Source organism: Novosphingobium subterraneum (assembly GCF_000807925.1).
GTDB lineage: Bacteria > Pseudomonadota > Alphaproteobacteria > Sphingomonadales > Sphingomonadaceae > Novosphingobium > Novosphingobium subterraneum.
Genome location: NZ_JRVC01000009.1, coordinates 113214 through 167182, shown reverse-complemented (window position 1 = coordinate 167182; position 53969 = coordinate 113214). Strand labels below are relative to the sequence as shown.

General features: G+C 64.1%; 58 protein-coding genes and 1 tRNA gene (2 of these 59 cut by a window edge). 34 read left to right on the top strand and 25 right to left on the bottom strand.

Going from position 1 to position 53969, the window contains the following annotated elements; genetic code table 11:
• The 12 genes from rplE to gdhA all read left to right on the top strand — a co-directional run.
• Window positions 1–229: the end of a 50S ribosomal protein L5 gene (gene rplE / locus NJ75_RS10975; RefSeq protein ID WP_039334350.1), read on the top strand. The gene continues 353 nt to the left of window position 1, outside the view; 229 of the gene's 582 nt are visible here — the last part of the coding sequence; its start codon lies beyond the left edge, outside the window; it ends in the stop codon at window positions 227–229.
• A gap of 29 nt (window positions 230–258) precedes the next feature.
• Window positions 259–564 carry a 30S ribosomal protein S14 gene (gene rpsN, locus NJ75_RS10970; protein ID WP_039334348.1) on the top strand — a complete coding sequence of 102 codons (306 nt, stop codon included), beginning with the start codon at window positions 259–261 and terminating at the stop codon, window positions 562–564.
• A 10-nt stretch (window positions 565–574) separates the two neighbouring features.
• Window positions 575–970 carry a 30S ribosomal protein S8 gene (gene rpsH / locus NJ75_RS10965; protein ID WP_039334346.1) on the top strand — a complete coding sequence of 132 codons (396 nt, stop codon included), beginning with the start codon at window positions 575–577 and terminating at the stop codon, window positions 968–970.
• Window positions 970–1503: a 50S ribosomal protein L6 gene (rplF, locus tag NJ75_RS10960; RefSeq protein ID WP_039334344.1), complete on the top strand. Its 534-nt coding sequence runs from the start codon at window positions 970–972 to the stop codon at window positions 1501–1503. The genes rpsH and rplF overlap by 1 nt, the downstream gene beginning before the upstream one ends.
• Complete coding sequence (rplR, locus tag NJ75_RS10955; RefSeq protein WP_039334342.1) at window positions 1503–1853, top strand: 50S ribosomal protein L18; 351 nt, start codon at window positions 1503–1505, stop codon at window positions 1851–1853. The genes rplF and rplR overlap by 1 nt, the downstream gene beginning before the upstream one ends.
• A 2-nt stretch (window positions 1854–1855) precedes the next feature.
• Window positions 1856–2566: a 30S ribosomal protein S5 gene (gene rpsE, locus NJ75_RS10950; RefSeq protein WP_039334340.1), complete on the top strand. Its 711-nt coding sequence runs from the start codon at window positions 1856–1858 to the stop codon at window positions 2564–2566.
• 6 nt (window positions 2567–2572) lie between these two features.
• Window positions 2573–2749 carry a 50S ribosomal protein L30 gene (gene rpmD / locus NJ75_RS10945; protein ID WP_039334338.1) on the top strand — a complete coding sequence of 59 codons (177 nt, stop codon included), beginning with the start codon at window positions 2573–2575 and terminating at the stop codon, window positions 2747–2749.
• Between the two features lie 168 nt (window positions 2750–2917).
• Window positions 2918–3433: a 50S ribosomal protein L15 gene (gene rplO, locus NJ75_RS10940; protein ID WP_039334443.1), complete on the top strand. Its 516-nt coding sequence runs from the start codon at window positions 2918–2920 to the stop codon at window positions 3431–3433.
• A 151-nt stretch (window positions 3434–3584) separates the two neighbouring features.
• A complete protein-coding gene (secY, locus tag NJ75_RS10935; protein ID WP_039334335.1) occupies window positions 3585–4952 on the top strand; it encodes a preprotein translocase subunit SecY in 1368 nt (455 codons plus the stop codon).
• 30 nt (window positions 4953–4982) lie between these two features.
• Window positions 4983–5633 (top strand): adenylate kinase, encoded by a 651-nt coding sequence (locus tag NJ75_RS10930; RefSeq protein WP_039334332.1) that lies wholly within the window; start codon window positions 4983–4985, stop codon window positions 5631–5633.
• A gap of 9 nt (window positions 5634–5642) precedes the next feature.
• The gene (locus NJ75_RS10925; RefSeq protein WP_236727127.1) at window positions 5643–6491 is read left to right on the top strand and encodes an SRPBCC family protein; all 849 of its coding nucleotides are present in this window, start codon (window positions 5643–5645) and stop codon (window positions 6489–6491) included.
• Between the two features lie 163 nt (window positions 6492–6654).
• Complete coding sequence (gene gdhA / locus NJ75_RS10920; protein ID WP_039334327.1) at window positions 6655–8010, top strand: NADP-specific glutamate dehydrogenase; 1356 nt, start codon at window positions 6655–6657, stop codon at window positions 8008–8010.
• Between the two features lie 67 nt (window positions 8011–8077).
• On the opposite strand, the gene NJ75_RS10915 is transcribed toward gdhA, so the two are convergent.
• Window positions 8078–8872, bottom strand: coding sequence for a helix-turn-helix domain-containing protein (locus NJ75_RS10915; protein ID WP_039334325.1), 795 nt, complete (start codon window positions 8870–8872; stop codon window positions 8078–8080).
• A gap of 362 nt (window positions 8873–9234) precedes the next feature.
• Here NJ75_RS10915 and recA point away from each other — a divergent pair, with 362 nt between their 5' ends.
• From recA to alaS, 4 genes are all read left to right on the top strand, one after another.
• Window positions 9235–10305 (top strand): recombinase RecA, encoded by a 1071-nt coding sequence (gene recA, locus NJ75_RS10910; protein ID WP_039334323.1) that lies wholly within the window; start codon window positions 9235–9237, stop codon window positions 10303–10305.
• 156 nt (window positions 10306–10461) lie between these two features.
• A complete protein-coding gene (locus NJ75_RS10905) occupies window positions 10462–11088 on the top strand; it encodes a glutathione S-transferase family protein (protein ID WP_039334321.1) in 627 nt (208 codons plus the stop codon).
• Between the two features lie 3 nt (window positions 11089–11091).
• Window positions 11092–11916: a class I SAM-dependent methyltransferase gene (locus NJ75_RS10900; RefSeq protein WP_039334320.1), complete on the top strand. Its 825-nt coding sequence runs from the start codon at window positions 11092–11094 to the stop codon at window positions 11914–11916.
• A 43-nt stretch (window positions 11917–11959) separates the two neighbouring features.
• A complete protein-coding gene (gene alaS / locus NJ75_RS10895) occupies window positions 11960–14605 on the top strand; it encodes an alanine--tRNA ligase (RefSeq protein ID WP_039334319.1) in 2646 nt (881 codons plus the stop codon).
• 3 nt (window positions 14606–14608) lie between these two features.
• Here the strand turns inward: alaS and NJ75_RS24340 are convergent, their stop codons facing one another.
• The 3 genes from NJ75_RS24340 to NJ75_RS10885 form a co-directional block, all read right to left on the bottom strand.
• A complete protein-coding gene (locus NJ75_RS24340) occupies window positions 14609–14776 on the bottom strand; it encodes a hypothetical protein (protein ID WP_156135766.1) in 168 nt (55 codons plus the stop codon).
• A 51-nt stretch (window positions 14777–14827) separates the two neighbouring features.
• Window positions 14828–16612 carry a cation:proton antiporter domain-containing protein gene (locus tag NJ75_RS10890; RefSeq protein WP_039334317.1) on the bottom strand — a complete coding sequence of 595 codons (1785 nt, stop codon included), beginning with the start codon at window positions 16610–16612 and terminating at the stop codon, window positions 14828–14830.
• A gap of 122 nt (window positions 16613–16734) precedes the next feature.
• Complete coding sequence (locus NJ75_RS10885) at window positions 16735–17958, bottom strand: NADP-dependent isocitrate dehydrogenase (RefSeq protein ID WP_039334315.1); 1224 nt, start codon at window positions 17956–17958, stop codon at window positions 16735–16737.
• A gap of 186 nt (window positions 17959–18144) precedes the next feature.
• Here NJ75_RS10885 and NJ75_RS10880 point away from each other — a divergent pair, with 186 nt between their 5' ends.
• Window positions 18145–18909 (top strand): crotonase/enoyl-CoA hydratase family protein, encoded by a 765-nt coding sequence (locus NJ75_RS10880; protein WP_039334313.1) that lies wholly within the window; start codon window positions 18145–18147, stop codon window positions 18907–18909.
• Between the two features lie 108 nt (window positions 18910–19017).
• On the opposite strand, the gene NJ75_RS10875 is transcribed toward NJ75_RS10880, so the two are convergent.
• Both NJ75_RS10875 and cpdR read right to left on the bottom strand, forming a co-directional pair.
• Window positions 19018–19092: transfer RNA gene (locus NJ75_RS10875), tRNA-Val, on the bottom strand.
• A gap of 107 nt (window positions 19093–19199) precedes the next feature.
• Window positions 19200–19577 (bottom strand): cell cycle two-component system response regulator CpdR, encoded by a 378-nt coding sequence (cpdR, locus tag NJ75_RS10870; protein WP_039334312.1) that lies wholly within the window; start codon window positions 19575–19577, stop codon window positions 19200–19202.
• A 174-nt stretch (window positions 19578–19751) separates the two neighbouring features.
• Here cpdR and NJ75_RS10865 point away from each other — a divergent pair, with 174 nt between their 5' ends.
• The gene (locus NJ75_RS10865; protein WP_052242349.1) at window positions 19752–20714 is read left to right on the top strand and encodes an N-formylglutamate amidohydrolase; all 963 of its coding nucleotides are present in this window, start codon (window positions 19752–19754) and stop codon (window positions 20712–20714) included.
• Between the two features lie 313 nt (window positions 20715–21027).
• Here NJ75_RS10865 and NJ75_RS10860 read toward each other — a convergent pair whose 3' ends face one another.
• Both NJ75_RS10860 and NJ75_RS10855 read right to left on the bottom strand, forming a co-directional pair.
• Window positions 21028–21807, bottom strand: a complete 780-nt coding sequence (locus NJ75_RS10860; protein ID WP_039334311.1) for a SapC family protein — start codon at window positions 21805–21807, stop codon at window positions 21028–21030.
• A 109-nt stretch (window positions 21808–21916) separates the two neighbouring features.
• Window positions 21917–23335: an FAD-binding oxidoreductase gene (locus NJ75_RS10855; RefSeq protein WP_039334441.1), complete on the bottom strand. Its 1419-nt coding sequence runs from the start codon at window positions 23333–23335 to the stop codon at window positions 21917–21919.
• A 162-nt stretch (window positions 23336–23497) separates the two neighbouring features.
• Between NJ75_RS10855 and NJ75_RS10850 the strand changes: the two genes are divergently transcribed.
• The gene (locus tag NJ75_RS10850; RefSeq protein WP_156135765.1) at window positions 23498–24070 is read left to right on the top strand and encodes a hypothetical protein; all 573 of its coding nucleotides are present in this window, start codon (window positions 23498–23500) and stop codon (window positions 24068–24070) included.
• A 144-nt stretch (window positions 24071–24214) separates the two neighbouring features.
• The gene (locus NJ75_RS10845; protein WP_039334310.1) at window positions 24215–25588 is read left to right on the top strand and encodes a DEAD/DEAH box helicase; all 1374 of its coding nucleotides are present in this window, start codon (window positions 24215–24217) and stop codon (window positions 25586–25588) included.
• A 313-nt stretch (window positions 25589–25901) separates the two neighbouring features.
• On the opposite strand, the gene NJ75_RS24335 is transcribed toward NJ75_RS10845, so the two are convergent.
• Entirely contained in the window at window positions 25902–26189 is a 288-nt protein-coding gene (locus NJ75_RS24335; RefSeq protein WP_156135764.1) for a hypothetical protein, read from the bottom strand.
• Window positions 26190–26297: 108 nt separating this feature from the next.
• A complete protein-coding gene (locus tag NJ75_RS10840) occupies window positions 26298–28592 on the bottom strand; it encodes an ATP-dependent helicase (protein WP_039334309.1) in 2295 nt (764 codons plus the stop codon).
• 172 nt (window positions 28593–28764) lie between these two features.
• Between NJ75_RS10840 and NJ75_RS10835 the strand changes: the two genes are divergently transcribed.
• Together NJ75_RS10835 and NJ75_RS10830 are read left to right on the top strand one after the other, a co-directional pair.
• Entirely contained in the window at window positions 28765–29364 is a 600-nt protein-coding gene (locus tag NJ75_RS10835; RefSeq protein ID WP_039334307.1) for a hypothetical protein, read from the top strand.
• 128 nt (window positions 29365–29492) lie between these two features.
• Window positions 29493–30752 (top strand): MFS transporter, encoded by a 1260-nt coding sequence (locus NJ75_RS10830; RefSeq protein WP_039334306.1) that lies wholly within the window; start codon window positions 29493–29495, stop codon window positions 30750–30752.
• Here the strand turns inward: NJ75_RS10830 and rsmD are convergent.
• Window positions 30749–31294, bottom strand: coding sequence for a 16S rRNA (guanine(966)-N(2))-methyltransferase RsmD (gene rsmD, locus NJ75_RS10825; RefSeq protein WP_039334304.1), 546 nt, complete (start codon window positions 31292–31294; stop codon window positions 30749–30751). The two genes, NJ75_RS10830 and rsmD, sit on opposite strands and share 4 nt — an antisense overlap.
• Window positions 31291–32103, bottom strand: coding sequence for a pseudouridine synthase (locus NJ75_RS10820; RefSeq protein ID WP_230487686.1), 813 nt, complete (start codon window positions 32101–32103; stop codon window positions 31291–31293). Before NJ75_RS10820 ends, rsmD begins: the two co-directional genes overlap by 4 nt.
• 182 nt (window positions 32104–32285) lie before the next feature.
• Here NJ75_RS10820 and NJ75_RS10815 point away from each other — a divergent pair, with 182 nt between their 5' ends.
• Complete coding sequence (locus tag NJ75_RS10815) at window positions 32286–33611, top strand: AmpG family muropeptide MFS transporter (RefSeq protein WP_039334300.1); 1326 nt, start codon at window positions 32286–32288, stop codon at window positions 33609–33611.
• Here the strand turns inward: NJ75_RS10815 and NJ75_RS10810 are convergent, their stop codons facing one another.
• From NJ75_RS10810 to trpB, 4 genes are all read right to left on the bottom strand, one after another.
• Entirely contained in the window at window positions 33612–34919 is a 1308-nt protein-coding gene (locus NJ75_RS10810) for a bifunctional folylpolyglutamate synthase/dihydrofolate synthase (RefSeq protein WP_039334298.1), read from the bottom strand.
• Between the two features lie 91 nt (window positions 34920–35010).
• Complete coding sequence (gene accD, locus NJ75_RS10805) at window positions 35011–35862, bottom strand: acetyl-CoA carboxylase, carboxyltransferase subunit beta (protein ID WP_039334295.1); 852 nt, start codon at window positions 35860–35862, stop codon at window positions 35011–35013.
• Window positions 35859–36659: a tryptophan synthase subunit alpha gene (gene trpA / locus NJ75_RS10800; RefSeq protein WP_039334293.1), complete on the bottom strand. Its 801-nt coding sequence runs from the start codon at window positions 36657–36659 to the stop codon at window positions 35859–35861. Before trpA ends, accD begins: the two co-directional genes overlap by 4 nt.
• Complete coding sequence (trpB, locus tag NJ75_RS10795; RefSeq protein WP_039334290.1) at window positions 36656–37870, bottom strand: tryptophan synthase subunit beta; 1215 nt, start codon at window positions 37868–37870, stop codon at window positions 36656–36658. Before trpB ends, trpA begins: the two co-directional genes overlap by 4 nt.
• A gap of 383 nt (window positions 37871–38253) precedes the next feature.
• Here trpB and NJ75_RS10790 point away from each other — a divergent pair, with 383 nt between their 5' ends.
• The gene (locus NJ75_RS10790; RefSeq protein WP_039334288.1) at window positions 38254–38712 is read left to right on the top strand and encodes an outer membrane protein; all 459 of its coding nucleotides are present in this window, start codon (window positions 38254–38256) and stop codon (window positions 38710–38712) included.
• 81 nt (window positions 38713–38793) lie between these two features.
• Here NJ75_RS10790 and NJ75_RS10785 read toward each other — a convergent pair whose 3' ends face one another.
• Together NJ75_RS10785 and NJ75_RS10780 are read right to left on the bottom strand one after the other, a co-directional pair.
• Window positions 38794–39438, bottom strand: coding sequence for a phosphoribosylanthranilate isomerase (locus NJ75_RS10785; RefSeq protein WP_039334286.1), 645 nt, complete (start codon window positions 39436–39438; stop codon window positions 38794–38796).
• 44 nt (window positions 39439–39482) lie between these two features.
• On the bottom strand, window positions 39483–40259 hold the full coding sequence (locus NJ75_RS10780; RefSeq protein ID WP_039334283.1) for an SIMPL domain-containing protein: 777 nt from the start codon (window positions 40257–40259) through the stop codon (window positions 39483–39485).
• 138 nt (window positions 40260–40397) lie between these two features.
• Here NJ75_RS10780 and NJ75_RS10775 point away from each other — a divergent pair, with 138 nt between their 5' ends.
• Window positions 40398–41003, top strand: a complete 606-nt coding sequence (locus tag NJ75_RS10775) for a hypothetical protein (protein ID WP_039334282.1) — start codon at window positions 40398–40400, stop codon at window positions 41001–41003.
• Window positions 41004–41008: 5 nt separating this feature from the next.
• On the opposite strand, the gene NJ75_RS10770 is transcribed toward NJ75_RS10775, so the two are convergent.
• The 5 genes from NJ75_RS10770 to NJ75_RS23320 all read right to left on the bottom strand — a co-directional run bounded on the left by NJ75_RS10770 (window position 41009) and on the right by NJ75_RS23320 (window position 45848).
• Window positions 41009–41512: a GNAT family N-acetyltransferase gene (locus NJ75_RS10770; protein WP_039334280.1), complete on the bottom strand. Its 504-nt coding sequence runs from the start codon at window positions 41510–41512 to the stop codon at window positions 41009–41011.
• A 4-nt stretch (window positions 41513–41516) separates the two neighbouring features.
• Window positions 41517–42191 (bottom strand): orotidine-5'-phosphate decarboxylase, encoded by a 675-nt coding sequence (pyrF, locus tag NJ75_RS10765; RefSeq protein WP_039334278.1) that lies wholly within the window; start codon window positions 42189–42191, stop codon window positions 41517–41519.
• The gene (locus NJ75_RS10760) at window positions 42188–42505 is read right to left on the bottom strand and encodes a lipopolysaccharide assembly protein LapA domain-containing protein (protein WP_039334276.1); all 318 of its coding nucleotides are present in this window, start codon (window positions 42503–42505) and stop codon (window positions 42188–42190) included. The genes pyrF and NJ75_RS10760 overlap by 4 nt, the downstream gene beginning before the upstream one ends.
• Before the next feature lie 82 nt (window positions 42506–42587).
• Window positions 42588–43904 carry an adenylosuccinate lyase gene (gene purB / locus NJ75_RS10755; RefSeq protein ID WP_039334274.1) on the bottom strand — a complete coding sequence of 439 codons (1317 nt, stop codon included), beginning with the start codon at window positions 43902–43904 and terminating at the stop codon, window positions 42588–42590.
• Window positions 43905–43985: 81 nt separating this feature from the next.
• Complete coding sequence (locus NJ75_RS23320) at window positions 43986–45848, bottom strand: acyltransferase family protein (protein WP_169745716.1); 1863 nt, start codon at window positions 45846–45848, stop codon at window positions 43986–43988.
• 208 nt (window positions 45849–46056) lie between these two features.
• Between NJ75_RS23320 and NJ75_RS23755 the strand changes: the two genes are divergently transcribed.
• Window positions 46057–46182 carry an entericidin A/B family lipoprotein gene (locus NJ75_RS23755; RefSeq protein ID WP_082013356.1) on the top strand — a complete coding sequence of 42 codons (126 nt, stop codon included), beginning with the start codon at window positions 46057–46059 and terminating at the stop codon, window positions 46180–46182.
• A gap of 4 nt (window positions 46183–46186) precedes the next feature.
• Here the strand turns inward: NJ75_RS23755 and radC are convergent, their stop codons facing one another.
• Window positions 46187–46924 (bottom strand): RadC family protein, encoded by a 738-nt coding sequence (gene radC, locus NJ75_RS10745; RefSeq protein ID WP_039334272.1) that lies wholly within the window; start codon window positions 46922–46924, stop codon window positions 46187–46189.
• A 122-nt stretch (window positions 46925–47046) separates the two neighbouring features.
• On the opposite strand from radC, the gene NJ75_RS10740 reads away from it, so the two are divergent.
• The 8 genes from NJ75_RS10740 to NJ75_RS10705 all read left to right on the top strand — a co-directional run bounded on the left by NJ75_RS10740 (window position 47047) and on the right by NJ75_RS10705 (window position 53720).
• On the top strand, window positions 47047–50271 hold the full coding sequence (locus tag NJ75_RS10740; RefSeq protein ID WP_052242344.1) for an intermembrane phospholipid transport YdbH family protein: 3225 nt from the start codon (window positions 47047–47049) through the stop codon (window positions 50269–50271).
• Window positions 50272–50318: 47 nt separating this feature from the next.
• The gene (locus NJ75_RS10735; RefSeq protein ID WP_039334270.1) at window positions 50319–50525 is read left to right on the top strand and encodes a YnbE family lipoprotein; all 207 of its coding nucleotides are present in this window, start codon (window positions 50319–50321) and stop codon (window positions 50523–50525) included.
• Between the two features lie 28 nt (window positions 50526–50553).
• On the top strand, window positions 50554–50952 hold the full coding sequence (locus NJ75_RS10730; RefSeq protein ID WP_236727126.1) for a YdbL family probable chaperone protein: 399 nt from the start codon (window positions 50554–50556) through the stop codon (window positions 50950–50952).
• A gap of 233 nt (window positions 50953–51185) precedes the next feature.
• Window positions 51186–51506, top strand: coding sequence for an AtpZ/AtpI family protein (locus tag NJ75_RS10725; RefSeq protein ID WP_039334269.1), 321 nt, complete (start codon window positions 51186–51188; stop codon window positions 51504–51506).
• Window positions 51507–51545: 39 nt separating this feature from the next.
• Complete coding sequence (locus NJ75_RS10720) at window positions 51546–52328, top strand: F0F1 ATP synthase subunit A (RefSeq protein WP_039334268.1); 783 nt, start codon at window positions 51546–51548, stop codon at window positions 52326–52328.
• A 48-nt stretch (window positions 52329–52376) separates the two neighbouring features.
• Window positions 52377–52604 (top strand): F0F1 ATP synthase subunit C, encoded by a 228-nt coding sequence (locus NJ75_RS10715; RefSeq protein WP_011444975.1) that lies wholly within the window; start codon window positions 52377–52379, stop codon window positions 52602–52604.
• Window positions 52605–52678: 74 nt separating this feature from the next.
• Window positions 52679–53173 carry a F0F1 ATP synthase subunit B family protein gene (locus tag NJ75_RS10710; RefSeq protein ID WP_039334265.1) on the top strand — a complete coding sequence of 165 codons (495 nt, stop codon included), beginning with the start codon at window positions 52679–52681 and terminating at the stop codon, window positions 53171–53173.
• The gene (locus tag NJ75_RS10705; RefSeq protein WP_039334263.1) at window positions 53166–53720 is read left to right on the top strand and encodes a F0F1 ATP synthase subunit B family protein; all 555 of its coding nucleotides are present in this window, start codon (window positions 53166–53168) and stop codon (window positions 53718–53720) included. Before NJ75_RS10710 ends, NJ75_RS10705 begins: the two co-directional genes overlap by 8 nt.
• A 207-nt stretch (window positions 53721–53927) precedes the next feature.
• On the opposite strand, the gene NJ75_RS10700 is transcribed toward NJ75_RS10705, so the two are convergent.
• Window positions 53928–53969, bottom strand: the 3' end of a protein-coding gene (locus NJ75_RS10700; protein ID WP_174544567.1) for a LacI family DNA-binding transcriptional regulator. 987 nt of this gene lie beyond the right edge of the window; 42 of the gene's 1029 nt are visible here — the last part of the coding sequence; the start codon falls outside the window, past its right edge; its stop codon occupies window positions 53928–53930.

The following is a 53969-nucleotide window of genomic DNA, read 5'->3' as shown; positions in this document are numbered from 1 at the left end:
CTTCCGTGGTCTGAACCCGAAGTCGTTCGATGGTCGCGGCAACTACGCGATGGGTCTGAAAGAGCAGATCATCTTCCCCGAGATCAGCTACGACCAGATCGAGAAGGTGCGTGGCATGGACATCATCGTCACCACGACCGCGAAGACCGACGAGGAAGCCCGCGAGCTGCTTCGCCTGTTCGGTTTCCCGTTCCCGCAGGAAGCTGCTGAAGAGCAGCAGGCCGCGTGATCCAGAATTGAAGAAGAGAGCTTAAGTCCATGGCGAAACTGAGTTCCATCAACAAGAACGAGAAGCGCAAGAAGCTCGTTCAGAAGTACGCGGCCAAGTACGCTGCGCTCAAGGCCCAGGCCGACGATGAATCGCTCGACGAAACCGAGCGCCTGATCGCCCGCCTGAAGATGGCCGAGCTGCCGCGCAACGCGAACCCGACCCGGGTGCGCAACCGCTGTGCAACCACCGGCCGCCCGCGTGGCTACTATCGCAAGTTCGGCCTTTGCCGCATCGAGCTGCGGGACAAGGGCAACAAGGGCCTTATCCCCGGCCTGACGAAGTCGAGCTGGTAAGGATCATCCGATGGCTATGACCGACCCCCTGGGTGATATGCTCACCCGCATCCGCAACGGCCAGCAGGCGAAGAAGGACTCGGTCCTTTCGCCCGCTTCGAAGCTGCGTGCGCACGTGCTCGAAGTCCTTCAGCGTGAAGGCTACATCCGCGGTTTCTCGGAGGACGCCACTGGCGCCCATCCGCAGCTGCGCATCGAGCTCAAGTATTTCGAAGGCCAGCCTGCGATCAAGCATGTTGCCCGTGTCTCCAAGCCTGGCCGCCGCGTCTACTCGGGTTCCAAGGAACTTCCGGTGATCCGCAACGGTCTTGGCATCACCATCGTCTCGACGCCGAAGGGCGTGCTTTCGGATGCCGAAGCACGCGCTGCCAACGTCGGTGGCGAAGTGCTGGCGGAGGTGTTCTGATGAGCCGCATCGGCAAGAAGCCGGTGGCGATCCCGAGTGGCGTCACCGCGAACATCGCGGACGGCGTGCTGACCGTGAAGGGCCCCAAGGGCACCCTGACGCTCACGCTGCGCGACGAGATCAGCTACACCGTCGATGGCGACACGATCCTCGTGAAGCCTGCGAACGACACCAAGGGCGCTCGCGCGTTCTGGGGCATGCAGCGCACCCTCGTCGACAACCTCGTCACTGGCGTGACGCAGGGCTACACCAAGGTCCTCGAGATCACCGGTGTCGGCTACCGCGCCAACGCCCAGGGCAAGAACCTGAAGCTGCAGCTTGGCTACAGCCACGACGTCGACTTCGCGGTGCCGGAAGGCATCGAGATCAAGACCCCTGACAACACCACGGTGGAAATCTCGGGCATCGACAAGCAGAAGGTCGGCCAGGTTGCCGCCGAGATCCGTCGCTGGCGCAAGCCCGAGCCTTACAAGGGCAAGGGCATCAAGTACCGCGGCGAGTTTATCTTCCGCAAGGAAGGGAAGAAGAAGTAATGGCAAAGCTGTCTCTCTTCGAACGCCGCCGCCGTCGCGTCCGCACTGCGCTCAAGGCGCGCTCGGGTGGCCGTCCTCGCCTGTCGGTGCATCGCTCCGGCCGTCACATCTACGCCCAGATCATCGACGATGCGGAAGGCAAGACCCTTGCTGCCGCTTCGACGCTGGTGAAGGGCCAGAAGTCGATCGGCGCGAATGTCGATGCCGCCGCCAAGGTTGGCACCGAGATCGCCGAGAAGGCCAAGGCCGCCGGTATCACCACTGTCGTGTTCGATCGCGGCGGGTTCCTGTTCCATGGCCGCGTCAAGGCGCTGGCCGATGCCGCCCGTGAAGGCGGGCTGGAGTTCTGACAATGGCTGACGAAACCAACCTGGAAGGCGCAGCCGCGGTCGAATCGACCGGCGGTGAGCAGCGCGAAGGTCGCGGTCGTGGCCGCGGCCGTGGCGGCAATGACCGTGGTGGCGAGCGTGGTGGCCGTGGCCGTCGCGACGACCGTCGCGGTCGTGGCAACAACGACGAGGAAGGCGGCGAGGAGCTGATCGAAAAGCTCGTCCACATCAACCGCGTTTCCAAGACCGTGAAGGGCGGCAAGCGCTTCGGCTTTGCAGCACTCGTCGTGGTCGGCGATGGCAAGGGCCGCGTCGGCTTCGGCAAGGGCAAGGCTCGCGAAGTGCCCGAGGCGATCACCAAGGCTACTGCCGCTGCAAAGCGTGCAATGGTCCGCGTGCCGCTCAAGGAAGGCCGCACCCTGCACCACGACGGCAAGGGTCGTTTCGGCGCTGGCAAGGTCAACGTGCGTTCGGCTCCGGCCGGTACCGGGATCATCGCCGGTGGCCCGATGCGCGCCGTGTTCGAAAGCCTTGGCGTTGCTGACGTGGTGACCAAGTCGGTCGGCACCTCGAACCCCTACAACATGATCCGCGCAACCTTCGACGCGCTGACCGACCAGACTTCGCCGAAGTCGGTTGCACAGCGTCGTGGCAAGAAGGTCGCCGATCTCCTCGGCCGTGGTGGCGCTTCGCAGGTCGAAGCCGAAGCCGCTGCCGAAGCCATCACGGAGTAATCGGTCATGGCAACGATCAAGATCAAGCAGATCGGTTCGCCGATTCGTCGCCCGGAAAGCCAGAAGAAGATTCTGATCGGCCTGGGCCTGGGCAAGATGCACCGCGTGGTCGAGTTGGAAGACACGGCCGAAGTGCGTGGCGCCATTGCCAAGCTTCCCCACATGGTGGCCGTGGTCGACTGACCATCGCTCCCCGATGGGAAAAAGGACGCCCCGGCCCCGTGCCGGGGTTTTCCTTTGGGGCTCGGCGGCGCGGTGCCTCCAGTCCCGTGAGGGGGTGACAAGTCTGGCCTGATCGGCTAGGCGGCGCCCTTTCCAAAGCGCGTCTCAAAGCGAAAGCGAGTGCAGAACATGAAACTGAACGAACTCAACGACAACTACGGCGCCCGCAAGGGCCGCATGCGCGTCGGCCGTGGTATCGGCTCGGGCAAGGGCAAGACTGCCGGTCGCGGCCAGAAGGGTGCGAAGGCACGTTCGGGCGTCAGCATCAACGGCTTCGAAGGCGGTCAGATGCCGCTTCACATGCGCATCCCGAAGCGCGGCTTCAACAACATCTTCGCCAAGGACTACGCCGAAGTGAACCTCGGCATGATCCAGAAGATGATCGATGCCGGCAAGCTCGACGTCTCGGGCACCGTTGACCACGCCGCTCTCAAGGCTGCTGGCCTTGCTCGCGGTGGCAAGGATGGCGTCCGTCTCCTCGGCAAGGGCGAACTGACCACCAAGGTCGCGTTCTCGGTCGCTGGTGCCTCGAAGGGCGCCGTGGCTGCTGTCGAGAAGGCTGGCGGTTCGGTCTCGGTCATCGAAACCGGCCCGAGCGAAGCCGAGAAGAAGGCCGCTCGCGCTGCGGCCAACAAGGCCAAGTAAGCCAGTTCCGATCCCCGCTCGCCAGTCGGGCGGGGATTTCGGCTTGCAGGGGTTCGACTTTCGTCACCCCGCACTATATGGGCTAGCTCAAGACGTCCGAAACGCACGCGGCCAGCAGGCCCGGTTTCGCAGCAAGGCTTAGAACCCCGAAATGGCATCACGCGCCGACAACATCGCCAGCAACCTCAGTCTGGCCAACTTCTCCAAGGCAACCGAGCTCAAGAAGCGCATCTGGTTCACGGTGGGCGCGCTCATCGTCTTCAGGTTCCTCAGCTTCGTTCCGCTGCCCGGCGTAAATCCGCTGATCCTGGAGACGCTTTACGACCAGACCCGCGGCGGCGTTCTCGACATCTTCAACGCTTTTTCGGGCGGTTCGCTCGAGCGCATGAGCCTGATCGCGCTCGGCGTGATGCCCTACATCACCGCGTCGATCGTGGTGCAGCTTGCCGCCTCGCTCCATCCGGCGCTCGCCGCGATGAAGAAGGAAGGTGAAAGCGGGCGCAAGAAGCTCAACCAGTACACCCGCTATGGCGCGGTGTTGCTGACCGCCATCCAGGGCTGGGTGCTCGCCTCCGGGCTGGAAGCATACGGCGCGTCGAGCGGGCTGCAGGCTGTCGTGAACCCGGGCATGCTGTTCCGGGTCGGTGCCGTCATCTCGCTGATCGGTGGGACGATGTTCCTGCTGTGGCTTGGCGAGCAGATCACCTCGCGCGGAATCGGCAACGGTGTTTCTCTGATCATCATGGCCGGTATCGTCGCGCAGTTGCCCAAGTTCTTCGGCAATCTGTTCGAAGGCGGGCGTACCGGCTCGATCTCGCCGTTCCTTATCGTCGGCATCGTGATCATGCTGATCGCGCTGGTGCTCGGCATCTGCTTCTTCGAGCGCGCGACCCGGCGCCTGCTGATCCAGTACCCCAAACGCGCCACGCAGCGCGGCATGATGAACGCCGACCGCAGCCACCTGCCGCTGAAGCTCAACACTGCTGGCGTCATTCCGCCGATCTTTGCCAGCTCGCTGCTGCTGCTGCCTCTGACGATCACGCAGTTTGCCGGCAACTCGATCTCGCCCGACACCACGATGGGCCAGGCGATCGTGACGCTGAACCAGTACCTCGGCCACGGCAAGCCGCTCTACATGCTGTTTTATGCGCTGGGGATCATCTTCTTCGCGTTCTTCTACACGGCCGTGGTCTTCAATCCCGAGGAGACAGCCGAGAACCTCAAGAAGAACGGCGGGTTCATTCCTGGTATCCGTCCTGGCAAGAACACCCAGAACTACTTGGACTATGTGCTAACTCGCATCACCGTGCTGGGTGCGGCATATATCACCGTGGTCTGCGTCGTGCCGGAATTCATCATGGCGGAGACGGGCATGGGAACGCTGTTCTTCGGCGGCACCAGCCTGCTGATCGTGGTCAACGTCACGGTCGACACCATCACGCAGATCCAGTCGCACCTGCTGGCCCACCAGTATGGCGATCTGATCAAGAAGGCGAAACTGAAGGGCAGGCTGCGCTGACAGCAGCAGCCGCATGAGGGGGACGGTACCTTGAACATCATCCTTTTGGGGCCTCCGGGCGCGGGCAAGGGCACCCAGGCCCAGCGTCTGGTCGAACGCCACGGCATGAAGCAGCTCTCCACGGGCGATATGCTGCGCGCGGCCGTGAAGGCGCAGACGCCGGTCGGTCTCAAGGCCAAGGCTGTGATGGAAGCGGGCGAGCTGGTCTCTGACGAGATCGTATCAGCGCTGATCGGTGACGAGCTCGATGCCATGCCCGAGGGGCAGGGCGCGATCTTCGACGGTTACCCTCGCACGGCGCCCCAGGCCGAATCGCTGGGTGAACTGCTTGCTTCGCGCGGCAAGAAGCTGGACCACGTGATCGAACTCGACGTCAACGAGGATGCACTGGTCGAGCGCATCACCGGCCGTTACACCTGCGCAACTTGCGGCAAGGGCTATCACGACACCTTTGAGAAGCCTGCAGTCTCAGGCACCTGCGACAAGTGCGGAGGGCATGAATTCAAGCGCCGCCCTGACGACAACGAGGAAACCGTGCGCACGCGCATGGCCGAGTATCGGGCCAAGACCGCGCCGATCCTGCCGATCTATGAAGCGCAGGGTATCGTCGCCCGCGTTGACGGCATGGCGGACATGGACGACGTGACGGCAGCCATTGAGGCTATCCTCGGCAAGCGCTAACACCCGGGCGTGACCCGCCCGTCCCGGCGCGGGCGGAGGCGCGTGATGGGCAAGCTGTGGTATATCCTGACGGCGGGGCTTGGTGGCCTCGCCGTTGTTGCATCGGTGCCTGCCCGGGCTGAAGTCACGGCACGGACCGATTCCGGTTTCGTTATTCGCGTCACCGGGGAAGTCGCCGCCAGCCCGGCAGAGGCATGGAAGGCCTTTACGACGCCGTCGCTGTGGTGGAACCCGCAGCACACGTTTTCCGGCGAGGCGGCCAATCTTTCCCTGGATGCGAGTGCAAACGGCTGCTTCTGCGAGAAGCTGCCCGTTCCGAAGGGCGCTCCGGCTACGCAGAAGCCGGGTTCTGTCATGCACATGCGCGTGATTTACGCCGAACCTTACCGTGCCCTCAGGCTGGTGGGCGGGCTTGGCCCGCTGCAGTCCGAGGCGGTGAACGGGACCATGACGGTAACATTCAAGCCAGTGGAGGGCAGCGGTGGAAAGTCGACCCGCATTCTCTGGGAATATGTTGTCGGCGGCTTCATGCGCTACAAGACCGACACCATTTCGGGGGCCGTCGACAAGGTCCTGGGCGAGCAGATCAGCGGGTTGACCAAACTTATCGGACCAGCGAGTCCGGTTGACAAAAAGCTGCTTTCGACGGAGCCGCTGGCCCCGGAAGCCTCGGTTGCCGGAACCAGGCCGGGTGCGAACGACAGTGCCACAGACGTGGCACTACCACCACCACAAGAAGATGCACCGACCTATACCCCCGATCCGACAAAGGATGACGCAGCGGCCGGTGAGTCTGTGAAGTCGGCGCTCGACCAGCTTTTCAAGAAGAAGGATGATCGCCTGCCGCCCGGGCGGTGAGGGCAAGCATCGCCGCTTTCCCACGGCGCAAAAGGCGTTAATCTGAATGCCAACAACAGCGCGACTCGGAACCTCTCCGAGTTGGGCGAATAACGGGCCGCACCCGCCGCTACCGGCATGCATATCGTGAGCCGACAGAGGCTCCGACTTGGGGGAGAGTACCGTGGCCGTATCCGATCATGTTGACCTGCCGACCTTCATGGAGGGCGTGAAGAAGCGCAATCCGTATCAGCCGGAATTCGTCCAGGCGGTTCAGGAGGTTGCTGAAGACATCTTCGAGTTCATGCAGGACAAGGAGGAGTATCACTCGCAGCAGATCCTGCGTCGCATTGCCGAGCCGGATCGCGTGGTCTCGTTCCGCGTTTGCTGGGAGGACGACAACGGCAACATTCGCGTGCAACGCGGTTGGCGCGTGCAGAACAACAATGCGATCGGTCCCTACAAGGGCGGCATCCGCTTCCATCCTTCCGTCACCGAATCCGTGCTGAAGTTCCTTGCATTCGAGCAGACCTTCAAGAACGCGCTGACCGGCCTGCCGATGGGGGGTGGCAAGGGTGGATCGAACTTCAATCCCAAGGGCAAGAGCGTGCGGGAGATCATGCGCTTCTGCCAGAGCTTCATGACCGAACTCTACCGCCACATTGGTGCCGACATTGACGTTCCCGCAGGCGACATCGGCGTAGGCGGGCGCGAGATCGGCTTCATGTTCGGCCAGTACAAGCGCATCACCAACAACTTCACAGGCGTGCTGACCGGCAAGGGCCTCGAATGGGGCGGTTCCCTGATCCGCACCGAGGCGACCGGTTATGGCGCGGTCTACTTCCTGGCCAACATGCTGGCGACGAAGGGAGAAGACCTCACGGGCAAGACAGCGGTGATCTCCGGCTCCGGCAACGTGGCAACCCATGCCGCCGAGAAGATCGTGCAACTGGGCGGCAAGGTCCTGACACTGTCGGATTCGGGGGGTTACATCCACGACCCCGACGGTATCGATCAGGAAAAGATCGACTGGGTGAAGACGCACAAGACCCACCGTCGCGGCCGGATCGAGGAATATGTCACGGCGTTCCCGAAGGCGACATTCGTGGCCGGCAAGACGCCATGGGGCGTGCCTTGCGACGTCGCGCTGCCCTGCGCGACCCAGAACGAACTGCTCGGCGATGATGCGCGCATGTTGATCGCCAACGGCTGCAAGGCGGTGGCCGAGGGTGCCAACATGCCGACCGATCTGGACGGTGTGCATGTCTTCAAGGCAGCCAAGATCCTTTACGCGCCAGGCAAGGCTTCCAACGCTGGCGGCGTGGCCGTCTCCGGCCTCGAAATGAGCCAGAACTCCGAACGCCGCTCGTGGAAGGAGGAAGAACTCCAGCAGATGCTCAAGGACATCATGTCGGGCATCCACAAGTCGTGCCTCGCCTATGGCGATCAGGGCGGCGGCTATATCGACTACGTCAAGGGAGCGAATATCGCCGGCTTCAAGAAGGTGGCGGATGCGATGCTGGCCTTCGGCGTCGTCTGATCCGCAAGGCGAGGCTGGAGAACCGGGGGCGCCGAACGGGGCACCCTCGGGTCAGACGGTCGGTTGCTCAAGTTATCTTCGAGGCGCTGTCGAGCAATGACCGGACCGGAGAGATCTCCTGCAGGGAGTACCCTGCCGGGCCCTGACTGACGATCCGCAGATTTGGACGCAGCTTGGAGCGCAGGCCGGAAATCAGGACTTGCAGCGACTTCGTGCTGATCGGTCGATGCGTCGAACGGCCACTGATGGCCAGCTGGCTGCTCCGCACAGGTGACCCGCGCGCGGCCACGAGCATGGACAGGACACGCGCCTCGCGGCCGAGCAGTGGCTCTCGGGTGAAGTGCTGAAGATGCAGGTCCCTGACTTCCTCGACGACTTTCGACTGCTGGCTCTGGGCGATGCGGCCCAGCACGCCTCGCACCCGCGCTGCAGCCTCGGCGACCGGCATTTCACGATCGAAGACATCGTCGAAACCGGCATTGAGCAACTGCGCTTTCACGCTTGGCCGTACTTCGCGCATGATGACTATCTTGGCCTTCATTTTCAGCAAGGGGCGATAGATGCGCATGAGCTTGCGGATCCGGACAGCGTCGCTGCCAATGACGAAAAGCGTGTTATAGTATTCCCGACTGTCATCGATATGGCCGATGTAATCGTCGGTAATGCGGCGGAGCTGAACCCGGCCCGAGATCGCGCGAGCGAGCGCGGTTTCGGGCGCTGGATCGCCATTCCCGAAGTATAGCGTACGTGCACTGACGACTTCCTGGCGCGGGCCTTTCGGCTTCGCGCCCGGGGGCGGGCTACCTGGTCTGCCCCCGCCGCCGCCACCGGCCGCAGACTGCGGCTTACGGGATTGAGACATTTGGCAGTAACTTTCGATATACGGTCCGGATTAACTTTATAGATATTCTGCATTCTTGCAATGACGCCGCCGGCTCTGCGGTCGGTGAAAGGCAGGGCGCCGCGATTCGATCACAAGCAACGCTTCACGGAAGCGCGTCCAATTTGGCGCGAAACCCACCCGCGTCGTGGACAACGCCGTTTGCGCACCATCCTGCCGGCCGGGCATATTGCGAGAAAAGCGAGATAAGCTAAGGATTTGCGCCAAGGCGTTGCCAAATCGGCGCGAATATGTCGTTCCCCTCTTGTTCCACGGGAACACAACGAGTACATAACCCTTGTTGACGGCTCGTGTCAGCCAACTCTAGCAAGGGAAACGAAGCCATGGCGGCTCAGCTCAAGCTCATCGAGGAAGGTAAGATCAAGGACATGGATCGTCAGAAGGCGCTCGACGCAGCCCTTGCACAGATTGACCGTGCGTTCGGCAAGGGTTCGGCAATGAAGCTGGGCTCGAAGGAAGCGATGCAGGTGGAGGCGATCTCCACCGGGTCGCTGGGGCTTGATATCGCACTCGGTGTCGGCGGTCTGCCGCGCGGACGCGTGATCGAAGTCTATGGGCCGGAAAGCTCGGGCAAGACCACGCTCGCGCTGCACGTCATCGCCCAGGCCCAGAAGACCGGTGGCACGGCGGCATTCATCGATGCCGAGCATGCGCTCGACCCGGTCTATGCCAAGAAGCTGGGTGTCGATATCGACAACCTGATCGTGTCGCAGCCGGATACTGGCGAACAGGCGCTGGAAATCACCGACACGCTGGTGCGCTCCAACGCGATCGACGTGCTGGTGGTGGACTCCGTGGCCGCGCTCGTGCCGCGTGCGGAAATCGAAGGCGAGATGGGCGACAGCCACGTCGGCCTGCAGGCCCGCCTGATGAGCCAGTCGTTGCGCAAGCTGACCGGTTCGATCAGCCGTTCGCGCTGCATGGTGATCTTCATCAACCAGCTGCGCATGAAGATCGGCGTGATGTACGGCAACCCCGAGACGACGACGGGCGGCAACGCGCTCAAGTTCTACGCCTCGGTCCGCCTCGACATCCGCCGCACCGGCCAGATCAAGGATCGTGACGAGATCGTCGGCAACGCCACGCGCGTGAAGGTGGTCAAGAACAAGGTGGCTCCGCCGTTCAAGCAGGTTGAATTCGACATCATGTATGGCGAAGGCATCTCGAAGATCGGCGAAATCCTCGACCTCGGCGTCAAGGCCGGGCTGGTCGAGAAGTCGGGTGCCTGGTTCAGCTATGACTCGATCCGCATCGGGCAGGGGCGCGAGAACGCCAAGAACTTCCTGCGCGAGAATTCCGAACTTTGCGACCGGTTGGAAGCCGCGATCCGCGGCCGCACCGACAAGGTTGCCGAAGGTCTGATGGTCGGTCCGGACGCGGACGACGACGTCTGATCTTCAAGGCGGCGGGCAGCCTCCATCCCCGGTGCAAGCCGGGCCCGCCAGCCAGACAAAGAGCCCGCGCGTTCCCCGGCAGGATCGCGCGGGCTTTTTGTTTGCGCGCCGGCGGTTGCGGGTTAACCTTCCACTTAAACCGCACGGAGAATCGCCATGGGCATCATCGTTCACCATCTCAACAACAGCCGTTCGCAACGGGTCCTCTGGTTGCTGGAGGAGCTTGGCGTCGATTACGAGATTAGGCACTATCAGCGCGATGCGGTGACCAACCTTGCCCCGCCCGAACTGAAGGCCGTGCACCCGCTGGGCAAATCGCCCCTGCTGGAGATCGATGGCCGGGTCATCGAGGAATCGGGCGCGATCGTGCAGGTCCTGTGCGAACGCTATGGCAAGGGCACATGGCTCCCGGCGGAAGGTTCGGACGACGCCCTGCGGCACCTCGAACTGATGCATTTTGCCGAAGGCTCGGCCATGACCCCCGTCCTCCTGCAGCTTTATACCTCGCGCCTTGGAGAGGCTGCCGCGCCGCTGAAGCCGCGCATCGACGAACAGCTGGCAGCCCATTTTGGCTACATGGAGCAGATCCTGCGCCCGTCCGGCCACTTCATCGGCGACGATTGGACCGGGGCGGATGTGATGATGAGCTTCCCGGCAGAGATCGCGGTCATGCAAGGGGCGGGTGTACATTTCCCCAAGCTCGCGGCATTCGTCGCGGCCATCCACGCGCGGCCCGCGTGGCAGCGCGCGCGCGAAAAGGGCGGCGACTATTTCGGGATGTAAGGCATGACCAACGCGAGTGACTGGCAGGGGACGGTCGGACGGAGCTGGGCCAGCGAATGGCGGCGCACCGATGTCAGCTTTTCCGACCTGACACCCAAACTTCTGGCCGCCATCGCTCGAGAGCCGGGCGCGGCTGTTGCAGATATCGGTTGCGGAGCGGGGGAGCTGTCGATCGCCATTGCCGAGGCAAGGCCGCAAGCGCAGGTGACCGGCGTGGATATCTCTGCCGATCTGGTCGATGCGGCCGGCTCCCGCGCCATTCAGCCAAACCTGACGTTCGAGCTGGCCGATGCCTCGCAGTGGCAACCCGCGTCACGGCCGGACCTGTATGTATCGCGCCACGGCGTGATGTTCTTCTCCGATCCGCAAGCAGCCTTCGCCCATCTGGCCGCGCAGGCGATGCCAGGAGCGCGCATGGTCTTCTCGTGCTTTCGCAAGGCTGCCGAGAACGACTGGGCGGCGGCCATCGCGGCGCTACTGCCGAAAGGTGATTCTCCGCCAGCTTCGCCAACTGCGCCGGGCCCCTTCGCATTCGCCCTGCCGGAGCACGTGCGACGCTGCATGGCAGGATGGCGGGCGGTGGAGTTCGCGCCGGTGGATTTCCGGTACATCGCCGGCACCGGGCCAGATGCCGTGGGCGAGGCGATGGCGCTGTTTGGCCGCATCGGACCTGCTGCGGCGGCCTTGCGGACTTTGCCCGAGGCCGAGCGCGCAGCGGTCGAGATGCGGCTCGCCGAGCTTGTGGAGGCCCATCATCGGGACGGCGTGGTGGCATTCAATGCTGCGGCGTGGCTGGTAAGCGCCACGTCCGATCACAATGATGGATGAAACGTGCTTGTAGCGCGCCGAACGCTCGCCTAATCGGCCTTTCATGACTTCGACGAACGAAATCCGCCGCTCCTTCCTCGAATACTTCGGCTCGCACGGGCACGATGTGGTGCAGTCTGCGCCGCTGGTGCCCTACAACGACCCGACGCTGATGTTCACGAACGCCGGGATGGTGCCGTTCAAGAACGTTTTCACCGGGCTCGAGACACGCGCGACCCCACGCGCCACCTCGTCGCAGAAGTGCGTGCGCGCGGGCGGCAAGCACAACGATCTCGACAACGTCGGCTACACTGCGCGGCATCACACCTTCTTCGAGATGCTCGGCAACTTCTCGTTCGGCGACTACTTCAAGGAGCAGGCGATCACCCATGCGTGGACGCTGCTGACGCGCGAATGGGGCCTGCCCAAGGACAAGCTGCTCGCCACCGTCTACCATACCGACGACGAAGCGTTCGAGCTGTGGAAGAAGATCGCAGGCCTGCCTGAAGATCGCATCATCCGCATCGCCACCAAGGACAACTTCTGGGCGATGGGCGACGATGGCCCGTGCGGTCCCTGCTCCGAAATCTTCTTCGATCATGGCGATCACATCTGGGGCGGCCCTCCGGGATCGCCGGAAGAGGATGGCGACCGCTTCATCGAGATCTGGAACCTCGTGTTCATGCAGTTCGAGCAGACCGCGGGTGAAATCACCGGCAGCCTGCCCAAGCCGAGCATCGATACCGGCATGGGCCTCGAGCGCATTGCCGCCGTTCTGCAGGGCGAACACGACAACTACGACACCGACACGTTCAAGGCGCTGATCGCCGCATCCGAAAGCCTGACCTCGGTCAAGGCCGAGGGCGAGCAGCGCGCCAGCCATCGCGTGATTGCCGACCATCTGCGCTCGACCAGCTTCCTGTTGGCCGATGGCGTGCTGCCTTCGAACGAGGGCCGCGGCTATGTGCTGCGCCGTATCATGCGCCGCGCCATGCGCCACGCGCACCTGCTGGGTGCCAAGGACCCGCTGATGCACCGCCTGGTGCCGGCACTGGTCGCCGAGATGGGCGCTGCCTATCCTGAGTTGGGCCGTGCGCAGCCGCTGATCGAGGAAACCCTGCTGCGCGAGGAAGTGCAGTTCCGCCGCACGCTTTCGAACGGCATCAAGCTGCTCGACGAAGCGACCGCTGCGCTGGGCGAGGGCGATGCGCTGCCGGGCGAGACCGCATTCAAGCTCTATGACACTTACGGTTTCCCGTACGACCTGACCGAAGACGCACTGCGCGCACGCGGCATCGCGGTGGACCGCGAAGGCTTCGATGCGGCGATGGCGCAGCAGAAGGCGGCGGCGCGTGCGGCGTGGAAGGGTTCCGGCCAGGCTGCGGACAGCGAAGTGTGGTTCGATATTGCCGAGCGTGTCGGCGCGACCGAGTTCACCGGCTACACCGCCACCACCGGCGAGGCGCAGGTCGTGGCGCTGGTCAAGGACGGCAAGGAAGTCGACAATGCTGCGGCGGGCGACGACGTTACCGTGATCGTCAACCAGACGCCGTTCTACGGCGAAAGCGGTGGCCAGACCGGTGACGCAGGGACGATCACCGGCGCCGATGGTCTCAAGCTGGCCGTGAGCGACACCGCCAAGCCGCTGGGCCGCCTGCACGCGCACAACGCGAAGGTCGAGGCCGGGGCGATCAAGGTTGGTGACGTGGTGAAGCTCGACATCGATGTCGAACGTCGCGATGCAATCCGCGCCAACCACTCGGCCACGCACCTCCTGCATGCGGCACTGCGCAATCGCCTTGGCGGGCACGTGACGCAGAAGGGCTCGCTGGTCGCCGCTGATCGCCTGCGTTTCGACTTCTCGCAGCCGACTGCACTGACGCCTGAGGACATTGCCGCGATCGAAGCGGAAGTGAACGCTGAGATTCGCGCCAACGAACCAGTGACGACGCGCCTGATGAGCCCCGATGATGCGATCGAGGCGGGGGCGATGGCACTGTTCGGTGAAAAGTATGGCGAGGAAGTGCGCGTGCTTTCGATGGGCCGTGCGACGGAGAAGCACTATTCGGTCGAACTGTGCGGCGGCACGCACGTTCGGGCGCTGGGCGATATCGGCGTGTTCCGCATCGTCAGCGAAAGCGCAGTCTCGTCGGGCGTGCGCCGCATCGAGGCCCTGACCGGCGAGGGCGCGCGGCAGTGGTTCGTGGCCCGCGAAGAGGCATTGAAGCACACCGCGTCGATCCTGCGCACGACGCCGGAAGACGTGGAAGCTCGCGTGTCCGCGCTGATGGAAGAGCGCAAGAAGCTAGAGCGCGAACTGGCCGAGGCGAAGAAGGCGCTGGCGCTGGGCGGCGGTGCAGCCAAGGCGGAGAACGCGGACGAGGAAGTGGGCGGCATCAAGTTCTCGGGCCAGGTGCTCGACGGGCTGGACCCCAAGGAACTGCGCGGACTGCTCGATCAGGCAAAGCAGCGTCTGGGTTCGGGCGTTGCGGTGATCGTCGCGGTGAACGAGGGCAAGGCTTCGATCGCGGCGGCGGTGACAGAGGATCTCGTCGGAAAGGTCAGCGCGGTCGATATGGTGCGCGCAGGCGTGGAAGCACTTGGCGGCAAGGGTGGTGGTGGCCGTCCGGACATGGCCCAAGGCGGCGGTCCGGACGGAGCAAAGGCTGCCGAGGCGATTGCTGCGGCTAAGGCTGTTCTTTCGAATTGACCGTTATTGCCTGCGCCCGCTGGCGCCGCGCGTTTCGGGTTCGGAGCCGCGGGCCAGATCCTTTTCGCGCATCGTGGCGTCGGTCTGCTGCGGCCCCTTGATCGGGCCCTTGTTCGGCTGATCGTCCTGCGTTGCCGGGTTCAGGTCGGGCTTGTTGCTGCGGTGGGTCATGTTTCTCTCCTTGCCCTGAAAACACAGGGCAAGGAGATCGGTTGCGGGCTGTCAGGCAGAGCGTTCCCGGAGCGAGGCAGACTTGAGCTTGGGAAGCGAATTGAGCTCGCCTTCCTCCTTGATCTTCTGGCGCAGTTCGTCGCGCTTTTCGTGGATCGAGGCGATGACCGGGCCCATCGGGAAGCCGAGATCGACGAGGACAGCTTCGGACAACTGTAGCGAACTCTCGAGCGTCTCGGGCACGGCATGGCTGGCGCCGGCCTTGTAAAGCGCGGCGGCGTGCGTCGCGTCGCGCGCGCGGACGATGATCGGGAGGTCAGGATGTGCGCTCCGCAGGCGCTTGACCATGCGCAGGATGAGGACGGGTTCGTCCATCGTCAGGATCATCGCCTTGGCATCATCGAGGCCGAGCCGGGCGATTGCCGCTTCGCTGTCGACGTTGCCGAACAGGACCGGCAGGCCATCCTTGCGCGCGTTCCTGACGATGCCGGGGTCCGAATCGATGCCGAGCCAGGCGGCCTTGTGGACCGTCAGCATCTCGGCGATGAGCCTGCCGACGCGGCCGAAGCCCATGACGACGACGCGCTCGCCTTCGGGCTCCTCGACGAACGTATTCTGTCCGACGTCCGCAGTCCCGCGCGCGACCCGCTGCCCCCATGTCTCACCTAGTTTGGCCAAGAGCGGCGTAATCGTCAGGCCGATGGCGGTGACGATCTGCCAGAATTGGGCAGTCTCCCGGTCGATGAGGGTTGCCTCGGCGGCCGTGGTCAGAACGATCAGGGTAGTTTCCGATGGGCTGGCCATCAGGATGCCGGCTTCGAGTGCGGTAGCGCGCTCCTTGCCCATGGCGCGTAGGGCGAACATCGTGACAAGCGCTTTGAGCACCACCACACCGACGACTGCGAGGGTGAGCGGCCCGATCTGTGCCCAGACGACGCGCAAATCTATGCCCATGCCGATGGTGATGAGGAAAACGCCCAGCGCGAGGCCCTTGAACGGCTTGGTAATCGCTTCGACCTCGGTGTGATACTCGGTCTCGGCGATGAGCAGGCCCGCCAGCAGCGCGCCCATGATCGGCGAGAGGCCGACGAGAGACGTCGACAGCGCTGCGGCGATCACAACCAGCATCGTGGCAGCAAGGAACAACTCGGGGCTCTTCGTCTGTGCAGCCTGGGCGAAAAGGCGCGGTAGCAGCAGGCGTCCGCCGACCAGCAGGACGGCAATGACGATGCCGCCATAAAGCAGCGTTTCGCCAAGGGTTGGGCCATCCGAATGCGCGGCGACCGGGCCCATTGCACCAAGGATGAAGATGATCGGCACGAGCGCGATATCCTCGAACAGGAGCATCGACAGCGCGGCGCGGCCGACGGGACCATGGGTGCCGGCGATGGGCAGGACCAACGCGGTCGAGGAAAGCGCAAGTGCAAGGCCGAGGCCGAAAGCACCGCTGATCTGCAAACCGGTGGCCAGAAGTGCCGCCGACAGGAGGAAGGCCGAAATGCCAAGCTCCATCGCGCCAAGGCCGAAGACCAGTCGGCGCATGTCCCACAGGCGATTGAAGGACAGCTCCAGGCCGATCTCGAACAACAGGAGGATGATGCCGAACTCCGCGAAAGGCGTGATCGCGGCCGGATCGGAAATGGTGAAGTGGTACAGCCAGGGGTACTGCGGCACGAGCGCGCCGAGGCCGAACGGGCCGACCACCAGTCCGACGAGGATGAAGCCGATGATCGGGGTGATGCGGAAGCGGGCGAAGGCCGGGATGACGATGCCTGCGGCACCGAGGATTACGAGAGCGTCGGAAAGTGCGGTCGTCGGTTCGAGATTGCCTGCCATTGGCGAAGGTTAGGGGAGGGGGGCAATGGTGTCACCCGTTTCTGCATGTCGAACTGTTGCCAAAGCAAAAGGGCCCCGGCGCGAACCGGAGCCCTTTGCTGTTTCCGTAAAGGAACCGGCGCTTATGCCCAGTTCTTCATTTCGGCTTCGAGGTTCTCGACGATGGCTTCGAAGAACTTCTCGGTGGTCATCCAGGCCTGATCCGGGCCGATCAGCAGGGCGAGGTCCTTGGTCATCTTGCCGCTTTCGACGGTTTCGATGCAGACGCGCTCGAGCGTTTCGGCGAACTTCACGACTTCCGGGGTCTCGTCGAACTTGCCGCGGTACATCAGACCGCGGGTCCACGCGAAGATCGAGGCGATCGGGTTGGTCGAGGTCTGCTTGCCCTGCTGGTGCTGGCGGTAGTGACGGGTCACGGTGCCGTGGGCAGCTTCGGCTTCGATGGTCTTGCCGTCGGGCGACATGAGGACCGAGGTCATCAGGCCGAGCGAGCCGAAGCCCTGCGCAACCGTGTCGGACTGCACGTCACCGTCGTAGTTCTTGCAGGCCCAGACGAACTTGCCCGACCACTTGAGCGCCGAGGCGACCATGTCGTCGATCAGGCGGTGTTCGTAGCTGATGCCGGCGGCGGCGAACTTTTCCTTGAAGCCTTCGGTGTCGAACACTTCCTGGAACAGATCCTTGAAGCGGCCGTCGTAGGCCTTGAGGATGGTGTTCTTGGTCGACAGGTAGACCGGCCAGCCCAGCGACAGGCCATAGTTGAACGACGCGCGGGCGAAGTCGCGGATCGAATCGTCGAGGTTGTACATCGCCATGGCGACGCCACCCGAGGGGTAGTTGAACACTTCGCGGTCGATCGTCTCACCGTTGTCGCCTTCCCAGACGAGACGCAGCTTGCCGGGGCCGGGGACGACGAAGTCGGTGGCGCGGTACTGGTCGCCGAAGGCGTGACGGCCGACGACGATCGGGTCGGTCCAGCCCGGGACGAGGCGGGGCACGTTCTGGATCACGATCGGTTCGCGGAAGACCACGCCGCCGAGGATGTTGCGGATCGTGCCGTTGGGCGACTTCCACATCGACTTGAGGTTGAATTCCTCGACGCGCTGTTCGTCAGGCGTGATCGTGGCGCACTTCACGCCGACGCCGTACTGCTTGATTGCATTGGCGGAATCGATGGTGATCTGGTCGTCCGTCTCGTCGCGCTTCTGGACCGAGAGGTCGTAGTACTTGAGGTCGATGTCGAGGTAGGGGAGGATCAGGCGCTCGCGGATCCATTCCCAGATGATCCGGGTCATTTCATCGCCGTCGAGTTCGACGACCGGGTTCTTCACCTTGATCTTCGCCATGTCCGTCCTGTCTTTCAAGCTGGGGAGAGAAATTGCGCCTTCCCTTAGCAGAGGCTTGCCGGTGCGCAAGGCAGTGGGGCGATTCGCGCAATTTTTGCAGGCTTTGCGCTGGACATCGGCGCATGGGCAATGCAGATATTTAAGTGACCGGTTAAAGCCGGGTGCAAGTCCTTTTGGAGAGATGCGATGAGCGAGGCGGAAGTCCTTACCCAAGTCGATGGCAACGTGCTGATCGTCACGATCAACCGGCCCGATGCAAAGAATGCCATGAACAAGGCTGCGGCCGAGGGCATTTCGGCAGCGATGGACCGGCTGGATGCCGAGGCCGACCTGCGCTGTGCGATCCTCACCGGGGCTGGCGGCACGTTCTGTTCAGGGATGGATCTCAAGGGCTTCCTGCGCGGGGAGTCGCCCTCGATTCCCGGGCGCGGTTTTGGCGGCCTGTCGGAATGGACGCCGAAGAAGCCGATCATCGCTGCGGTCGATGGCTATGCCTTGGCGGGCGGCATGGAACTGGCGCTGTCGTGCGACCTGATCGTGGCGAGCGCTTCATCCAAGTTCGGCATTCCCGAAGCCAAGCGCGGACTTGCCGCTGCTGCCGGTGGCCTGATCAAGCTGCCGCGCCAGATCCCGCCGCGCATCGCCATGGAACTGGCGTTGACCGGCGACTTCATCACCGCCCAGCGCGCTTATGAGCTCGGCTTCATCAACCAGATCGTCGAAGGCCCGTCGCTGGAAGCAGCAAAGGCTCTGGCAGCGAAGGTCGCCGAGAACGGTCCGCTCGCACTGATCGCGTCGAAGGGAATCATCCGCGATTCGCACGAGTGGACCGAGGCGGAAATGTGGAAGAAGCAGCAGGCCTATATCGCGCCGGTATTCACGTCGAGCGACGCACGCGAAGGCGCCGCCGCCTTTGCCGAGAAGCGCAAGCCGAACTGGCAGGGCAAGTAAGATCGCCAGGGCGGGGGCGCTGGTCGCTCCCGCCACTTTTCCTACCGATCAACAAAAGCCTGCGTCGATCAACAAAAACCCCCGCCATTGGCGGGGTTTCTTATGCGATGGTGGGCGTAGCAAGGATTGAACTTGCGACCCCTACGATGTCAACATAGTGCTCTACCACTGAGCTATACGCCCGCACCATCTGCTTGTCCCTTGGCTGGCGGCGAACCGCTGATCGCGTCGGGAAGCGCGCCATTAGCCCCCGTCCCGATTCATGGCAAGGGGGAATTTGCAGCCAGACTTCAGCGGCTCCCCGCAAACTGCGCATCCTCGAATACGCGCTCGACTTCAAGCACCAGATCCTTGAGGTGGAACGGCTTTGACAGCACCCGGGCCTGGGGTGCCTCACGATTTGCCTTGAGCGTCACAGCGGCAAACCCGGTGATGAACATGACCTTGGTGCTGGGGCTGATCTCGCTGCAGCGCTGCGCCAATTCGATCCCGTCCATTTCCGGCATCACGATGTCAGACAGGAGGAGGTCGAAATGTTCGGATTCGAGCAGGGGAATTGCGGCGGTGCCCCTGTCCACGGCAGCCACGGAATAGCCGGCATTTTCCAGCGCGCGGGTCAGGTAAGTGCGCATCGCGTCTTCATCTTCGGCGAGCAGGATCCGGATCATGGCGAACCTGTTTTTTAGTGGGGCTTCAGTTCCATGGCCTATAACGCCGATGGGGTTAACAATCTCCCGCCTGAAGCTTCGCGCAAACCGCTTTTTGCCCGCAACCCGACATGTGGTCCAATCGTCGTCGGACCTTGCTTTGACTTGCGTGCGAATCGGTTGCACCTTTGCGGGATGCAGCATGAGTGTGAGCACCAGGGCGATTCGGCTTCGGTCCATGGCGGGTCGGTGCCGGGCAATCCCGGTGTGCCGGCCTACAGCCTGACGACGATCGATCCTTCGCCGATCCCCGTGGTGATTGCCGTCCCGCACGCAGGAAGGGCCTATGCCAAGTCGCTGCTTGACCGGATGCGTCATCCCGCGTTCGCAGCGCCCCGGCTTGAGGATCGCTACGCCGATCTCTTGGGGCAGGCGGTTTCTCGCCGGACCGGCGCGGCGCTGCTCATCGCCCATGCGCCGCGGGCCATGCTCGATCTCAACCGTGCCAGCGATGATGTCGACTGGGAGATGGTCGGTGGTCCACCGGCCGATGCTTCGGCCGCGCCCAGCGGTTTTGGCAGGCGCGCACGAAGCGGGCTGGGGCTGGTGCCGCGTCGTCTGCCGGGCCTTGGAGAGCTGTGGAAGCGCAGGCTCGACCACAGCGAACTGGCAGAGCGGATTGCAGCGGTGCATCAGCCTTATCACATGGCGCTCGCCAGCACGCTCGAGACGATTCGGGACCGTTGGGGCGCTGCCCTGCTGATCGACCTTCATTCGATGCCACCGCTGGCGGCGCGTTCGCCCGGAGAGCGTGCGCCGGAATTCGTCGTGGGCGATCGGTTCGGCGCTTCGTGCGATGGGGGTGTGGTGGCTTCCGCGTTCGGCTTCTTCACCGAAGCTGCGCGACGGGTGTCGCACAACCGGCCTTATGCCGGGGGCTACGTGCTGGAGCGACACGCAAGGCGTGCCGAAGGCCTTCACTGCATGCAGCTCGAGATAGACCGCACCTGCTACCTCGATGCACGCATGGCCGAACCCGGCCCCGGCTTCGAAGCCACGATCGAGCTCTTGGTGGGCTTGGTGCGCCGACTCGCGGTCGACGTGGCGGACCTTGGCCGCGCATCCGACCGCGGACGCTGGCGCGCTGCTGCCGAGTAGATGCGCGCTTTATGGGCAAGCGCGCGGGCAGACTTGCGCAAACTCATGTAACCCAAGAAAAAACCACCTGGAGCAAGCTCCAGGTGGCCAAGGTTCAGGGAGGAGGTGCACGTGAGTGCACCAGTTACGCTGGGCCATGAGGGGAGCCGCAACGCAACAATCACAAGATAGGTGAGGGGATTTGCCCCTGCAAGGCCTTTCGAGGGATTTTTGCAACACCCCAAGAAAAAACGCGATGAACCGAATGGCTCACCGCGCTTTTCTGTTGACCTGTGGCTCGATCGCTCAAGCCCGATGTCAAATCGTGTCCGGCTTATTCAGCCGGAACCTGGATCGCCGGGATCGGACCCTTGCCCAGTTGAACCTGTGCGCCGAAGATCTGGCTGATCAGTTCGAGCGAGAACAGGTGGGCATAAAGCAGCGGCAGCAGGCCGCTCTGCGCCCAGCCACGCAGCACGTCACCGCGCACATCGCGCAGCTTTTCCTGATTGACCATCTGGAAGCCGCGATAGACGAACGGCTGGTCATTGCCCTGCTGCTGGATCGCGACTTCGCCCTCCATGAGCAGGTCGTGCTTCTTCAGCTCGTCGATGAAGGCCTGCGTGCGCTGGCCGGCCTGTTCGAACTGTTCGCAGAAGCCGAGTGCAGCCTGGGTCGCTTCAGAAGGCTGGCCGTCGGTGAAGAGATCCTGCCCTTCCACCGAATCGCCGAGCAGGTTTGCCGAAGGGTCGAAGCACAGCGAAAGTTCTTCGCTATTGGGGTTCAGCTTGGCGAGCAGGAACGGGTAGCGGCGGACATAGGCCGGGATGTAGATCGGCTGGGTGACCTTGCCTTCATCATCAACAAAGACGTTCACGCCTTCGTTCAGCCCCATCAGCGCCAGCGGAACCGGGTTGTCACCCGATGCAAAGATGATCGGGTAATGGCGTGCTGCCTGGGGAAATTCCTCAGCCGTCAGGGGGATGGCGTGCTGTCCGATCAGCCAGGGAGCTGCATCCGCGTTCTTCGCCTTCCACGTTGCATGGTCCCGGCTGTTGAGCGGCATCAGGTCGTTGTAGAACATCGGCAGGTTCGCTTGCGGCGCGCTGGCCATTTTGCATCTCTCCAAGAATCAAAACATTCGCGCGGGCAAAACTCACTCTGGCCGCGGCTTAGCGGGAACGCCGGTTCTTAGGGGCTGCCAGAAGGCCGCGCAAGCCGCGTCAGACAAGCTTTCCGGGGTTTAGCAGGCCGTCCGGGTCCAGTGCCTGCTTGATGGCGCGCATCGTGGCAAGCACCGTGGGATCGGAAAGGCGGGCCAGTTCGTCACGTTTCAGCCTGCCGATTCCGTGTTCGGCAGAGATCGAGCCTCCCCACGCAACCACCATGTCGTGGACCTGTGCACTGATCGCCTTGCCGTCGCCTGCTTCCCACGATGCCCGGTCGCTGACCGGCGGCGCGATGACGTGGAAGTGGACGTTGCCGTCACCGAGATGCCCGAAACAGACCGCGCGGGTGCCCGGCCAATCGGCTTCGAGGCGCGGGACGGCGGCCTCGACAAAGGCGGGCATCTTTTCGACCGGCACGGAAATGTCGTGCTGCATCGCCGGGCCAAGCGCGCGTTCGGCTGGCGAGATGGTCTCGCGGATCAACCACATGCGCTCGGCCTGGTCTTCGCTGGCGGCGATCGTGGCGTCAGCGATGAGATCGCGTTCGAACGCCGTGGCAAGGATGCGCTCGGCCAGTTCGGGCAATCTCGCGGCGGTGTCCTCGTCGCCCGCGACCAGTTCGATCAGGGCGTGCCAGGCATGAGGCTCCGTCAGCGGTGCGCGCGTTCCGGGAGTGTAGGCCTGAACCGCCTCGAGGCTGTGCTGGGGCAGGACCTCGAAGCCTTCCAGCAGCCCTGGCGCCATGTCCTCTGCCAGAAGCAGGAGGCTGCGCGCATCGTGGAGTGAGGCCGTGCCGGCCCACATCACCGTCCTGCCGGCAATGGCGGGAGCGAGCCGCAAGGTCGCAGCGGTGACGATGCCCAGCGTTCCTTCCGAACCGATCAGCACCTGCTTGAGATCGAAACCCCGGTTGTCCTTCTTGAGCGGGGTCAACAGATCGAGCACGCTGCCATCGGCCATGACGGCTTCGACCCCCAGCACCAGCGCTCGCATCGAGCCATGGCGCAAGACTTGCGTACCACCGGCGTTGGTCGATACGAGCCCGCCGATCGTGGCCGAGCCCTTGCCGCCAAGCGTGAGGGGGAAGCGCAGGCCCTCTTTCTCCGCCGCCTCGTGCAGGACCTGCAGGATGACGCCTGCCTCGCACGTGGCCGAACGCGCCGCGGTATCGAGCGCGGTGATCCGGTTCATGCGGCGCAAGGAGAGGATGATCTCGCGCCCGCTTTCGAATGGTGTCGCGCCACCCGACATGCCGCTGTTGCCGCCCTGCGGCACGATCGGCACGCCATGCCTGGCGCACAGCTTCACCAGAGCGGCGACCTCGGCGGTATTGGCTGGCGAAGCGATTGCCCGCGCCGCGCCGGTGTAGCGGCCGCGCCAATCGGTCAGCCATGGGGCCATGTCATCGGGATCGGTAGTCAGACCCTTTGGCCCGAGCAGACGGGCCGCTTCTGCAAGAAACGTTTCGGTCATCACGGCATCGGCTATTGCCACCCCGCAGGAAGGGCAATTCATTTTTCATTGCTGACAGGTTAAGCAACCGTTCAACCCCGGAGGCTAGGGGTGTCAGGAGCGGTTGGAGCGGGGTCAGGGCCGCTTGGCCGTAGAGGGGACGTCGAGAGTTTTTGCATCGGAATGCCCAACGTATTCAACCTATTGGCCTCATTGGGCATGCTGCTGGCCGTACCGGTTGGTACACCCGTGGCGATACCCGATAGCGATACGCAATGGGCGACTGCTTCCATTCCGGCAGGATCGCCCCTCATTGTCGACGACTTCGGGGCGAGCGCTTTCAACAGCTTCATTGCCGACGGCTTGGGCGACCAGTCCTGGAATCAGGTGCGCATCGAGCAGCGCATGATCATCCGTATTGCACCGCGCCTGCCCGGCCAGATGTACACGCCGATGCCGGCCGCGCCTCAGCCGCCGCGTTTTTATGAGCGCAAGACCAGCAAGTGCCTGCCGATCACCAGCATTGCGGGCGTGCAGATCGAATCGCAGGATCGCCTCCTGCTTGTCACGCGCGGGCGGAAGCTGATCGGTGCCAGTCTCGACAAATCCTGCCGCGCTCGCGACTTTTATTCGGGCTTCTATGTCGAGAGGAACGAGGACGGGCAGCTCTGCGCTGGCCGGGATACGATCCATTCGCGGGCCGGAGCGAACTGTGCGATTACCAAGATGCGCGAACTCGTGCTGGAAGATGACTGACAGTCCCGTCTCGTCGCGGAATTCTTGACTTTTCGGGCCATATCGTCTTAGCGCGCAGACAGTGCTGGCGGCGTTTTGCGATGCAGGCTGTCCAGCGGGCACAATTGTGTTCGTGCCGTCTCTAGTTCTCGGAAAATTGCCTGCATGAAGTTTGCCGATCTCGGCCTCTCGGATGAATTGCTCCAGTCGGTGCTCGATGCCGGCTATGATGAGCCTACTCCGATCCAGGCGCAGGCAATTCCCGCTGTCCTGATGATGAAGGACATCATCGGCATCGCCCAGACCGGCACCGGCAAGACTGCCGGGTTCGTGCTGCCGATGATCGACATTCTGGCGCACGGCCGCCGCCGCGCCCTGATGCCGCGCTCGCTGATTCTCGAACCGACGCGCGAACTCGCCGCGCAGGTGGCCGAGAATTTCGAGAAGTACGGCAAGAACCACGACCTCAAGATGGCGCTGCTGATTGGTGGCGTGCAGATGGGCGATCAGGTCAAGGCGCTGCAGGACGGTGTGGACGTGCTGATCGCCACGCCCGGGCGCCTGATGGACCTGTTCGAACGCGGCAAGATCCTGCTCACCGGCTGCGATCTGCTGGTGATCGACGAGGCCGACCGCATGCTCGACATGGGCTTCATCCCCGATATCGAGAACATCTGCACCAAGCTGCCGACCCAGCGCCAGACGCTGCTGTTCTCGGCAACGATGCCGCCGCCGATCAAGAAGCTGGCCGACAAGTTCCTGTCGAACCCCAAGATGATCGAAGTGGCGCGACCGGCGTCGACCAATACCAGCATCGCCCAGTTCAAGGTGAAGTGCACCACGCGCCAGAAGCGCGAAGTGCTGCGCCAGCTGCTGCGGACCGACAATGTCACCACGGCAATCGTCTTCGCCAACCGCAAGACGACCGTGCGCGAACTGGCCAAGTCGCTGCAGCGCCACGGCTTTGCCGCCGGCGAAATCCACGGCGACATGGACCAGAGCGCGCGCAATGCCGAACTGCAGAAGTTCAAGGACGGCGACATCTCGATCCTGTGCGCCTCCGACGTCGCCGCACGCGGGCTTGACGTGAAGGGCGTGAGCCACGTCTTCAACTTCGACACGCCATGGCACCCGGACGACTACGTCCACCGCATCGGCCGCACCGGCCGTGGCGGGGCGACGGGCCGGGCCTTCACGCTGGTGGCGTCGGAAGATGCCGAAGCGATCGACAATGTCGAGAAGCTGCAGGGGACGAAGATCCCCGAGTTCAAGCTCGAGATTGCCGAGAAGGAAGAGCGCAAGCCGCGCGAGGCCAAGCCGGAGCGCCGCGAGGAAGAGCCGAAGCGCGAAAGCCGCCGCGAACGTCCCGCCCGCGAGGAACGCAAGCCCCGCGCCGAACGCGAACCGCGTGCGGAAGTTAAGGCCGAACGCGCTCCGCGCCGCGAGCAGCCCAACTACCGCGACCACTCCGAACCGCCTTCGAAGCCGGGTGAGTGGAATGGGCCGATTCCGGAATTTCTGGCGGTTTCTGCGCTTTAGCCCTCTCTCCTTCAGGGGAGAGGGTTGGGAGAGGGGGAGGGCTCGCACCCAGCCTCACCGCCCAAGCCCTCTTGGGCTTCGGCTAGGCGGCAAGCCGCCAAGCCTGCGTATCTCTCCCCAGAATGGGAGAGAGCGAGGGCGCTCGGCGCAAAAAAACATCCCATTCCATCGTCGACCCGGACTTGATCCGGGCCTCGGCTTTTCTCTTCGGGCGCTTCGCCGGAAGAACAGCCCAACCCCGTGTCAAGCACGGGGAGACGGGAGGTAGATCGAGGCAAGTTTACGGACTGTCGGCGCTTGGCTGGGAGACGAGTTAATCACGCGGTGCAAATACTCTACCGCTGGGGAAACGAAGCGGGATCGAAGGATCAAGTCCAACCTCTGAAACTCTAAGCGGGACAACAAAATCGTTGGAAACGCCGCGGTCTGGCAGACTGCCCCATTCCACTTTAGCCATGAACTTGCGGCCGCGACATTGGACCTCAATCAAATCCCCAATAACCGGGGGAGGCCCGTCAAATCGATTTTCGTCTTCGCGAAGCTCTCGTTCCGTGACGACTTCACCATCTTTGAGTGCGATGCGTTTGACCCAGTAGCCCATCGTGAGAGCATAGCTAGCGGTGACGGGCTGAATCAATCAAATCGTGCGTGTGGCATCAACTGAACGAATTCAGTCGTCCAACAACAGCGGGCGACAAGGCCAGTGCCCTCAAGCCAACTTTACAAAGCTATCAATCACCCGCTTCCGCCCCGCGCTTTCGAAGTCGATTTCCAGCTTGTTGCCTTCCTGCTCGGCCACGGTGCCATAGCCGAACTTTTCGTGGAAGACGCGCGCGCCGACGGCGATGTCGCCGCGCGGCTTGGCGGCGAAGCTGGCGGCGCTGCGGGTGGGTTCGGCGATGCGGCGGGGGGCGGGGTTGTAGCCTTGCGCGGCGGCGCGTTGCCAACCTGGGCCGCGCGAGGCGGCGCGGCTGGCACTGGCCTGAGCGACGTGGGCGAAGGGGTCTTCGCGCTCGCTCCAGTTGGCGCGCCACATCGATGCGCCGCCCGAGAGGGTGGTTTCCTCCTCGATGTGCTCGGCGGGCAGTTCACCGATGAAGCGCGAGGGGATCGAGCTGGTCCACTGGCCGTAGATCTGGCGATTGGCGGCGTGGAGGATGGTGCAGCGCCTGCGGGCGCGGGTGATCGCGACGTAGGCAAGGCGGCGTTCCTCCTCGAGGCTGGCAAGGCCGCCTTCGTCGAGCGAACGCTGCGAGGGGAACACACCTTCTTCCCAGCCCGGCAGGAACACGTTGTCGAATTCGAGGCCCTTGGCGGCGTGGATTGTCATGAGCGTGACCTTGTCCTCGTCGGCGGTGTTCTCGTTGTCCATGACGAGGCTGACGTGTTCGAGGAAGTCGCCCAGCGTCTCGTATTCCTCCATCGCGCGGGCGAGTTCGGTGAGGTTTTCGAGGCGTCCGGCGGCTTCGGCAGTCTTTTCCGCCTGCAGGGCGGCGGTGTAGCCGCTTTCGTCAAGGATCGTGCGGGCGAGCTCGGCTGGCACCAACTGCTTGGCGGCATCGCGCCAGCGCGCGAAATCGCGCATCAGCGCGGCGAGGGTGTTGCGCGCGCGGGCAGGCAGTTCGTCGGTATCGAGGATTTCGACCGCCGCCATTGACAGCGGTATTCCCCGCGCGCGCGCGTGGCGGTGGAGCTTTTCCAGCGTCTTGTCGCCAAGGCCGCGCTTGGGAGTGTTGTAGATCCGCTCGAACGCAAGGTCGTCCTGCGGGCTGGCGATCTGGCGCAGATAGGCCAGCGCATCGCGGATTTCGGCGCGTTCATAGAAGCGGAAGCCGCCGACGATGCGATAGCCCATGCCGATCTGGATGAAGCGGTCTTCGATGGTGCGGGTCTGGAACTGCGCGCGCACGAGGATGGCGACGCGATCGAGCGGCGCGCCCTCACGCTCAAGCCGTTCGATGTCCTCGCCGATCCGCCGCGCTTCTTCCGGAGCGTCCCACACGCCGATCACGCGCACCTTGTCGCCGCCATCGACCTCGGTCCACAGCGTCTTGCCGAGGCGTTCGGAGTTCTCCGCGATCAGGCCCGAGGCCGCGCCGAGGATGTGCGGGGTGGAGCGGTAATTCTGTTCGAGGCGGATCACCTTGGCGCCCGGAAAATCCTTCTCGAACCGCAGGATATTGGCGACTTCCGCGCCGCGCCACGAATAGATCGACTGGTCGTCGTCCCCCACCACGCAGATGTTCTTGCGGTTCTGCGCGAGCAGGCGCAGCCACAGGTACTGCACCGCGTTGGTGTCCTGATATTCGTCTACCATCACGTACTTGAAGCGCTGCTGCCATGATTCCAGCACGTCCCGCTCGCGCCGGAAGATGTTGAGCATGTGCATAAGCAGGTCGCCGAAATCGCAGGCGTTCAGCTCGCGCAAGCGGTTCTGGTAGAGCGCGTAGAAGCGCTGGCCCTTGCCATTGGCATAGGCCTCGTTCTCCAGCGCATCGAGATCGCCGGGGTTGAGGCCGCGGTTCTTCCACTTGTCGATCAGCCCGGCGAGCTGCTTGGCGGGCCAGCGCTTGTCGTCGACGCCTTCGGCCACGATCAGCTGCTTGAGCAGGCGCAACTGGTCGTCGGTGTCGATGATCGTGAAGTTGCTTTGCAGCCCCACCAGTTCGGCATGGCGGCGTAGCATCTTGGCGGCGATGGCGTGGAACGTGCCGAGCCAGGGCATGCCCTCCACCGCCGGGCCGATCAGATGCCCCACACGCTCGCGCATCTCGCGCGCGGCCTTGTTGGTGAAGGTGACGCAGAGAATCTCGCTCGGCCAGGCGAGCCGCTGGCGCAGCAGGTTGGCAAGGCGCGCGGTCAGCGCGGCGGTCTTGCCCGTGCCTGCGCCTGCCAGCATCAGCACCGGCCCTTCTGTGGTCATCACCGCCTCGCGCTGGGGCGGGTTAAGGCCATCGAGCCACGCTTCGGCGGTGCTGGGATTCACGGATAGTGGGGAGGACATGCGTGAACAGATAGGGACCAAACGCATTCGGGGCAATCGGCAAAGCCCGATCTTCCAACGCTTTCGATTCGTCGCAGCGGGCCATGCGGACCATCGCAGGCCCGGGAACCGCCGCAGGTCCCGGCGCTTGGCGTGTTACTTCGGGTACAAGAATCAAGATCAGGAGAATCTGATGCGTAACCTTTTTGCAGCGAGCGCCCTTGCGCTTGCCATCGCTTCGAGTCCCTCGTTCGTGGCCGCCCAGTCGACCTCCGCGACAGCAACCGCGACCACGTCGGACACCACCGCTGCAACCACGGCGACCGGCACCTTCTCGCCGACGCCCGACCAGCAGCTTCAGATCGACGCATGGGCCGCCGAACAGAAGAGCAGGTATGCGGCATGGCCCTCCACGTACCAGGAGTACTTCTGGAGCCTCGATGCTGATCAGCAGAAGGGCTGGTGGGCGCTGACCGACGAGCAGAAGGCGCAGATCTATGCCATGACGCCGGAACAACGCACGCAGGTCTGGCCCTCGATCGTGGCGCAGGTTTCCGGCAAGGCAGTGCCGTCATCCGGTGCGATGCCGGCCCAGCCCAATCCCGGCATGGGTACGCCCGCAACGCCAGCCACTCCCGCAGAGCCTGCAACGCCTCCCTCAGGCGGGATGAGCAGCATAGACAGCAGCACTACCGGCAACATGACCCCGCCGCCCGCCTCGGCCATGAACAAGAAGTATCCGGTCTGCAGCAAGACTGTAACCGACAGCTGTCGCAATCGCGGCGGCATCTAAGGGCTACTGACGATCGTCGCGCAATGGGGCGTCGGGAAACCGGCGCCCCATTGCGTGTGCACAGCGGTTGACCCGGATCGCTTGAGACGGAACAACCCGCCCCGCGTACGAGGGGAGGAAGCGCCAAGATGAATCCGATTCGCCAGCATGGTCGCGTTCTGACTGCCAGTCTGGTCGGGACGGCGGTAGAGTTTTACGACTTCTACATCTACGCCACGGCGGCCGCGCTGGTCATAGGGCCATTGTTCTTCCCCACCGAATCGGAGGCAGCACAGACGTTGCTGTCCTTCATGACCTTTGGCCTCGCGTTCTTTGCACGGCCGGTGGGCGCCATTGCCTTCGGCCACTTCGGCGACCGGATCGGGCGGAAGTCAACGCTGGTTGCCTCGCTGATGCTGATGGGCGGCTCGACCTTCCTGATCGCCTTTCTGCCGACTTACGCGATGATCGGCTGGGTCGCACCTGCACTGCTGTGCTGCTTGCGCTTCGGCCAAGGCTTCGGCCTTGGCGGCGAGTGGGGTGGAGCCTCGCTGCTTGCAGTGGAAAACGCGCCGAAGGGGTGGGAAGCCCGCTTTGGCAGCGCGCCGCAGCTGGGCGCCCCACTGGGCTTTCTCTGTGCCAACGGGCTGTTCCTGTTGCTCGGCAAGGGGCTGTCGGATGCCGACTTCGCCGCCTGGGGATGGCGGGTGCCGTTCCTGGCGAGCGCGCTGCTGGTTGGTCTTGGCCTGTGGGTGCGCCTCAAGATCGGCGAAACACCTGCGTTCAAGGAAGCACTCGAGAAGGCAGAGCCGCCCAAGGTGCCGGTCGGTCTGCTGTTCCGCAATCATCTTGGCGCCGTGCTGGCGGGGATCGCGGGCGTGGTCGCGTGCTTTGCGATCTTCTACCTCGCGACGACTTTTGCGCTGTCCTTTGCCACGACCAGGCTCGGTTATGCCAAGCAGGAGTTTCTAGGGCTCCAGCTTGGCGCCAACAGCTTCCTTGCGCTCGGCATTCTGGTTGCGGGGTACTGGGCGGACAAGGCCTCGGCGCGGCTTGTCCTTGGCACCGGGGCGGCGCTGACGATCATCGTCGGCATGATGTTCGGCACCGGCCTTGGCGCGGCATCGCCTTGGGTGGTCTTCGCCACGCTGGCAAGCGCGCTGTTCGTGATGGGACTGGCCTATGGACCGCTGGGCGCCTGGCTGCCGACGCTCTATCCGGTCGAAGTCCGCTACACCGGCATTTCGGTGGCGTTCAACATGGGCGGGATCATCGGTGGCGCATTGGCCCCGTTCGCGGCGGCGTGGCTCGCCGGCATGGGCGGCACGGCCTATGTCGGGCTGTTCCTGACGCTGGCGGGCGCGATGACACTGGCTGGCGTGCAGTTCTCGCCCCGACAGGCGGGTTAGGACTTCAACCGCATCAGCGTGATCAGCGCCTTGCCGACCTTGCGCTCGGCATCGACCTCGCACACGCGCACGTCGGGCACTTCCTTGGCAGCCGTTTCAAGGCAGATCCAGGTCGCCTCGCCGATCCAGCCAAGCCGGGTCAGCCGGTCGATCGCGACGGCGCCTGCGCCGGTACCATAGGGCGGATCAAGCATGACGAGGTCGAGCGGCTGCTTCACCGGGCCGAGGCTGAGCACCGACGAGGCGCGCACATCACATTGCGGGGCGCAGCGCAGGGCCGCGATGTTGGCGCGGATGGTGCGGATTGCGCCTGCGTCCTGCTCCACGAAGATCGCCGATGCCGCTCCGCGTGACAGCGCTTCGAGGCCGAGCGCGCCCGACCCTGCAAAGAGATCTGCGACGGTCAGGTCTTCGAAACTGCCGAGGCGGCTGGCCAGCATCGAGAACAGCGTCTCGCGCGTGCGGTCTGCAGTGGGGCGGGTGGTGTCACCCTCGGGCGCGCGCAGGGGCCGTCCGCGCCATTCTCCGGCTATAATTCTCATTTGGCTTTCAGTGTCTTGCGGAAGCGTTCGACCATGACCTGCGGGATCTCCTCGACCGAGCCGCGTTGCAGGTCAGCCAGTTCAAACGGGCCATAGCTGGTGCGCAGCAGGCGGGAGACTTCCAGGCCGAGATGTTCGAGCACGCGACGCACTTCGCGGTTCTTGCCTTCGGTCAGGGTCAGCTCGATCCACTTGTTGCGGTTGGCGCTGCGCTCAAGATTGGCGTTGATCGGGCCATAACGCACGCCGTCGATTTCGATGCCTTCCATAAGTTCTTCGAGCCGCGCCTGCGTGATGTCCCCGAAAGTGCGGGCGCGGTAGGTGCGGGGAATGCCGGTAGAGGGCAGTTCCAGCGCGCGCTTCAATTCGCCATCGTTGGTCATCAGCAGCAGCCCTTCGGTATTCACGTCGAGGCGGCCGACCGGCATGACGCGCGGCGCGTCCTTGGGCATGGCATTGCGCAAAGCGGTGTAGATCGTCGGGCGACCGGTGGGGTCGCGCTCGGCTGTGATCAGGCCTGCAGGCTTGTGGAAGCGAAACAGGCGCGGAGCAGCTATCGGGCCGACCATCTTGCCATCGACGCTCACCCCCTTGAGGCTGGTCAGCAGCGTGGCGGGCGTGGTCACGACCTCGTCGCCGATCTTGACGCGGCCTTCCTCGATCATGCGTTCCACCTCGCGGCGGCTGGCAATTCCTGCGCGGGCCAGCAGCTTGGCGATGCGATCGCCCTCGCGCTCCGAGCCATCGGCGTTCGGCGCGCGCTTGGCGGGAACGACCGGCTGCGACGTGCGCGGCGCACCGCTGCGCATGGAGAAAGGCTTCTTTTCAGTGTTACCGGGCCGAGGGCTGAACCGCTTCGGCCTGTCGCCACCGTTTCTTGGGGGAAAAGTCATGGGGCAGCCCTTACGCGAGAACGCCTCTTGCGTCACCCCTAGCGCCGCTGGAATTGGCCGCTAGTCTGCCAGCAACATTTGAGGGAGCGCAGTCGTCGATGAGCACCGAGGCCAGTGACCGGAACCTGTGGGACTCGGTGCGCCCCTATCTTGAGAAGGAATCGCTGGCCGCGTTCTTCCTCGGCGTGTCCTCGGGCTTTCCCTATGCAATGATCGGCGCGACGCTGACGACCAGGCTGGCGCAGGACGGGATCGACAAGAAGACGGTCACCGCCTTTACGCTCGCGTTTCTCGTCTACAACCTGAAGATCTTCTGGGCATGGCTGGTCGACGGCGTACATCTGCCGCTGCTCGGGCGGCTGGGGCAGCGTGTATCATGGATGCTGCTGGCCGGATCTCTGGTCATGGCCGCAGTCGCCAACCTGGCGCTGGTCGATCCCTCGGCGGATCTTGGCGCGACGGTGCTGGCGGCCGTGCTGGTCGGCGTCGCGGGGGCGACTTTCGACATCGTGATCGACGCCTACCGCATCGAGACCTTGAAGCCCTACCAACTCGGCACGGGCTCGGGCATGAGCCAGTATGGCTGGCGCATCGGCTCGGCAGGGGCAGGGGCGCTGGCGCTGTTCATGGCGGCGCGTTCCGGCTGGAGCGCGGCCTATCTCGCCTGTGCACTCTTCGCCCTGCCGGCCATGCTGACGGCGCTGATCCTGGGTGAACCCGAACGCCACCGCGAGCCCACCGCGCGCAAGGGCGTGGGCGAAGTCATTGCTTCGATCATCGGGCCGTTTGGCGAGTTCTTCCATCGGCACGGCGCCTGGCTGGTGCTGCTGTTTATCCTTGTTCACAAAGTGGGCGACACGCTGGCGAACCTCACCTTCCGGCTACTGTTCGACGATCTCGGCTTCACCAACGACGAAATCGCGATCTGGGACGTTGGCGTCGGCTTCTGGGCCTACCTGATCGGCGTGTTCATCGGCGGCGTGGCTTATGCGAAGATGGGCCTGAAGCGCTCGGTCCTGCTGGCGCTGGTGCTGATGGCGGTGTCGAATCTTTCCTTCGCGGCGCTTGCGGCGGCTGGCCATTCCAACCTGGGCATGGCCGGTGCGATCGGATTCGAGAACGTCGCCTCGGGCTATGGCGGCGTCGTTGTCGTCGCGTACTTCTCGGCGCTGTGCGACTTGCGCTACACGGCGGCCCAATATGCGCTGATCTCCGCTGCTGCGAGCATCGTCGGCCGCTTTGCCACCGGCACCACCGCAGGCGCTCTGATCGAGGGCATGGGCTACGTGAACTTCTACCTGCTCACCACGGTGCTGGCGCTGCCGGGCATCGTGCTGTTCTGGTGGATGAGCCGCAGCGGCCTTGTCGATGCGGCGATGGGCACGGCGGGCGAGGAGGGATCTGACGCCGATCCTTTCGCCTGATCAGTCCGGAATCTCGTCGTTCAGCCGCAGCACTTCGCCCGCGAGATAGAGCGAACCGACGATCAGCACGTCACCCTCGGGTGGCAAGGCCGCCAGCGCTTCAGGCACCGTGGCAAAACTGCCGACGGGCAGGCTGGTGAACGGCGCGAAGTCAGCAGGCTTGTGCGCATCGTGCCCGGGGGCCGGTACGACGGAGATTGACAGGGCGCGGTCCGCCAGCGGCGCGAGTATCGCCGAGGGGTCCTTGTTGGCCAGCATGCCCATGATCAGGTGCACCGGTGGCTGGCCTTCAAGATGCCGCGCAATGGCACGCCCCGCATCGGGATTGTGCCCACCATCAAGCCAAACGGTGCGCCTGCCTGCCAGATCTGTCAGCGGCCCCGCGCCCAGACGCTGCAAGCGCGCCGGCCACCGCGCATCGACGATGCCCTTGCCGAGCGCGCCCAGCGTCACCTGCACGGCATGCTGGTGCCGGATCATTGCGACTGCCAGTGCCGCATTCTCTGCTTGGTGCGTCCCGGGCAGGGCGGGCAGGGGCAGCGGCAACTCGCCATGCTCGTCGCGATAGAGGATCGAGCTGGCAATCTCGGCATCCCAGTCGCGCCCACGCATGATCAACGGCGCACCGATTCGAGCCGCCGTCTCGGCCACCGAATCGGCGGCGACTTGGCTATAGGCCATCGTCACGAGCGGCACGCCGGGCTTCGCGATGCTGGCCTTTTCGAACGCGATCCGGGCAAGCGGATCGGTCGGCACGCCCTCTTCGGGCGCGAGCAGGAACGCTTCATGGTCCATGCCCAGCGTCGCAATTCCGCAGACCGCAGCGGTCGGCATCACGTTGGTGGCATCGAGCCTGCCGCCAAGCCCGGTTTCGATCACGCAGGCGTCCGCAGGCGTGCGGGCATAGGCAAGGAAAGTGGCGACCGTGGTTACCTCGAAGAAGCTCGGCTCGAGCCCTTCGCCCGCGTCCATCACTTCCTTGAGCAGCGCGGCGAGCAGATCGTCCTCGATCAGCTTGCCGGCGATGCGGATGCGTTCGTTGTAGCGGACCAGATGCGGCTTGGTGGCGGAGTGAACCGTCAGCCCTTCGGCCTCGAGGATGTATCGCAGGTAGGTGCAGGTCGAACCCTTGCCGTTGGTTCCGGCAACATGGAACACTGGCGGCAGGCGGTCCTGCGGATTGCCAAGCCGCGCGCAGAGTTCGCGCACGGTATCCAGGCCAAGGCGCCCCGATGGCAGCGACAGTGCGCCAAGGCGATCAAGCTGCGCCTGCACCGCCGGGTTCTCGGAGATCGCGAAGTCTTTCAAGCAACCCCTCCGTCATTGGCGTTGCCAATGCCACATCCCCATTTGCACTTCGTGAAAACGGGGAGGAACTTTGCTGTTGGTGGAAGGGCCCTTAAGCCGCCGCCTTGCCCGCCATCAGGTAATCGATCACCTGCGCCAGCGTCACCTTCAGGTCGCGGCGGTGGGTGACCATGTCGACCATGCCGTGGGCGTGGAGGTATTCGGCGCGCTGGAAGCCTTCGGGCAGCTTCTCGCGGATCGTGTCCTGGATGACGCGCTGCCCCGCAAAGCCGATGAGCGCACCGGGTTCGGCAATCTGCACGTCGCCCAGCATCGCGTAGGACGCGGTCACGCCGCCGGTGGTCGGATCGGTCAGCACCACGATGTAGGGCAGGCCTGCCGCACGCAGGCGGGCGATGGCCACGGTCGAACGCGGCATCTGCATCAGGCTGAGGATGCCCTCCTGCATGCGCGCGCCGCCTGCTGCGGTTACGGCCACGTAGGGGCACTTCTCCTTGATCGCGCGCTCGCATCCGGCGACGAAGGCATTGCCCACGGCCATGCCCATCGAGCCGCCCATGAACGCGAATTCCTGCACGCCGACCACGGCTTTCTGCCCTTCGATCCTGCCGAAGGCATTGGTCAGCGCATCGGCATGGGGATTGGCAGCGCGGGCGGCCTTCAGGCGATCGACGTACTTCTTGCTGTCGCGGAACTTGAGCGGGTCTTCCTTGACCTTGGGCGCGGGCAGCAGCTCGTAGCCAGCGTCGAGCAACTGGTCGAACCGTGCGTCGGCACCAATGCGGCCGTGGTGGTCGCAATAGGAGCAGACCGAGAGGTTGTCCTCATAGTCCTTCGTGAACAGCATTTCGCTGCACGAAGGGCACTTGATCCACAGGTTGTCCGGCGTGTCCCGCTTCGGCGTGAAGGGAAGCGCGTTGCGGACCTTGTTGAGCCAGCTCATACGAGTTCCTTGCGGGCAGAGTGGACGGCGGCGGCAAGCGCAGCGGTGAGTTCCTTCACCGGGCCAGCGGCATCCGCACCATGCTTGGCGACGAGATCGATGAAGGCCGATCCGACGACAACGCCATCGGCAACCTTGGCAATGGCCCCGGCCTGTTCGGGCGTGCGCACGCCGAAGCCGACGGCAACCGGAATCGTCGCCGAAGCCTTGATCCGCGCCACGGCCTCTTCGATGGACGATTGCGCCGCCTGCTGCATGCCGGTGATCCCGGCGACCGAGACGTAGTAGAGAAAGCCGGACGAACCTTCGAGCACGGCGGGCAGCCGCGCATGGTCGGTTGTCGGCGTGGCGAGGCGGATCAGTGAAACGCCGGCCGCGCGCAGGGCAGGGCCAAGTTCGGCGTCTTCCTCTGGCGGAATGTCGACGCAGATCACGCCATCGACGCCCGCCTTGACGCATTCGGCGGCGAACCAATCGGCGCCACGGATGGTCATCGGATTGGCATAGCCCATCAGCACCAGCGGCACGTCCGGGTGACGCGCGCGGAATTCGGTGGCGATGCGCAGGATATCAGCCGTCTTGGTGCCAGCGCCAAGGCTGCGCAGATTGGCCAGCTGGATCGCCGGACCATCGGCCATCGGATCGGTGAAGGGCATGCCCAGCTCGATCACGTCCGCGCCGCCTTCGACGAGAGCATCGAGGATGGAAGCGGTGGCGCCTGGCGTCGGATCACCGCCCGTGACGAAAGTGACGAGGGCCGGGCGGCCCTTGGCGAAGGCGGAGGAGAGGCGGGTCACAACGAAACTCCCAGATGCTCCGCCACCGAGAAGATATCCTTATCCCCCCGACCGCACAGGTTGGCGAGGATGATCTGGTCCTTGTCCATCGTCGGCGCGAGCTTCTTGACGGCGGCGATGGCGTGGGCGGGTTCCAGCGCGGGGATGATGCCTTCGGTGCGGCAGAGCAGCTGGAAGGCGTCCAGGGCTTCCTTGTCGGTCACCGAGGTATAATCGACGCGGCCGATTTCCTTGAGCCATGAATGCTCGGGCCCGATGCCGGGATAGTCGAGGCCCGCCGAGATCGAGTGGCCTTCGGTGATCTGGCCGTCTTCGTCCTGCAGCAGGTAGGTCTTGTTGCCGTGGAGGATGCCGGGGCGTCCGCCTGCGAGCGATGCAGCGTGCTCCTTGTCCAGCCCATGGCCCGCCGCTTCCACGCCGAGCATCTTGACGCTGGCATCATCGAGGAACGGGTGGAAAAGGCCGATGGCGTTCGAACCGCCGCCGATGGCCGCGACCAGCACGTCAGGCAGGCGTCCGGTGCGGGCGAGCATTTGCGCGCGCGCTTCCTTGCCGATCACGCTCTGGAAATCGCGGACGAGTTCCGGATAGGGGTGGGGACCTGCGGCAGTGCCGATGATATAGAACGTGTTGTGCACGTTCGCCACCCAGTCGCGCAGCGCCTCGTTCATCGCATCCTTCAGCGTGCCCGCGCCCGCGGTGACGGGCACGACTTCGGCGCCCAGCAGCTTCATGCGGAACACGTTGGGCTTCTGCCGCTCCACGTCGGTTGCGCCCATGAAGATCACGCAAGGCAGGCCGAAGCGCGCGCAGACCGTGGCGGTGGCGACGCCGTGCTGGCCCGCGCCGGTTTCGGCGATGATCCGCGTCTTGCCCATGCGCATGGCGAGCAGGATCTGGCCGATGCAGTTGTTGATCTTGTGCGCGCCGGTGTGGTTCAGCTCATCGCGCTTGAACCAGACCTGGGCGCCGCCCAATTCCTCGGTCAGCCGGGGCGCGAAATAGAGCGGGCTCGGTCTGCCAACATAGTGTTCGAGCAGATCGTCGAACTCGGCCTGGAACGCCGGGTCGGCCTTGGCCTTGCGATATTCCTGCTCGAGATCGAGGATCAGCGGCATCAGCGTTTCGGCGACATAGCGACCGCCGAACTGGCCGAAGTGGCCGCGTTCGTCGGGCTGGTTGCGGAAGCTGTTGGGAGTCTGCGCGTTCATGGGCTCGCGCTTGGCAGAGCCTTTGCGGAAAGTCCAGATTTGCAATGCCTGCGCCTTTGGGGCAGGGGCGGTGCAAGGATACCATGCTGCATTGCGGCAACCTGCACGATCCGTTCATGTGCGGGCAATCTTGATCAGACTAGGGCGTCCTTGCAACGTCGTGAAGGCGGCTCCGAAAGGGGTCGCCTTTTGGCGTTATAATAATGGCCAAGTAATTCTCGAAAGTATCTGCGATTGTTAGGCTGCCGAATGTTGCAGCTATGTCACATCCTCGGATGGATTTGAATTTCTTGTGACTTTCGTCATTGTCTCCGAACTGGACCGGTTCTACCTGCCGCCTCGCCACCTTCACAGAAGGGGCCAAAAAGTCAGGAGTAAAATCTATGCGTCTGGTTCTTATCTCTCTCGCAGCCTCGCTTGTTGCTGCTACCCCGGCTCTCGCCAACGAAACCCGCGTCGAAGCACGCGGCGGCGTTGCATGGAGCGATGGTGAAAGCGAAGCAATCGCTGGCGTGGCCGCTGGCTACGACTACGACCTCGGTTCGACCGCATTCGTCGGCGCCGAAGTTTCGGCTGACAAGCTGCTGACCGAAGGCACCAAGGTTTCGTTCGGCTTCAACGGCCGCGTCGGTGCGAAGATCGCCGAAGCTGGCAAGCTCTACGCTGTTGGCGGTTACAACACCGAATTCTGCGACCTGTGCGATGGCACCTGGACTGCCGGCGCTGGCTACCAGCACTCGTTCGGCAAGTTCTACGGCAAGGTCGAGTACCGTCACTTTTTCGTGAAGGACAGCACGATCGACGTCGACGCAGTTGCTGTCGGCCTCGGCGTGAAGTTCTGATCGAACTTCGCCACAAGCGAAATGAAGCGGGCGGCCTCGAAAGAGGTCGCCCGTTTTCGTTTGGACGCGGGATATTATGTGTCAGGCAGTCCGCGCGTTGAAGCAGAAGGTGCGAATGCGGTCGGCATCCTTGACGCCCGGAGCGCTCTCTACGCCAGACGACACATCGATCAGCGACGTGCCGGTGCCGCGCACGGCCTCTGCCACGTTCGCGGGCGAAAGCCCCCCGGCAAGCCCCCATGGCAGCGGGCCCTTGTAGGCACGCAGCAGGTCCCAATCGAACGCAAGGCCAAGGCCACCGGGTAGCGCCGCGCCCTTTGGCGTCTTGGCATCGAACAGGATGAAGTCGGCAACACCGGCATAGGCATCGGCCTTGGCCACGTCGCCCGGGCCTGCCACCGAAATCACCTTCCACACCGACTTGCCGAAACGGGTGCGAATTGCCGCCGCCCGCGCCGGGTCTTCCTTGCCGTGCAGTTGGATTGCGTCGAGCCGGGCCGCGGCCACGGCATCGCCCAGAGCCGCATCATCGGCATCGACGAACACGCCGACGCGGGTCAACCGGCCTTCGGCCTGCATGGCCAGGGCCGGAGCATCGGCCAGCGCAAGAAAGCGCGGGGAGGGCGGGAAGAAGTTGAATCCGACATGGCTTGCCTGCGCCTCGATCGTGGCGGAAAGCGCGTCGCGGGTGGTCACCCCGCAGATCTTGATGGACGGTCCAGGCATGAGCGGCGCGTTAGGAGAGGCGCGCCGCCCATGTCAATCAGGCCTCAGGGCGCCAGTTCGTAGCTGACGTTGACGGTCACGGTCATTTCAAGCTCGCCTGCGGCCACTGGCGAAGCGCTTTGCACCATGGCCTTTTCTGCCCGGGCGAACATCACGGGCGGCTGCGGCGGCGCCCAGCCACCGTTTTCGCTGATCGAGAGCACGCGGACAACGCGCAGCCCTGCGGCCCTGGCATAGAGATCGGCCCGCGCCCGCGCCTTCTTCATGGCTTCGAGCCGCGCCTCGTCGAGTGCACCATCGGGGCTGTCGATCTGGAAGGTGGGGCCGTTGACCTGATTGGCACCGGCCGAAACCAGCGTATCGATGACCTTGCCGTACTGGTCGAGCTTGCGCTGGCGGACCGAGACCTGGTTGGTCGCCTGATAGCCGATGATCACCGGATCCTGCTGTTCGAAGGAGCCGTCGGGCAGGCGCTTGGGCTGGCCATAGACCGGGTTCACCGAGAGGTTGCTGGTCTGGATGTCGCGCTCGGCGATGCCGGCTTTCTTCAGGGCGGCGATGACAGCGGTCATCCGCTGCGCATTCTCGGTCAGCGCTTCGCCCGCTGTCTTGCCCTGCGTGGTGACGCCGGCGTTGAACACGGCGAGGTCAGGTGTGCGGGCGGATTTGCCCTCTGCCGAGATGTTGAGCAGGGTGTTTCCAGCGGCGACGACGGGCCCGGACGAGACGGCCTGCGCGTGCGCACTCTGCGCAAGGCCTGCGCCGGCGAGCGCGACCAGCGGCAGTGCGGCAAGAACGGTAGCGGATTTGAAGAACTTCACGGGGCTTGTCTCCTGATGGATTGCGGCAAGACTTGCCCAGTCCAACTGTCGCACACCTGAACTGGTGCCCGGTTAAACGCGAAACCCCGGATTAATCCTTCGCGGTTATGTGATGTTCATGTTGGGTGGGGGGAATACATGAAGCGTTCGGGGCTGATTCTTGGAGTTGCACTGGCCAGTCTGCTTGCTGGATGCGCCGCCGAGCCTGACGAATATCCGCTCAGCCGCAAGCAGGCATACGACAAGCTGCTCTCTGCCCGCATCGCGTCGTCCGGAGACGGGCCGTTCTTCCGGTTGCGGACGACCATCACCGGCAATGGCGGCTCCGAAGTCACCTATGATGCCCTGGGCGACATGGCCCACCGCGTCTGCCACATGCACCTGACCGAGCTTGAGCCCGAGCTGACCAAGGTCAAGGTGACCTGCGAGGGCGGCGGCGCCGGGGAAGGCGCAGCGGCAGGCATGGCCCACAACATGATCCGCAACCGCGTGATCGAACTGGTCGATGCCACGCTGAAGGACCGTCCATTCAACCCGGAGCTTGCCGGGGGCTCGACTGCCTACCGCTGGCCAAGCGACGGTGTTGATGGCAGCTTTGCAGGGGCTGCAGGCAAGGCGCTCAAGCAGGATGCCGAAATGCACCGCGACATTGCTGAGGCCGAGCAGGCTGCGAGCGAGGCACAGGCCGAAGTGCCGAGCGATTATGGCGATTCGGCTGCCGGTTCGGAACCGTCGCCCGAATAGACCGCTCAGCTAAGGTCTTTCTCAAGCACGACCATGCGGAACGGCACGGCCTCGCCATTGGGGAACGGCCGCGTCTCGCCGCTGCGCGCATACCCGCGGCGTTCGTACCAGGCGATCAGTTCGGGCCGCGCGTCGATGACGGTCATTTCCATGAGCCGCGCGCCGAACACTTCGCTTGCCATATCCTCGGCATCGGCAATCAGTGCGCGGCCCAGGCCTTCGGCCTGAAGGTCGGGATCGACGCAAAGCATGCCGAGATAGGCGCGGTCCTGGCCCACATCGGTGATCGTTACCGTGCCTGCCAGCGCTCCGTCGATCTCGGCGAGCAGCACCCTCGATGATGTCGAGGCAATGGTCTCGGCGAGTTCCGCGTCGCTCGTGCGTTCATCGTCGAGCAGGTCGGCCTCGTGCGTCCAACCGCGCTTGGCGGTGTCACCGCGATAGGCTTTCTCGACCAGCGCCCGCAGCGCTGGCACGTCCCCAGCCTTGGCCAACCGAAAGCGGATCATGGGGTCAGAGCGTTGCCTCGATCGCGCGCGCGGCGGCGACCGGGTCTTCCGCGCGGCTGATCGGGCGGCCGATCACCAGCACGCTGGCGCCCGCATCGCGTGCGGCGCGAGGGGTGACGGCGCGCTTCTGGTCGCCCAGCTTGCCGTCGGCAGGGCGCAGGCCCGGCACCACGAAATAACCGTTCTTCCAGCGCTTGTGGATCGCTCCGACCTCATGCCCCGAACAGACGATGCCATCGAGCCCAGCTTCCTGGGCGAGGTCGGCAAGGCGAAGCGCCTGGTCATGGGCCGAGCCGCCAACGCCCATCGCCGCCATGTCGCTGTCGTCCAGGCTGGTCAGCACGGTCACGGCGACGACCTTGGTATGCTCCCCTGCCGCCGCCTTGGCATCCTCCATCATCGCGCGGCCACCGCCGGCATGGATCGTCACGATCGCCGGTTCGAGCACATGGATCGACTGCATCGCGCCCGCCACCGTGTTCGGGATGTCGTGCAGTTTCAGGTCGAGGAAGATCGGCAGGCCCACCTTGGCCACCTCGTGCACGCCATGATGGCCGTGCGCACAGAAGAACTCGAGCCCCAGCTTCAGCCCGCCGACGTGGCCCTTGACCTTCTTGGCAAGCGCGATGGCGGCGTCGAGCCGGGGCAGATCGAGGGCAAGGTAGATCGGGTTGCTCACGGGGTCTCGCTCTTGAGTGTATCCGCGTCACGCGCGGTTTCGAGATTGGTCGACGACAGCGAAGGCGCGGCCCTGGCGCCAAGCGATGCCTCGAGGTTGGCAATGCGCCGCGTCAGCCGCCAGCGCGTCGTCCGGTACAGCAGCCAGGTCGGCACGAGACCGAGCAGGAAAGCAAGGATCACCAGCGCGGGCAGGCGGGTCTCCAGCAGCAGGCCTTCCCAGATGCGGACCTCGACCGGTTGCCAGTTGGCTGCGGTGAACGCAGCCAGCACGCCAACGACGAGTACCCAGAAAATCGTGCGCAGCATCCTCATGCCTTTCGCTCCGTGAGCCACCCGTCCTGCCCCGATGATTAGGACAGGTTAAGTCTCTTGGCGAGTCCCGGCAGGAAGGGGCTCAGGCTTCCCCGAACACCCGCGCGAAGATCGTGTCGATGGCCTTGAAGTGGTAATCGAGGTTGAACTTCTCCTCGATCTGCTCCGCGCTCAGCACCGCAGCGACCTCAGGGTCCGCCTTGAGCAGTTCCATCAGCGAAAGCTGGCCGTCCGATTCCCACACCTTCATCGCATTGCGCTGCACCAGACGGTAAGAAGCGTCGCGCTCCAACCCGGCCTGGGTCAGCGCCAGCAGCACGCGCTGCGAGTGGACAAGGCCGCCCATCTTGTCGAGATTCTTCTGCATCCGCTCGGGGTAGATCACGAGCTTGTCGACCACCGAGGTCAGGCGGGCGAGTGCGAAATCGAGCGTGATCGTCGCGTCCGGGCCGATGAAGCGCTCGACCGAGGAGTGCGAGATGTCACGCTCGTGCCACAGTGCCACGTTCTCCAGCGCCGGGGTGACGGCCGAGCGGACCATGCGGGCAAGGCCTGTGAGGTTCTCGGTCAGCACCGGGTTGCGCTTGTGCGGCATCGCCGACGACCCCTTCTGGCCGGGCGAGAAGTATTCCTCCGCCTCGAGCACTTCGGTACGCTGCAGGTGGCGGATTTCCACGGCAAGGCGTTCGATCGACGAGGCGATGACGCCGAGCGTCGCAAAGAACATCGCATGACGATCGCGCGGAATCACCTGGGTGGAAACCGGCTCGACCGCAAGGCCCAGCTTGTCGGCGACGTATTCTTCAACGGAAGGATCGATGTTGGCGAACGTGCCGACCGCGCCCGAGATTGCGCAAGTCGCGACTTCCGCCCGCGCGGCGACAAGGCGCGCACGGCAGCGGGTGAACTCGGCATAGGCTTCGGCGAGCTTCTTGCCGAAGGTGGTCGGCTCGGCATGGATGCCGTGGCTGCGGCCGATGGTCGGGGTGTACTTGTGTTCGAACGCGCGGCGCTTGATCGCCTCGAGCAGGGCGTCCAGATCGGCCAGCAGCAGGTCCGAGGCACGGGCGAGCTGTACGCTGAGCGTGGTGTCGAGCACGTCCGAGCTGGTCATGCCCTGGTGCATAAAGCGGGCTTCGGGGCCGACCTGCTGCGCCACCCAGTCAAGGAAGGCGATGACGTCGTGCTTGGTCACGGCCTCGATCGCGTCGATCGCGGCGACGTCGATGGCGGGGTTGGTCGCCCACCAGTCCCACAGTGCCTTGGCGCCCGAAGGCGGCACCACGCCCAGTTCGCCCAGCTTTTCGGTGGCGTGCGCTTCGATCTCGAACCAGATGCGGTAGCGGGCTTCCGGCTCCCAGATCGCGGTCATTGCGGGGCGGGCGTAACGGGGGACCATGTTCGACTCCGTGAATCTTGGCGCGGCAGGCTTCGCCGGGGCCGCTAGGGGCAAGGGGGCCGGAACGCAAGGGGCGAGGCGTCAAATCGGCCCGATCCGCTCCAGCATCCGGGCAATCACCCGGTCTGCTCCATGCGGGGTGAGGTGGGTGTCGTCAAAGTAGAGCGCTTTGCCGTGCTGCACGATGTCGCAGGCCTGCGGCCCGCACAGCACCTCTTGCGGATCGAAGAATCTGACGCCCGGGTGCGTTGCGGCGTAGCGCGAAAGCAGGGGGTTGATCCGGTACCCTTCCGCATCTTCGCGCGGCAAATGCTGCGGGCAGCGGGCGTTGACTAAGGCCAGGCACCGCATGTACCCGCCAACCATCTCGGGGCCCGCAGAAGCAGCGGTCGGCACGCTGCCGATGATCACGATTCGCGTTGCTGCAGGCAGGCTGGCCCGCAACTGGTCCAGCGCTGCCTCGAGGCGGGGCCATCCGTCCCTTGAAGCGCGACCGAAGCGATGAAAATCCGAAGGGTCGAACAGCGCGCGGTCCCACCGATTCGCGATTATCACCACGGGAATAGCCCGCTGGCGCACCAGGCCGGCCAGAGCCGTGTAATGCTCGACGCAAGCCGAAGCCTCGCTGGATGCATAGCTGTAGTTGGTCACGCCCGGCAGGGAGAAACAGCCTGCCTGGGTCAGCATTGCCCCTTCGCCCGCGCGTGCCGCCAGTACGTGAACATATTGGCGGGCATGGCTGTCGCCGAACAGGATGTATGGAACAGGCACCCCTGCAGGAGGCATGTGTTCGACCGGCTGGGGCAATGCAGCCGGATAGGCCAGCAGGGCATTGCGCCGGGCAGCGCTGGCCGGTTCCAGTTTCCCGAAAGCGCCAGCGGCACCAATGCCGAGGCAAAGCGCCAACCCGGCAATGCAGAACGCGGCCAGCGCCTTGCGTGAAGCCAGCATCCGACGCTCGCGCACCGGACGCTCGACAAGGTGCAGCGAACCAAACCCCAGCAGGACCGAAAAGGCGACCGCAGCTGCCGTCAGCCAGATCGGCGGCGTCCCCAGCCATTGATAGCGCGCAAATGCCAGAAGCGGATTGTGCCAGAGATAGAGGCCGTAGGAGGCACTGCCGATCGCCACCAGCGGGCGGAGCGACAGCATGCTGCCGACAGCATTGTCCGGCCGCGCATGGCGGAGGAGGAGTGCGGTGCCCAGAACGGGCAGCATCAGCCGCCAGTCCGGTGCGCTCGCCGCCTCGACGAAGGCTAGCCCCGCCAGAACCAGTGACAGGCCGGAAAGGGCCAGCCACGGGTTGGTCCGACCTTGCGGCAAGGCCATGCAGAATGCACCGAGCAGAAGCTCCCACGCGCGTGTCGGCAGATAATAGAAGGCGATGGTCTGGTGGCTGCCCGCCAGGGCGAGGCAACCGGTGAGCGATAGGGCTGCCACTGCGGCAAACCAGGGATGCAGGCGCCTTTGGCCTGCCCACCACAACAGCATCACCAGCGCGGGAAACAGGATGTAGAACTGCTCTTCGACCGACAGGCTCCAGGTGTGGAGCAGGGGCTCGAACCCCTCGTCATCGTCGAAGTAGCCCGAGCCCCGAGCGAACATCATGTTCGAGGCGAAGACTGCGCTCGCTCCCATCCCTTTGGCGAACCGGCGAAAATCATCGGGGATCATCACCAGCCACGCGCACAGCAGACTGGCGAGAAGCATCGGAATCAGCGCTGGAAGGATGCGGCGGGCGCGGCGTTCATAGAAGTCTGCAAGGCTGAAGCGCCCTTGCTTCAGATCGGACAGGATCACGCCGGAGATCAGGTAGCCGCTGATCACGAAGAACACGTCGACGCCCACGAAGCCGCCGCCGAATCCCGGCGTGCCGGCATGGAACAGCACCACCGGAATCACGGCAAGCGCTCTCAGCCCTTCGATTTCGCGCCTGTATTGCAAAACTGCCCGCCCAACCGTCCTGAGGACCACGATGGCCAAACCCGGCCGATCACGCAATTCCTGTTACGCTGCCGGTGTCGTGGTGCCGGTGTCGTAGTGGAGGTGTCGTGGTGAAGATTGCCGGACCCGTCGCCAGGCCATTGCACGAGATTGCATCGACGGCGGCCGCGCTATATCCGCGTCAGCGCATATTGCACGGAGAATGCACATGGCTCGCAAGGTTCTGGTCCTCGTCGCACTTGGCTGTTCACTGGCCCTCGCGGCCTGCAACACCGTCCAGGGCATCGGTCGCGACATCGAATCGGTCGGCAAGGCAGGCGAGAAGGCGATCTGATCCACTAGATCAGGCCCTGTGCCTTGAGCGAGGTATAGCCTTCGCGCCCGATGACGATGTGGTCGTGCACGGTCATGCCCATAAGGCGCGCGGCTTCCGTGATCTTCTGCGTAACCTGAATGTCGGCCCGGCTGGGTTTGGGGCTGCCCGAAGGGTGGTTGTGGACGAGGATCATCGCGGCCGCCCCCACGTCGAGCCCCTTCTTTACCACCTCGCGTGTATAGATCGGACTTTCGTCCAGCGTGCCATCGCCGACCAGATGGTCGAGTATCAGCATGTTCTGGGTGTTGAGATAGAGCACCCGCACCCGCTCCACGTTGAGATGGGCCATGTCGATGTGCAGGTAATCGAGGAGAGCCTGCCAGTTAGAAAGCACCGGCTGTTCGCGGACGACCGTCCTCGCCAACCTGCGTGCGGCAAGCGCGACGATCCGCAGCGCGGCCGCGCTGGTCTCGCCCATGTTGGGATGCAGCGCCAAGGCTTGTGGATCGGCGGTGAGCACGCCTGCCAGACTGCCGAAACGCTGGATCAGCGAACGTGCGATCGGCTTGGTGTCGATCCTCGGCCGCGCCACCATCAGCAGGTATTCGATCACCTCATGGTCGGCTAGGGCGTCTTCCCCGCCGCTCATCAGACGCTTGCGCAGACGCGCGCGATGGCCGCTGGCATCGCCGCCATCGAAGCTTGTCTTGCTGCCGCTTTCGCCGTTCCGTTCAGGAAAGAGTCCGGTTTGATCCGTCATTGATCCTATCCGGGCACCACTTCGGCGCTCAAGTGTTCGCCAATCGGTACAAACAGTTCGTACACGCAAGATGTAGATGCCGTGCATTGCCCAAGCGGTGGGAGTGCGCAAGAAGGGGGCAGATGGCAGATAGTTTCGAATTGGCGGAACCGGATGCGCCGCCAGGCTCTGCGCGTTCGCGAAAGGGGCTTCGGCGCGTCAGTGTATCTGTGCTTGTCCTTGCCGTGGCAGGTCTTGGGGGGCTGTGGATTGCCCGCAATTCGATCGCTGACCGCATCATTGTCGGCCAGCTCAAATCCTACGGTTTGCCCGCGACCTATCAGATAGAAAGCATCGGTCCTGGCAGGCAGGTTCTCCGCAACGTGGTTGTGGGGGATCCCCGCCGCCCGGATCTCACGATAGAGCGGGTCGAGGTGGGTATCCGCTACGGCCTTGGTGCGCCCTATCTCGGTTCGGTCAAGCTGGTCGCCCCGCGTCTTTATGGCCAGTACCGGGATGGCAGGGTCAGTTTTGGCTCGCTCGACAAGGTGATCTACGCGCCCAAGACCGACAACCAGCCTTTCGCGCTGCCCAGGCTCGACCTGCAGGTCCGGGACGGTCGCGGCCTGATCCTCACCGATTCGGGGAAGATCGGCCTTTCGGTGGAAGGCAAGGGCGGCTTGCAGAACGGCTTTGCCGGGACACTGGCTGCGGTTGCGCCGTCGCTGATGGGGGGCGGCTGCAAGGCGGACGGCGCTCGCTTTGTCGGCAGAATCGCGGTGCGCGAGGAGCGCCCATCGCTGACCGGGCCGCTCCGGCTGGATCGCATTGCGTGCGACAGCGGTGCGAGGAGTGGGCCACTGGTGGCGGATCTTGATGCACGGGCCGACAAGGGTTTTGCAGGAATCGCCGGTGCCGCCACGGTGCGCGGCAACAAGCTGGTCGTCCCCGGCCTCTCTGCCGAAACGCTGGCGCTTGATACGCGCCTCGCTTTCCGTGATGGCGCATTGACCGGTCGGGTCGATGCCAATGCTGGCGGGGTCAGCAGCGGCGGCGTTCGCTTTGGCCTGCTCGGGCTGGAAGGTTCGGTCCGCACTCGCGAGGCTTTCCGCAAGGCCGAATTCCGCGGAACGATCGACGGGCAGGGCCTGCGGCAGGGGGCGGCACTCGACAACGCCCTGGCCTCGGGTGAGCGGAGTGCCAGCGGCACGCTCCTCGCCCCGATGCTCGCCCAATTGCGCGCCAGCCTCAAGCGCGAGGAACGTGGCAGCCGCCTCGGCGGCGAGATCGCGCTGCGCCGCAATGGCGAGGCGATTTCGGTGGTGATTCCGCAGGCACGGCTGACCGGCGGCACCGGGCAGACGCTGCTCACGCTTTCGCGCTTCCAGATGGCCAGTGGCACCAAGGGCGGGCCACCGCTGCTGGCGGGCAGTTTTGCAACCGGTGGCGCGGGTCTGCCGCGAATCGTCGGACGGATGGAGCGCGGGCGGGCCGGGCAGGCGCTGTTCCGTCTGACCATGGCGCCGTGGCATGCAGCCGGCGGCTCGCTGGCAATCCCCGAAATGATGGTCGCCCAGATCGCCGATGGATCGCTGGGCTTTTCAGGAACCACGCAACTGTCCGGCGCAATTCCGGGCGGTTCGGTGCAGAACCTCGTGCTCCCCGTCAGCGGTGCCTACGGTGCGCGAGGCGAACTCGCACTCTGGCGCCACTGCGTCACCGCCCGCTTCGACCGGTTGGAACTCGGCCAGATGGCGGTGGATGGAAACGCCCTTCAGCTCTGCCCACCCGGTGGCAGCGCGATCGTCCGCAACGGGGCAAGGGGGCTGCAGGTGGCGGCCGGCACGCCCGGACTCGACCTCACCGGCAAGCTTGCTGACACGAAACTTGCCCTGCGCACCGGCGCTGTTGGATTTGCCTGGCCGGGCGTGCTCAAGGCGTCGGCCGTGGATGTCACGCTGGGCCCGCCTGCTACCGCAACGCACCTCACAGTTGCCAATCTGGACGCGAGAGTTGGGGGAGAGTTGGGGGGCAGTTACGGGGGAGTTGGAGCCACGCTCGCAGCCGTCCCGCTCGATATCTCCAATGCCTCGGGGCAGTGGCGCTATGTCGATGAAAAGCTTGTGCTTTCCGGCTCCGAGTTTGACCTCACCGACCGCCTGGACCCAGCGCGGTTCGAAAGGCTCCATGCCACGGGCGCGACGCTCACGCTGGCGGATAATCGCATTACGGCCAATGCCTTGCTGCGCGAAGCAAAGACCTCGCGCGAGGTTGGAGCGGTGAAGGTGCGTCATGATCTCGCAACCGCCAGCGGCCACGCCGACATCAGAGTCGACAACCTCGTCTTCGACAAGGGCTTCCAGCCTGCGCAACTGACCCGCCTTGCCCTCGGCGTGGTCGCCAATGTCAACGGCAAGGTGACCGGCGACGGGGTCATCGACTGGAATGCGCGCGGGGTGACAAGTTCCGGCACGTTCGGCACCGAAAACCTTGATCTTGCAGCAGCTTTCGGTCCGGTGAAGGGCCTGAAGGGCAAGCTTGTGTTCACCGACCTGCTTGGCATGGTCACCGCCCCGCATCAAAAGCTGACTGTTGCCTCGATCAACCCCGGCATCGAGGTGACCGAGGGTGTGGTCGACATAAGTCTCCTGCCGGATCAGGTGCTTAGACTGCACGATGCGCGCTGGCCGTTCCTCGGGGGCACGCTGGTGCTGGAGCCAACCGACTTGCGCCTCGGCCTGGCCGAAGCCCGTCGTTACACCCTGACGGTCATCGGCATTGATGCCGCCAAGTTCATCGAGAAGATGGAACTGGGAAATCTTGCTGCGACAGGCACTTTCGACGGACAGTTCCCGCTGATTTTCGACGCGAACGGCGGGCGGATCGAGGAAGGGACGCTGGTCTCCCGCGCGCCCGGCGGCAACGTCTCATACATCGGCGCGTTGACCTACGAGAACATGGGGGCGATGGCGAACTTCGCGTTCGATGCGCTGAAATCATTGGATTACAAGACGATGACCATCGCCATGCGGGGCGATCTGGAAGGCGAGATCGTCACCAACGTCAAGTTCGGCGGTGTAAAGCAGGGCGCTGGCACGAAGCGGAACTTCATCACCAAGCAAGTTGCCAACCTGCCGATCCAGTTCAACGTGAACATCCGCGCGCCATTCTATCAGCTCATTACCTCGTTCAAGGCGATGTACGATCCCGCCTTCGTCAAGGATCCCAGAACCCTGGGCCTCGTCGATGCGCAGGGACGACCGCTCTACCGTTCGGCAAACGACGTGCGCCCCGGCGGGGTGCCGGTGATCGCCCTTCCCGGAAACACTGAAAACATTCAGCCTGCAGAAAGCGGAAAAATGCCATGAGGAACCTGGAATTGACCCGATCCGCGAAGCCTGCGACGAGAAACGTCATGGGGAAAGACGGATTTCAGTTCTGTTCGCGCCTTCTGCTGGCGTTGCCATTGATGGGGGGCCTGGCATTGGGCGGCTGCATTTCGGTGAAGGCGCCGGACAAGCCGATCGTGATCGAGCTCAACATCAACATCAAGCAGGAGGTCGTGTACCGGCTCGCGCAGGATGCGAATAACACGATCGAAAGCAACCCGGACATCTTCTGATGTCAGGCGCGTTCTAAGGACGAAGACGATGACCAAGGTTTCGATGCGCAGGCCTTTCGCAATTATCGCTGCAACCGGGCTCGTGCTCGGCACGATCGCGGTGCCCGCCTTCGCGCAGAGCCGCGATCCGGCTTATGCTTCGGCGCGGTCTGCCGGCCAAGTTGGCGAAAAGATGGACGGCTATCTCGGGTATGTCACGCCGCCCTCTCCGGCGCTGCGCGCGGTGGTCGAGGACATCAACATCAAGCGCAAGGCCGTCTATGCCGAGAAGGCCCAGGCCAACAAGGCAACCGTGGAAGAATATGCGCTCACCTCGGGCTGCCTGCTGATCGCCCAGACCAAGCCCGGCGAGAAGTACCAGGCGCCCGACGGTTCCTGGCAGACCCGCGGTGCGGGCGCCCCGTTGCGTGATTCGCGCTGCCCCTGACGCAAAATTCCGCATACGAATCGCTGCCCGGTTTCAGCCACTTTCACGCCCTTCCTCGCACTTGCGGGGGAGGGCGTTCGCATTTGCGATGATACCTTGGGTCAGACTGGGGATCAGACACGGTTCGTGACGGTTGACTCAAGAATACCCCCCGCCTAAGGGGGCGGCGCTCTCGGCGGTCATCCGTCGTTTGTGCTGCACTTTCGGTCGGGCGACTGATCAGGGGAACAAGCATGAATGACGAACCCGGCGGGACGGAGCCAATCGGCGAGGATGCGCGGATCGACGCGCTCGACAAGCGGCTGAAAGCCCTTCGCGAGCGGGAAGAGGAGCGCAACCGGCCAAAGGCAGGTGGGGAAACCGATGCGAATTACCGCATGGGAAACCGCGTGCTGGCGGAACTGATAGGCGGCCTCGTGGGCGGCGCGTTCATCGGCTGGGTCATCGACCAGTTTGCCGGGACGAGGCCTTGGGGTCTCTTGGTGATGCTGTTCATGGGGGTCGTCGTGGCATTCCGGAACATCATCCGAATTTCGAGCCGGCGCCCCGAATAGGGCGCTGTTGTTGTATTCGAGTGATACGGGGTTAAGCGCGTGGCCGAAGGCAAGGTCGATCCGGTTCACCAGTTCACGATCGAGACCCTTTTCGGGACCGATCACTGGTCTATCGGCGGTTACAACATCGCGTTCACCAACTCGTCGCTGTGGATGGCGATCACCACGGTCGTGCTGGTTGCGTTCGTCGCCGGTGGCGCCAAGCGCGAACTGGTTCCGGGGCGCTGGCAGATGGCTGTCGAAGGCCTGACCGGTTTCGTCGACAACCTGCTTCAGGCCAACATCGGCAAGGCCGGTCGCAAGTACCTGCCTTACGTGTTCTCGCTGTTCGGCTTCATCCTGTTTGCCAACATGCTCGGCCTGCTGCCGCTGGCTCTGGTCGGCGTGCATCCGTTCACGGCAACCAGCCACTTCACCGTCACCGGCGTGCTCGCGATCATGAGCTTTGCCATCGTGCTCGGCGTCGGCTTTGCCAAGCATGGCCTTCACTTCTTCTCCCTGTTCGTGCCGCACGGCACGCCCGTTCCGATGATCCCGATCATTTTCCCGATCGAGCTGATCTCGTTCATGGTGCGTCCGTTCAGCCTTGGCCTGCGTCTCTTCGTGGCGATGATGGCCGGGCACGTGCTGCTCGAAGTGCTCTCGGGCTTCGTCATCTCCGGCACCAACGCCGGGGTGGGGACCTTCTTCCTCGCCGCCGTTCCCAGCTTCGTGCTGATGATCGGCATCTGCGCGCTGGAACTTCTGGTGGCTGGCATCCAGGCTTACGTCTTTGCCCTGCTCACCTGCGTCTATCTGAACGACGCCGAGAACCTTCACTGATACCCGCAACATTTTCCCATACGGAATTGAGAAAAAGGAGTTTTTGACATGGACGCAGAAAGCGCAAAGCTGCTCGGTGCTGGTCTCGCCGCTGTGGGCGCCGGTCTCGCCTCGCTCGGCGTGGGCAACGTGTTTGCCAAGTTCCTCGAAGGCGCGCTGCGCAATCCGGGTGCTGCTGACGGTCAGCAGGGCCGCCTGTTCATCGGCTTCGCCGCCGCCGAACTTCTGGGCCTGCTCTCGTTCGTCGTCGCGATGATCCTGATCTTCGTTGCCTAAGGCACGCGAAGCTCACTGATTGTTGAAATGCTGGCCGGGGTCCGCCCCGGCCGCCTGACGCCCGGACACCCGCGATGCCTCAGATTGAACAGCTTGCCACCACCTATTCCAGCCAGGTCTTCTGGCTGCTGGTGTTTTTCGGCATCGTCTTCTTCGTGATCGGCCGGGGCATGCTGCCCAAGGTCGTCTCCACGATGGACGGCCGCGACAAGCAGATCGCCGACGACCTTGCCGCTGCCGAAGCCGCACGGGCCGCCGCCGATGCCGAGGAAGAGGCATGGCGCGTCCAGGCGAACAAGCAGCGCGCCGAAGCCCAGGCCGTGATTGCGGCCGCCAAGGCTGACGCCGCCAAGGCCACCGACGCCAAGCTTTCCGCCGCTTCGGCTCGTATCGACGAGACCGTGGCGGCTGCCGAAGCCCGCATTGCCGCTGCCCGCGCTGCCGCGCTGGGTGAAGTGGAAGGCGTTGCCGCCGAAGCCGCGCAGGACATCGCAAGCCGCATTGCCGGCCTGTCGATCCCCGCTGCCGAAGCGCAGGCCGCCGTGAAGGGAGTTCTCGCAAATGGCTAACGCTGTAGAGACGACCGCTGTCGTCGAGCACGAAGCTGCTGGCGGCGAACACCACGTCGAACCTTCGGCACTCGGCCTTGGGCCTGGTGCATGGGTTGCCCTGTCGATGGCCATCTTCCTCGCGATCCTCGTGTCGAAGAAGGTCCCCGGCGCGATCGTCGGCGGTCTCGACAAGCAGATCGACGCGATCCGCAAGCAACTCGATGAAGCCAAGGTGCTCCGCGCCGAAGCCGAGAAGCTGCGCGCCGAATACGCCGCAAAGATCGCCAACGCCGAGAAGGACGCGGCGGCCATGGTCGAGCACGCCAAGACCGAAGCTGCTGCCATCGTCGCCAAGGCCGAAGCTGACACTGCGGCCGTGATCGCCCGCCGCGAGAAGATGGCCTCGGACAAGATCGCTGCTGCCGAACGCGCAGCGGTCGACGACCTGCGCGCCAAGGCTGCACAAGCTGCAACTGCTGCCGCGCGTGACCTGATCGCGAAGAACCACTCCGCAGGTGCCGACAAGGCTCTGGTGGATGGCGCGATTGCCGGGCTGGTGAACTGATCGGCTTCAAGCCGTTTCAGGGCCAACAGAACATGAAAATCCCCTCTCGGTGTGAGCCGGGAGGGGTTTTTGTTTGTGTCCTCAATTCCGCCCTTCAGTGCTGTGGGTTGAAGGCGAAAAGAAGAGCACCCAGCAGCGGCAATGAGAGCAAGGCTGCGATGATACCGGCAAGCGTCAACGCGTCTTTGGAATCCTGTCGATTCCACTTCATGCCCGTGTCGATCCCCGGATCACCAGCTTGACCGGTAC

Coding starts and splice junctions, on each gene's coding strand:
- rpsN (WP_039334348.1), top strand. CDS start 259: ATGGCGAAACTGAGTTCCATCAACAAGAACGAGAAGCGCAAGAAGCTC.
- rpsH (WP_039334346.1), top strand. CDS start 575: ATGGCTATGACCGACCCCCTGGGTGATATGCTCACCCGCATCCGCAAC.
- rplF (WP_039334344.1), top strand. CDS start 970: ATGAGCCGCATCGGCAAGAAGCCGGTGGCGATCCCGAGTGGCGTCACC.
- rplR (WP_039334342.1), top strand. CDS start 1,503: ATGGCAAAGCTGTCTCTCTTCGAACGCCGCCGCCGTCGCGTCCGCACT.
- rpsE (WP_039334340.1), top strand. CDS start 1,856: ATGGCTGACGAAACCAACCTGGAAGGCGCAGCCGCGGTCGAATCGACC.
- rpmD (WP_039334338.1), top strand. CDS start 2,573: ATGGCAACGATCAAGATCAAGCAGATCGGTTCGCCGATTCGTCGCCCG.
- rplO (WP_039334443.1), top strand. CDS start 2,918: ATGAAACTGAACGAACTCAACGACAACTACGGCGCCCGCAAGGGCCGC.
- secY (WP_039334335.1), top strand. CDS start 3,585: ATGGCATCACGCGCCGACAACATCGCCAGCAACCTCAGTCTGGCCAAC.
- NJ75_RS10915 (WP_039334325.1), bottom strand. CDS start 8,872: ATGTCTCAATCCCGTAAGCCGCAGTCTGCGGCCGGTGGCGGCGGCGGG.
- recA (WP_039334323.1), top strand. CDS start 9,235: ATGGCGGCTCAGCTCAAGCTCATCGAGGAAGGTAAGATCAAGGACATG.
- NJ75_RS10905 (WP_039334321.1), top strand. CDS start 10,462: ATGGGCATCATCGTTCACCATCTCAACAACAGCCGTTCGCAACGGGTC.
- NJ75_RS10900 (WP_039334320.1), top strand. CDS start 11,092: ATGACCAACGCGAGTGACTGGCAGGGGACGGTCGGACGGAGCTGGGCC.
- alaS (WP_039334319.1), top strand. CDS start 11,960: ATGACTTCGACGAACGAAATCCGCCGCTCCTTCCTCGAATACTTCGGC.
- NJ75_RS24340 (WP_156135766.1), bottom strand. CDS start 14,776: ATGACCCACCGCAGCAACAAGCCCGACCTGAACCCGGCAACGCAGGAC.
- NJ75_RS10890 (WP_039334317.1), bottom strand. CDS start 16,612: ATGGCAGGCAATCTCGAACCGACGACCGCACTTTCCGACGCTCTCGTA.
- NJ75_RS10885 (WP_039334315.1), bottom strand. CDS start 17,958: ATGGCGAAGATCAAGGTGAAGAACCCGGTCGTCGAACTCGACGGCGAT.
- NJ75_RS10880 (WP_039334313.1), top strand. CDS start 18,145: ATGAGCGAGGCGGAAGTCCTTACCCAAGTCGATGGCAACGTGCTGATC.
- cpdR (WP_039334312.1), bottom strand. CDS start 19,577: ATGATCCGGATCCTGCTCGCCGAAGATGAAGACGCGATGCGCACTTAC.
- NJ75_RS10865 (WP_052242349.1), top strand. CDS start 19,752: ATGCAGCATGAGTGTGAGCACCAGGGCGATTCGGCTTCGGTCCATGGC.
- NJ75_RS10860 (WP_039334311.1), bottom strand. CDS start 21,807: ATGGCCAGCGCGCCGCAAGCGAACCTGCCGATGTTCTACAACGACCTG.
- NJ75_RS10855 (WP_039334441.1), bottom strand. CDS start 23,335: ATGACCGAAACGTTTCTTGCAGAAGCGGCCCGTCTGCTCGGGCCAAAG.
- NJ75_RS10850 (WP_156135765.1), top strand. CDS start 23,498: ATGCCCAACGTATTCAACCTATTGGCCTCATTGGGCATGCTGCTGGCC.
- NJ75_RS10845 (WP_039334310.1), top strand. CDS start 24,215: ATGAAGTTTGCCGATCTCGGCCTCTCGGATGAATTGCTCCAGTCGGTG.
- NJ75_RS24335 (WP_156135764.1), bottom strand. CDS start 26,189: ATGGGCTACTGGGTCAAACGCATCGCACTCAAAGATGGTGAAGTCGTC.
- NJ75_RS10840 (WP_039334309.1), bottom strand. CDS start 28,592: ATGTCCTCCCCACTATCCGTGAATCCCAGCACCGCCGAAGCGTGGCTC.
- NJ75_RS10835 (WP_039334307.1), top strand. CDS start 28,765: ATGCGTAACCTTTTTGCAGCGAGCGCCCTTGCGCTTGCCATCGCTTCG.
- NJ75_RS10830 (WP_039334306.1), top strand. CDS start 29,493: ATGAATCCGATTCGCCAGCATGGTCGCGTTCTGACTGCCAGTCTGGTC.
- rsmD (WP_039334304.1), bottom strand. CDS start 31,294: ATGAGAATTATAGCCGGAGAATGGCGCGGACGGCCCCTGCGCGCGCCC.
- NJ75_RS10820 (WP_230487686.1), bottom strand. CDS start 32,103: ATGCGCAGCGGTGCGCCGCGCACGTCGCAGCCGGTCGTTCCCGCCAAG.
- NJ75_RS10815 (WP_039334300.1), top strand. CDS start 32,286: ATGAGCACCGAGGCCAGTGACCGGAACCTGTGGGACTCGGTGCGCCCC.
- accD (WP_039334295.1), bottom strand. CDS start 35,862: ATGAGCTGGCTCAACAAGGTCCGCAACGCGCTTCCCTTCACGCCGAAG.
- trpB (WP_039334290.1), bottom strand. CDS start 37,870: ATGAACGCGCAGACTCCCAACAGCTTCCGCAACCAGCCCGACGAACGC.
- NJ75_RS10790 (WP_039334288.1), top strand. CDS start 38,254: ATGCGTCTGGTTCTTATCTCTCTCGCAGCCTCGCTTGTTGCTGCTACC.
- NJ75_RS10785 (WP_039334286.1), bottom strand. CDS start 39,438: ATGCCTGGACCGTCCATCAAGATCTGCGGGGTGACCACCCGCGACGCG.
- NJ75_RS10775 (WP_039334282.1), top strand. CDS start 40,398: ATGAAGCGTTCGGGGCTGATTCTTGGAGTTGCACTGGCCAGTCTGCTT.
- NJ75_RS10770 (WP_039334280.1), bottom strand. CDS start 41,512: ATGATCCGCTTTCGGTTGGCCAAGGCTGGGGACGTGCCAGCGCTGCGG.
- NJ75_RS10760 (WP_039334276.1), bottom strand. CDS start 42,505: ATGAGGATGCTGCGCACGATTTTCTGGGTACTCGTCGTTGGCGTGCTG.
- purB (WP_039334274.1), bottom strand. CDS start 43,904: ATGGTCCCCCGTTACGCCCGCCCCGCAATGACCGCGATCTGGGAGCCG.
- NJ75_RS23755 (WP_082013356.1), top strand. CDS start 46,057: ATGGCTCGCAAGGTTCTGGTCCTCGTCGCACTTGGCTGTTCACTGGCC.
- radC (WP_039334272.1), bottom strand. CDS start 46,924: ATGACGGATCAAACCGGACTCTTTCCTGAACGGAACGGCGAAAGCGGC.
- NJ75_RS10740 (WP_052242344.1), top strand. CDS start 47,047: ATGGCAGATAGTTTCGAATTGGCGGAACCGGATGCGCCGCCAGGCTCT.
- NJ75_RS10735 (WP_039334270.1), top strand. CDS start 50,319: ATGGGGAAAGACGGATTTCAGTTCTGTTCGCGCCTTCTGCTGGCGTTG.
- NJ75_RS10730 (WP_236727126.1), top strand. CDS start 50,554: ATGACCAAGGTTTCGATGCGCAGGCCTTTCGCAATTATCGCTGCAACC.
- NJ75_RS10725 (WP_039334269.1), top strand. CDS start 51,186: ATGAATGACGAACCCGGCGGGACGGAGCCAATCGGCGAGGATGCGCGG.
- NJ75_RS10715 (WP_011444975.1), top strand. CDS start 52,377: ATGGACGCAGAAAGCGCAAAGCTGCTCGGTGCTGGTCTCGCCGCTGTG.
- NJ75_RS10710 (WP_039334265.1), top strand. CDS start 52,679: ATGCCTCAGATTGAACAGCTTGCCACCACCTATTCCAGCCAGGTCTTC.
- NJ75_RS10705 (WP_039334263.1), top strand. CDS start 53,166: ATGGCTAACGCTGTAGAGACGACCGCTGTCGTCGAGCACGAAGCTGCT.